Consider the following 55034-nt stretch of genomic DNA (forward strand, 5'->3'; position numbering starts at 1 on the left):
GACGAGGTTGCGGATGAGGCGCAGTTGGGTCATCACCTCGGTGGCGTGCCGGTCGGTCAGCGACTTCTGGTCGATGCTCGGTTCGGTGAGGTTGTCGATGATGACGTCGAGAATCTCGGCGAGGTCGTGGTCGCTCATTCGTCCCCCTGTGTGAGTGCCGCTGCCATCTAGTGTAGCCGATAATCAGTTCGTCATGGGGTGAATCATGAGGTGAATGTGTAACGGTTGCAAGGCATTTCGTACCTTCAGTGAACAGTTTCCCCTGGGGTGAACTGTGGTGAACGTACGCCCCTGTGGTGAACAGAATTCACACGGGCGCGCATGTACGCCCCTCCGACGAAGCCCCGACCCGATCAACAACTCAGCGCGCGGTGCGCAGGCCCGCCGAGAGTCGCTCGAGAACCATTCGCGCGGTGAGTAATTCAGCTTCAGAGAGGGATGAATCCGCGGAAGCCTGGTCGAGAGCACCGGTCAGTCGCCGCCGCCAGAAGTCGTGGAGTCGCGCGATCGAGGTCTCGGCTCGTCGTGTCGCATACAACCGCACCGACCGCGCGTCGTCGGGATCGGGACTGCGTCGCACCATGTCCTTGGCCTCCAGTGAACGCAGCACGGCCGAGAAGTTGCTGCGCTTGAGGCCCGTCGCCGTGGCCCCCTCGGCGGGACACGTCCCGGGATTGTGATGAATCCAGCGCATCACCAGGACTTCGCTGCCATTGAGCGGAACGACCCCACTGACTCCGGCCGGCCCATGGGGTTCGATCTCTCGTGCCACCCGCAGAACCACCTCGGCGATATCGACGAGAAGGTTCACGCTCAACCCGGCGTCGCCCATCGACCCCGCAGCAGGGCCGTACGATTCGACATCACTCATTTGGATATGATCTCATAACTATATGACCTCGTCGACCACCGCGTCCGTGACCAGCGAACCGCGCACCGAGCGAGCGATCACCGGTCCGCTGCTGCTGGTACTCGCGCTGCTGTCGGCGGTCGCACCCTTCGCCACCGACCTGTACCTGCCCGCATTCCCCGAGATGACCGGCGAATTGTCGGCCTCGGCGACCGCCATCCAGCTGACGCTGACCGCCTTTCTGGTCGGCGTGACGACCGGGCAGTTGGCGTTCGGCCCGCTGTCGGATCGGTTCGGTCGTCGCGGTCCCCTGCTGTTCGGCGCAGCACTGTGCGTGGCCGCCGGCATCGTCGCGGTGATCGCGCCGTCGGTGGGCGTCCTGGTGGCCGCACGCTTCGCGCAGGGATTCGGCGGTGCGGCCGGAATGGTGATCGGCCGGGCGATCATCTCCGACCTGGCAGCCGGCCGGGCCGCGGCACGGGCGTTCAGCCTGATGATGATCGTCGGTGGCGTGGCCCCTGTCCTCGCACCACTGCTGGGCGGATTCCTGGTGAACCCGATCGGCTGGCGCGGGATTCTCGGTGTGGTACTGGGCATTTCGGTCCTCATGCTGGTGTCGATCATCGGCGTCGTCCGCGAGACACTGCCCCCGGACCGACGTCGGCGCGATGCCGCGGCCACCACCGCCACGGCCGCCGCCGCGGCCTCACCGCGTGAGCTGCTCCGGCCGGGATTCCTCGGCTACGCCGGCACATTCGCGTTCTCGTTCGCGGTCATGATGGCCTACATCTCCGCGTCGCCGTTCGTCTATCAGGACATGATCGGACTCAGCAGCGGCGGCTACGGGCTGGCATTCGGCGCCAACGCGCTCGCCCTGATGGCCATCAGTGCACTGGCCGCACGACTGGTCGCCACCCGCCAGGTCCGCCACCTGGTCGGCATCGGACTATCGGTGATGTCGTTGGCGGTCATCACCTTCGGGATTCTCGTCGTCACCGCCGCACCGGCGATGTGGCTGGCCGTGCCACTGTTCGTGATGGTCGGGAGCCTCGGCATGATCTTCGGCAACGCGACCGCCCTGGCGATGTCGGCGGTCGGCTCGCACGCCGGCAGCGCCTCGGCGGTGCTCGGCGCGCTGCAATTCGGTCTCGGCGCACTGGTGTCCCCACTGGTCAGCATCCAGGGCCCGGACACCGCCGCCCCACTGGCCGTGGTCATGCTGATCGCCGCCGTGATCGCGATCGCTTCCTTCCTCGCCGCCGGACGCGGGAGGCCGACACCGGTCCCCGAACCCGTCTGACACGGACAGATCCGGGCCGACCCCGCTACTCCCACCCGGCATCGTGGACGAGGATCGCCACCTGAACCCGGTTCGCGACACCGAGTTTCGCGAAGATGTGGGTGATGTGTGCCTTGACCGTCGCCACGCTCATGTAGAGCGCCGCCGCGATCTCCGCATTCGATGCCCCCTTGGCCAACCAGATCGCCACGGTCCGTTCCCGTTCGGTCAGCGAGTCGAGGTTCGCCCGGGCCCGGACCGTGCCCGCGCGGTCGGGGGAATCCACCACCTGCTTGATCAACGCCGCCGTGACCGACGGACTGAGTGCGGGCTGACCGGCGAGCACATCGGCGATCGCCGCGACGATCTTCTCCGGCGGGGTGTCCTTCAGCAGGAATCCGTCGGCGCCGACGGTCAACGCACGCATCACATAGTCGTCGGCGTCGAAGGTGGTCAGCACGATGACCGCGGGCGGTGCCTCGAGTTCCTTGAGCGCCGCGGTGGCCGCGATCCCGTCCATCACCGGCATCCGCAGATCCATCAGCACCAGATCCACCGGATCGGCGGCGAAGACCTCCAGTGCCGCACGACCATCGGGTGCCTCGGCCACGATCGACAACGCCGGATCGCCACCGAGCAACAACTTCAGCCCCGATCGGACCAGTGGATCGTCGTCGACGATCATCAGACGTGCCATGGCGGTCACCACTCCCTCACTCGGGCGCACCCGTGCCGGGCAGCCACACATGCAGAATGAACATCCCGTCGTCGGTGCGCGTCGTCGAGTGCCGACCGCCGCTGAGTTCCACTCGTTCGGCGACACCGATCAGCCCGAGACCCGAACGCGGCAGGGCCGCGGGGACACCGCCGATCGGCAACGGATTGACCACGAGCAGATCCACACCCGACTCGCGGCCCGCCTCGATCCGCACGGTCACCGCCGACGACGGAGCGTGCTTACGCGCGTTGGTCAACCCCTCCTGCACACAGCGATACAGGGTTCGCACGGTGCTCGCCGGCATCTCGTCGAGATCCGCTGTGCGCGTGTAGGTCACCCGAATACCGGTGTCGTCGGCCGCTGCGACGAGATCATCGATCTCGGCCGGACCCACCTGCGGCTGCTCCGGATCGGCGTCACCCGGACCCTCACGCAGCACGCCGAGCACCTCACGCAGTTCGGTCAGCGCGAGCCGGGAATTCTCCTCGATGGTCCTCGCGGTGTCGGCCACCTCGTCCGAGCTCAGATCGGTACGGTAGGCCAACGCCCCGGCGAACATGCTGACGGTCGAAATCCGATGCGCCAGAACATCATGCATCTCCCGTGCGATACGCGCCCGCTCCACCGAGCGCGCCTGGGCGACCTTGGCCTGCTGCTCCTGTTCGGCGAGCATCGCCCGAGATCGCCAGGTGGCCAGCAGTTCTCGACGCGATCCGATGTACATACCCCAGGCCACCATGACCGCGGTGATGGCGGTGAGGAACACCAGCAGCACCAGAAGGGGTTCTCTCGCACCGCCATCGCTCGACGTCCGGAAGATCTCCTCGGACATCAGCCCGCAGACCAGACCCAGCACGGCCTGCGGGATGATCTCCCGCCAGCGCCGCCGCGTCGACAGCGACACCAGGGCGAGCGCACCGGCACCGGTCGAACTCAGTGACACCGCACCACACAGGGTGGTGAACGTGCACACCAGAACCGGGTGCGAGCGCCGCCACCAGGTGGCCACGTAACTCGCCACGCCGAGTCCGAGGTCCACCGCCAACCACCACGTGGTACCGCCCAATCCGGTGTCGGCCCGTGAGCTCACCACCAGGCCCGAGATCGCCAGCATGAGCAGCAGACGCCAGATGTGACTCCACCACGTCAGTGGTGGTTGATAGTCCTCGGGGCGCACCCCCTCACCGTAGTGGGGGGCAACCCTGATCCGCGTCCCACCGGCGGCCACCGTGCATCCGACTTTGGTCGTAGACCGATCCCGGCCTCATGCCCGATGCACACGACCATTCGTCACGCCGACGATGGGACACATGATCACCGTCACCGAACTCACCAAGCGATACGGCGAGTACACCGCCGTCGACAACGTCACCTTCACCTGCCGATCGGGGCAGGTCACCGGCTTCCTGGGCCCCAACGGCGCAGGGAAATCGACCACCATGCGCGTGATGACCGGGCTCACTCCCGCGACGTCGGGCACCGCACTCATCGACGGGGTCGCCTACCGCGACATCCCGAATCCGGCTGCCGAGGTCGGCGTCCTGCTCGACGCGTCCGCCCAGCATGCCGGGCGTACCGGCGACGAGATCCTCCGCCTCGCGGCCATGACCATCGGCGCACCCCGCAGCCGGGTCGACGACATGCTCGAACTCGTCGGCCTCACCCCGGACGAGGCGGGACGACGCGTCCGGAACTACTCCCTGGGCATGCGTCAGCGTCTCGGTCTGGCCAACGCGTTGATGGGTGACCCGCGCATCCTGATCCTCGACGAACCCGCCAACGGTCTCGACCCCGCCGGCATCCACTGGATGCGGTCACTGCTGCGCAACTATGCCGATCGTGGTGGCACCGTCCTGTTGTCGTCTCACCTGCTCCACGAGATCGAGATCATCGCCGACGACCTCGTCGTCATCGGCAACGGCCATATCGTCGCCCAGGGCACCAAGTCGGAGTTGCTCGCCGGCACCGGCACCGTCGTCGCCTCCACCGACGACCGAACGCTGGCCGACGCGCTCGATCGCGCCGGCCTCACCGTCACGCGGACCGCGACCGGTGGCCTGTCCGTGGACGCCGAACCCGTCGACGTCGGACGCATCGCCGCCGAATGCTCCATCGCGCTCACCGAGTTGCGGCGCGGCGACGGAGCACAACTCGAGGAGATGTTCTTGTCCCTGACCGCCGATACCCAACGCGAACAACGACTCACCGCAGGAGCCTTCTGATGACCACACTCACCGCATCCCCCACCACCACCGCGGCCGTCGCCGAACGGGCCACCGCCATCCCGATGAGCCGTCTGATTCGGGTCGAATTACGCAAGCTCGTCGACACCCGGGCGGGATTCTGGCTGGCCGCCTCCATCGGACTCGGCTCGGTGATCGTCATGGTCGCCATGCTGATCGCCAATCGCGACAACCCCGCGAACCTCACCTTCGGCCAGTTCTTCGGCATGATGAACATCCCGATCGGCATCATCCTGCCGGTTATGGCGATCCTGTTGGTCACCGGCGAGTGGAGCCAGCGGACCGCACTGACCACATTCACCATGGAGCCACGGCGGGAACGCATCGTCGTGGCGAAGTTGACCACGGCGCTCATCGCGGCCGTCGGGGCCGTCGCGGTGGCGCTGGCCATGGGCGCCCTCGGCAACGTGATCGCCACCGTCGCCCTGCCCGATCCGGCCGGCGCGTGGTCGTTCACCGCCGCCGGGCTCGTCAATTCCTTTGTCCTGCAACTGTTCGGTCTCCTCCTCGGTTTCGGTTTCGCCGCCCTGCTGCTCAGTACTCCCGGTGCGATCGTCGCGTACTTCGCACTGCCGACACTGTTCGCCCTGATCAGCCAGGTGGTCCCGTGGTTCGCCGACCATCTCGGCCAATGGATCGACGTGGCAGCCACCCAGGAGCCGTTCCAGACCGAGTTCTGGCCGACCGGCGGCGAGTGGGCCAAGATCGCGGTCTCCGCACTCCTCTGGATCGCCCTCCCCCTCGCGATCGGTGTCGCACGCATCCTGCGCAGTGAGATCAAGTAGATCTGCACCTGCAGATGACGGCGAAATGTCAGAGAATTCTTGATGTTTCGCTTGGCCTCCTCTCAGTGAGCGTCGGCAACGTGGTCTGGTGACCAGCGATCCTCATTCCGAGACCACCGGACCGATCACCACCGGACCGGGCACCACCGGACCGATCGGACCCGAGCCGACCATCCCGATTTCACAGGGCGCCCACCCCGGTCCGGCCGCCGACGTCCCGCCGGAGTGGCGCCGTCCGGGTACGCAGTGGACCGAGCCGTATCCTCCCGGCACCCATCAGGTGCCGGGAGGATACTCGCCGCCGCCGATGCCTCCGGTCACCGGAGTGCTGCCGCACCACACCGCTCCTGCACCCGTCGCGCAACGGAGATCGACGCTGAAACCGATCATCGCGACCGCCCTCATCGCCGGCCTCTTCGGCGGTGCGGTGGCGCTCGGGGGCGCGACGTTGATCGATCACACCACCACCGCGACACCACAACTGGGGACGGCGGCCACCGCTCCCGCGCAACCGTCACAACCGGGCTCGGTCACCTACGCGGCGGCTGCGGCCTCGAAGTTCACCGCGGACATCGCGGTGGCGACGGCGCAGGGCACCGCCATCGGCAGTGGCATCGTGTTGTCCTCCGACGGCTACGTCCTGACCAACAATCACGTCGTGAACGGTGTGGGCAGCGGCGCCCGGATACAGGTCACCACCGCCGATCAGAACACCAACGCGGCAACGATTGTCGGCACGTCACCGTCCTACGATCTCGCGGTCATCAAGCTGCAGAACGTATCCGGTCTCACCGCGGCACCGCTGGGCAGTTCGGCGAATCTCCAGGTCGGCGAGCAGGTCGTCGCCGTGGGCAGCCCCGAGAGCCTGTCGAACACGGTGACCTCCGGCATCATCAGCGCGCTGTCGCGGACGGTGACCGCCGGCGACGAGCAGGGTTCGCAGGTGACGGTGTACAACGGCCTGCAGACCGACACACCCATCAATCCGGGCAATTCCGGTGGGCCGCTGGTCAATCTGTCCGGACAGGTGATCGGCGTCAACTCGGCCGTCGACACCGGCCAGTCCTCACAGGGTGGCGTACAGGCATTCGGCCTCGGTTTCGCCATCCCCATCGACACCGCACGACGCGTCGCCAACGAACTACTCCAGGACGGGAAGGCCACCAAACCTGTTCTGGGCGTAACCGGTTCGATCAGCGACACACAGAACGCCGCCGCCGGCGGTGTGACCGGCGCGCAGGTGACCGGCGTGACCCGCGACGGCGCCGCGGCCGCGGCGGGTATCGGTGCCGGCGACGTCATCACCAAGGTCGGCGACGAAAAGGTCGACTCGTATGCCGATCTGATGGCCCAGGTCCTCACCCACACGCCCGGTGAGGCCGTCCCGGTGACCGTGTCCGGCAGCGGGGGCGAGCGCACCGTGTCGGTGACGCTCGGCAGCGCCGTCGACACCGAGCAGACCACGGTGCCCGGCAACGGCACACCCTGAGCGCCTCGAGACCCGAGGAACGAGCAGCCGTCACCGCAGAATGAATGTCAGTGCGGCGGTGACCACCTCGTCGAGGTCGTCACCGAGGTGCCCGCCGATCCACTGCTCGGCGAGTGCGGTCATCGCACCGGTGTACATCGCCGCCGCCACCCTGCCGCCCACGACATCCCGGCCCCGACCGCCCGAGATCTGCTGTCTGCTCAGCGTTTCCGCGAGCACCGAGGTCATCAGTAGTTCCTCGGTGGCCGCTCGGCGCTCCGCCAGCACCGGATTGGCCCGATCGTGGGTGAACAGAATGCGGCCACGGCGCACGTCCTGCGAGCAGAATCCGAGAACCGCACGGATTCCCGCGGCCGTGCGCGCCCGAGCCGAACGGCCGGCCGCCGTCACCGCGGCTGCCACCTCCTCGGCCAGATCCCGTGCGACATCGTCGTAGACCGCCCCGAGTAATTCGTCGACGCCGGTGAAACTCTCGTAGAAGTATCGCGTGTTGAAACCGCAGGCGCGGCAGACCGATCGCACCGACAGCACACCGGGGGTCTCGCCGCCGACCTCGGCAAACGCGGCATCGATGAGCCGGGCGCGCCGATCGGCACGCCGATCACTCAGGGGCACCCCCGCCCATCGGGTCGCATTCGCCATCGCATCACCGTACGACGGGATCGGCGGCCGGCGAAACCCTGGTCACGTCCGTGACCAGAATGTAGTCTGGGTACACCTGTGACCAGACTTTCTCACCCGGGAGGCCCTGCCGATGTCGTCGCTCGCCACATTGCCCCGCCGCCTCACGCCCACCGGCCCGCTGCGCCTGCCCGAGTTGCCGGTCGTGCCCGTCGGGTCGTTGGTCCCCCTGCCGCACCAACTCCTCGGACACTGGTTCAACCAGTTCTTCGATACCAATGTGCGCTCGAAGTTCTTCCGCGGCATGGTGTTCGATCAGCCCGCCGGCGATCCCGGGTGGTTCGGTCCGGACAGCGCCACGTGGTATGTCCACTCGCACACGCCGGCGTTGATCTTCGGCTTGCAGTGCGCGTCGTACCTCGAACGCCTCGATCCGAGCATCTACTGGATGGGAATGCACCATTCCCGACTCGTCGAGCAGTCCGATGACCCGGCAGCACTGCCACGTCTCGATCCCGACGGCGCGGCCACCCGACTCGGCCACTCGCTCGCCTTCTTCATCGGCACCGCGTACGGCACCACCGACACCGCCGAACGTCTGGCGCGAACCGTGCGCGCGATGCACCACACGATCAAGGGCACCCGGCCCGACGGCGCGGCCTACGACGCCGACGACCCGGACTGGTTGCGCTGGAACTATGCGACGGTCGTCTGGGGTATCGCCACCGCCCACGAGATCTATCACCCGCGCCCGTTGCGCGGCGACGACCTGGATCGGTACTACGCCGAGTTCGTGCGCGTCGGGCACGCGTTGGGCGCCACCGATCTGCCGACGACCAAGGCCGACACCCTCACGTGTCTGCGGGAATACCTTCCCCGACTGTCCCTCACCTACGGGGCCGCCATGGCGACCGGCAACAACGTCACCGATCCCACTCAGGCCGCCGTGGACTGGGCCATCCGCGACACCATGCCACGGTGGGCGGCCCAGTTGGTGATGCACCGGCCGCCGTCACCGATCGAACGGCGCGCGCGTCGCGCGATCGTGTGGAGTATGCTCAACGGTCTGCGGGCCACGATGGGCGACACCCCGGAGTTCGAGCAGGCCCGGCGGCGGGTGGCGGCCGGAACGACCGCCGACCACACCGAGCCCACGCACGTTCCCGGTAGCGACCTTCCACTGGATCGAACCGAGGTCGAGCGCCGCATCTCCGCCGCCCAGTTCTGAGGCGCCGGGCGATCAGGCCCGCGACAGCCGCTCGAATCGAGCCAGATGTGCGTCGGCGGAACCGAATTCGTACTCGATGACCGTCAGCCGACGGAAGTAATGACCCACCGCCAGTTCCTCGGTCATCCCCATTCCGCCGTGCAGTTGCACCGCGTTCTGGCCGATGAATCGTGCCGCCCGACTGATCGTGGCCTTGGCCGCCGACACCGCCGCCGCACGTTCGGCCGGTTCGGAATTCAGTGACAGGATCGCGAGATACTGTGCGGCAACGGCCTGTTCGAGTTCGATGTACATGTCCACCATGCGATGGGCCAGTGCCTGGAATCCGGCCAGGGGGCGGCCGAACTGCTGACGTTGCTTGGTGTACTCGACGGTGTCGGCCAGCACCTTGCGCATCAGCCCGACGGCCTCCGACACGACTGCCGCGGTGGCGGTGTCCCAGGCCTGCTCGAGCAGGCCCAGCGCCTCCTCGCCGGAGGCGATGAGCGCCGAATCCGGCAGGCGCACACCGTCGAGGGTGATGTCGGCGGCCTGCCGGTCGTCGACGGTGCGGAACGCGTGCAGTGTCAGACCGTCCGGCGTCGCGTCGCCGAGCGGGATCAACAACAGCGCGATGCCGTCGCGGTCGTCGGCCTCGCCGGCGGTGCGCGCGGTCAGGATCAGATGCCCGGCGATCGGGGCGGTGGTGACAACGGTCTTGGCGCCGTTGAGGATCCATTCGTCACCGGAGCGCTCGGCGGTGGTGGTGACGTGATGGAGCCGGCCACCCGATCCCTCCTCGAGGGCCGCGGTGGCGAGCAGTTCGCCGCCCTCGGCGACGGCGTGGGCCACCGCGAGGGCGCCTTCGTGTCCGGTCCGGGCCAGCAGGGCCGCGCCCAGCACCACGGTGTCGACGAACGGCTCGACGACCAGCGCATGGCCGAGCGCCTCGGTGACCACCATCAGTTCCTCGGGGCCGCCGTCGAAGCCACCGACCGACGACGGAAGGCAGGCGCCGACCACGCCGAGTTCGTCGACGAAGGAACGCCAGATCGCCGGCTGCCAGCCGTCGCCGACCTTCGCGGCCTTGCGGCTCTCGGTGAGGTCATATCGGGAGTCGAGAAATTTCGTGAGTCCGTCGGAGAGCAACTGCTGCTCGGCGGTGAGATCGAAGTCCATGGGTTCCTACTCGGTATCGGGCCGCGCGGCCGGTCAGAATTGGGGCAGGCCGAGAGCGGCCTTGGCGAGGATGTTGCGCTGAATCTCGTTGCTGCCGGCGTAGATCGAGCCGGCGCGATCGTTGAGGTACAGCAGCGGCGCGACCGCCTGCCACGTTTCGCCGGAGACGTATCCGTCGGCCGGAGGCACGTAGTCGGCGATCGGGCCGCCCGGCTTTGCCGCAACGGGCTGGTAGGCGCGACCGCGGGTTCCGGCCGCTTCCACGGCGAGGGTGGTGATCTCCTGGCTCAGTTCGGTGCCGAGCACCTTGAGCATCGACGAGATCGCACCCGGGTTGCGGCCGGCATTCATCTCCGCGAGGGCACGGAACTCGAGAATCTCGAGAACCTTGGCACGTGCCCGCGCATCGGAGATCTTCGCGGAGAACGCCGGATCGTCGGACAGCGGAACGCCGGCGGGCCCGATGACCGTCGCCGCGTGCTCGGTGAGGTTTTCCACCATCACCTGCAGGGCGGGTGCGGCCGCGCCGCCGCCACGCTCGAATACCAGCAGGTACTTGGCGACGGTCCAGCCGTCGTCGATCTTGCCGAGGACATTCTTCTTGGGCACGCGAACTCCGTCGAAGAAGACCTGCGCCTGCACCTTCTCACCGGAGGCCATCACCAAGGGCTGCACCTCGATGCCCGGCGAGTTCATGTCGATGAGGACGAAGGTGATGCCCTCCTGCTTCTTGCCGGTGCGGGAGGTGCGCACCAGGCAGAAGATCCAGTTCGCCTCTGCGGCATGGGTTGTCCAGATCTTCGAGCCGGTGCAGACGAGGTCGTCGCCGTCCTCGACGGCCGACATCGACAGCGACGCGAGGTCCGAGCCGGATTCGGGTTCGGAGTAGCCCTGGCAGAAGAACACCTCCCCGGTGAGGATGCCGGGCAGGAAGTAGTCCTTCTGCTCCTGGGTGCCGAAGGCGATGATCGCGTGGCTCACCATCCGGATACCCATCGGCGAGAGCGCGGGCGCACCGGCGAGCACCGATTCCCGGCTGAAGATGTAGTGCTGGGTCAGCGACCAGTCACAGCCGCCGTGCTCGACCGGCCATGCCGGAGCGGCCCACCCCCGCTTGTGCAGGATCGCCTGCCACTCCATCGACGCCTCGTGGTCGGTGTAGACGCTGGTGCGCAGGCGGCCCGCCTCCCGCAGCTCTCGCGTGAGTTCGGCGTCGAGGAATTCGCGCACCTCGTCGCGGAACGCGATGTCCGCGTCCGAGAAGTTCATGTCCATCGGTGTGCCACCTTGTCCGTGTCGGCCAGTATCCGTATCACATATATGATCGCACCCAATCTACGACATAGATCACTCCGCGTACACCGCGGGGCCGCCTCGCAGAGGCGATGCGCGCGAACTCAACTCCGCAGCGCCGTCGACGGTGGACGCCCGTACCGCCGTCGATACGCCGCCGCGAACCGGCTCGCGCTGCTGAACCCCCAGCGGGCCGCGATGTCGCTGACCGTTCCCGCGCCGGCCTCCACGTCGCGGTGCGCCCGCGCGAGCCGGATGTCACGCAGCGCCACCGTCGGACTCGCCCCGAGATGTTCGGCGAACGCCTCTTGCAGGCGCCGCACACTCGTCGGCGCCTGCGCGGCCATCTCCGCGAGGGTCCACGGATGCGCGGGGTCCGCTTCGAGGGCATCGAGGACACGTTTGACCGTGCGAGGGCGCAGCGGCCGCGCGGCGTCGACGGGTTCGGGACCCACCATCAGCAGGAAGGCCGCCGTGACCGCGGTCGCCAGTTGCGGACCGACCAGCGGATTCGCCAGCAGATCGACGGGTTCACGTTGCTGCGCCGACAACGCGGTCACCAGGTTGAGCCACGAGCGGCCCTCGTCGGTCCGCAGGTCGACCTGCTCGGGGAGGACCAGTCGTCCGCGCGAGCGCGCGGCGTGTACGCGGTCGGCCTCCCGTTCCAGATGAGCGGCGTCGAACTTCACACCGATCACGTCACAGTCGGCCGTCCAGCGACTGATCAGCGACGGCCGGCCCGCGGTGAACACCGTGCCCCGGCCGGGTGTCGAGACGATGTCGGTGACATCACCGCGCGACGCCCGCGACCGGGAATGCAGACGTCCCGACAGTGGGATGTTGACCTCGTAGGCACCCGGGTAGGCGCATTCGATCGCGACGTCGGTGCCCCAGGACAGACGGCCGATGGTCACCGCGCCGAGTTCGACGGTCTGCAGCGACAGGTCGACCTTTCCGTCGCCGTCAGGATCGGTGAGCTCGTGAGGGAAGTACGCAGCGGCGACCGCCCGGTGGGCGCTGTCCCAGTCACGGGTGGCGGAGCCGTCACCGTGAGCGCGTTCGGTGGACATCGAGTGCGGTCTTTCGGTCTGTTCTGGAGTCGGCGGGCTGAACCGACCCACACCTTGTCTACCTCACAGTCACCCGCGATAGCGATGCCCGTCACAATCTCGCCGCGCATTTCGTACCACCGCCGCGTGATCGGTGTCGTGGACCGACGCCGCACACCCCTACCGTCGGCGACACGTCATCAGCCCCCGACCTTGTGAGGACCCCGTCATGACCACGACGCTGACCTGGATCGACGAGATCACCATGACCGAACTCGAACGCAACCCGTACCCGGTGTACGAACGGCTGCGGGCCGAGGCACCGCTCGCCTACATCCCGGTGCTGGGCTCCTACGTCGCCAGCACCGCGGAGATCTGCCGGACGATCGCCACCAGCGATCGGTTCGAGGCGATCATCACCAAGGCCGGCGGCCGTACCTTCGGGCATCCCGCCGTCATCGGCGTCAACGGGCCGATCCACGCGGACCTCCGGTCGATGGTCGATCCGGCCTTGCAGCCGCAGGAGGTCGATCGGTGGATCGACGATCTGGTCCGTCCGATCGCGCGACGCTACCTCGAGCAGTTCGAGGATGTGGGCAGCGCCGAGTTGGTGGCCCAGTACTGCGAACCGGTGAGCGTTCGCGCCCTCGGTGACCTGCTCGGACTGCACGACGTCAGCTCCGACACGCTGCGCGAGTGGTTCCACAAATTGTCGCACTCGTTCACCAACGCCGGGGTCGACGAGAACGGCGAGTTCACCAACCCGGACGGATTCCGTGAGGGCGACGCGGCGAAGGCCGAGATCCGGGCGATCGTGGACCCCAAGATCGATCACTGGATCGCTCACCCCGACGACAGCGCGATCTCGCACTGGCTACACGACGGGATGCCCGACGGCCAGACCCGCGATCGCGACTACATCTACCCGACGCTGTATGTGTATCTGCTCGGCGCGATGCAGGAACCCGGCCACGCGATGGCCTCCACATTGGTCGGACTGTTCACCCGGCCCGATCAGATGGAGCAGGTCGTCGACGAGCCCGGTCTCATCCCGCGGGCGATCTCCGAGGGCATGCGCTGGACCTCCCCCATCTGGTCGGCGACCGCGCGGGTCGCGATCACCGACGTCGAGGTGGCCGGCGTCGAGTTGGCGGCGGGCACCGTGGTGCTGATGTCGTATGGGTCGGCCAATCACGACAGCGCCACCTACACCGCGCCGTCGGAGTACGACCTGTCGCGACCGCCGCTGCCGCACTTGGCCTTTGGTGCCGGAAACCACGCCTGCGCCGGCATCTACTTCGCCAATCACGTGTGCCGGATCGGTCTCGAGGAACTCTTCGAGTCCATCCCGAACCTCGAGCGTGACACGTCCTCCGACGTGGAGTTCTGGGGCTGGGGCTTCCGCGGACCGACCTCGTTGAACGTGGTGTGGGAGGCCTGAGATGGACCCTGTGACCCATCAGATCGTCGTCGACGGCGCGGTCGCCGGAGATGCCGAACGCTCGGTGGACTGCACCGAGGATCAGACCCTGCTCGACGCCTTTCTCCGCAACGGTGTCTACCTGCCGAACTCCTGCAATCAGGGCACCTGCGGAACCTGCAAGGTGCGACTGAGCACCGGGAGCGTCGACACGCCCGACATCCCCGACACCGTCCTCGGAGCCGACGACCGGGCCGCCGGATACGTTCTCGCGTGCCAGTCGCGGCCACGGTCGGCCGCCCGGATCGTCGTGGACACCGCAAGCGATTCCGTTCCGGCACACCGGCTTCGCGATGTGGACGGCACCGTCACGGCACTGCGGCACGTCGCCGAGGACACCGTGGCGATGCATCTGGAACTCGATGAGCCGCTGGAGTTCTCGGCCGGACAGTACGTCGAGGTGGAGATTCCGGGGACAGGTCACCTACGCCAGTATTCGATGGCCAACACACCATCGGAGAACTCGACGCTGGAGTTCCACATCCGGCGGGTGCCGGGCGGCGCGGCCACCGACAAGTGGATCTTCGCCGAGCTCGCGGTAAACCATCGCGTCCGGGTACGCGGCCCGTGGGGCGACTTCGTCCACGACGACACCACCGACGCACCGTTGGTCCTGGTGGCCGGCGGCACCGGCCTCGCACCCTTGAAAGCGATTGCGCGGCAGGCACTCATGATCAATCCCGACCACGAGATCCACGTGTATCACGGGGTTCGTCACCAGGGGGATCTCTACGACCTGGACTTCTGGGCGGAACTCACGCGGAACCATCCGCACGTGAGGTTCACCCCGTGCCTGAGTCGCGAGGAGTGGGACGGTCGGCGTGGCTACGTGGGAGATGCGCTGCTCGAGGACTTCGCATCGCTGCGGGGATATGTCGGTTACCTGTGTGGGCCGCCCGCGATGGTCGACGCGACGGTCAAGGTATGCAAGCGCCGCCGGATGGCGGGACGAAACATCAACCGGGAGCGGTATTCCGCTGCCGCCACCACACCCGAGTCGACGGAACTCACCGCCTGATCCGCGACGCTCGCTACCCTGGCACCGTGGATGTACTACGCAGCGTCATAGTCCTGGTGCACATCATCGGCTTCGCCGTGACCTTCGGCGCACTGGTCGCCGAGGCCGCGGCACGCCGGTTCCGCTTCACCCGCGTGATGGATTACGGACTGCTGGTGTCGCTGCTGACCGGCATCGTCCTGGCCGCGCCCTGGCCGGCGGACTTCGAGCCGAATTACACGAAGATCGGCGTCAAGCTGGTCATTCTGCTGATCCTCGGGGGTGTGCTGGGGATGGGCAGCGCACGTCAGCGCCGGACCGGGGAACCCGTTGCGCGTGCGCTGTTCGTCCTCGCGATGGTCCTGTCGGCGGGGGCAGCGGCGGTCGCGGTCATCTGGTGAGTGCGCCCGGTCACCACCGCAGGCGGTATCCGACCCGCACGCCGTCGGTCCCGGCACCGCGATCGAGCGCCAGAATCAGCACCACACAACCGATCCCGGAGATCAGCAGACTACTGCCGAACAACGCCGGATACCCCCACAGCTGACCGACGAGACCCGCGGCCAGGCCGGCCACACCCTGCACCACCACCACCGAACACGCGAGCAGCGTGTAATCGGCACCGGCGTGGGCACGTTCGGCCGCGTCCATCATCACCGTGAACACGGCGACGGTGGCCGCACCCCCGAAGATGTGCTCGGCCAGACTCGCCGCGACGATCAGCCCGAACCCGCCGACCCCGAGCGCCGCGGTCAGATAGAGCCCCAGGGCCACGGTCTGGGTGAGCCCACCGAGCAGCAATGCGGTCCGACGGCCGTACCGATAGGCGATCCAGCCACCGAGCGCCGCCCCCACCAGCGCACCCGCCGACGACAACACGCCCTTGACCAGGGCGATCTGCAGCAACGACATGCCGACGTCGGTCATGAACGGCCCGGTCAGCGCCGACCCCATCGAATCGCCGAACTTGTACGCCGCGATCAGCGCGATCAGGCCGACCACTCCCGGCCGCCGGAGGCGCTCCAGCCACGTTCCGGCCGTCCGCAGAAATGACGTCGGTCCCTCGTGGGATTCGCGGTGGTCGGAGACGCGCTCACGCGGCAACCACCAGACCGGGATGGTGCAGAGCACCAGGGCCAGTGCCATCGCCAGGAACAGCCCACGCCACCCCACCACCGCGTACAGATACAGCAGCCCACCTCCACCGGCGATCATGCCGATCCGGTAGGCACCCACCTGAATGCCGTTGCCCAGGCCCCGTTGCCGGGGACCCAGGCGCGTCACGGCCACGCCGTCGGTGGCGACGTCCTGGGTCGCCGAGAGGGTGTTGAGAACGGCGATCCCGACGAACAGCACCCCGTACCCGCCGACGACATCGAACGATGCCATCAGGCATGCGACTGCGGCACAAGCGAATTGAAGACTGAGCAGCCAGCGGCGCCGCGTGCCGTACCGGTCGACGAAGGGTGCCCAGAGAAACTTCAGCGCCCACGGCGCGAACAGCAGTCCGGTGGCGCTGATCTCGATGAGCGAGAAGCCGGATTCGCGCAGGACCACCGGCAGCGCCTGGGTGAAGAACCCGAACGGCAGCCCCTGCGCGAAGTACAACGCCGACAACACGCCCACGGTGACGGCGACCGCGGAGCGGCGGCGAGCGGTGGTCGTCACCGCCCCATGATGTCAGCGCATGTGAGTTCAGCGCACGTGAGGTCAGTGCCGAACGGTGACCACCCGAGCCGCACCGAACCCGTTGAACGCCGACGCGGTGACCGTCGTGTACGCCCCCATCATCGGGCTGATCACCAATTCACCGGCGGCCATCGGCGGCATCGGATGATCCACGACGATGACGTCGGTGCTGTCACAGGTGGGCCCGGCGAGTACCACCGGCGTGACGGCGTCGACACCGTCGAAGACCTCGGCGCCGGCGAGGATGGCCGGCCAGATCCGTTCGGTGAGAATGTTGGAATACGTGCCGTAGATCCCGTCGTCGAGGAAGTGCCAGCGCCGGCCCGCGCGGGTGGTCGACCCGATGACGCTGCTCAGCAACGTCATCGCCGGCGCGGCGAGCACCCGTCCGGGTTCGGCGATGATCCGGAAGTCGGTGCGCCGTGCGCCGAAGGCCGCGTCGATCGCCACCGCGAAATCGGCCAGCGAGTACGGCAACGCCGCCCGGTGGGCCACCGGGAAGCCACCGCCGATGTCGATCGTCGTCATGGACACGCCGGTGGCCGCGGTGACGGCGTCGACGATCTCGAGGGCGGCGGCGATCGCCACCGAGAACGCGGCCGGGTGCACGCATTGGCTGCCGACGTGGAAGCTCACCCCGGCCGGCCGCGCTCCGATGGTCAGGATGCGCTTGACCAGCGCGATCACCTCGTCGGGGGTGACACCGAACTTGGCGGAGAGATCGAGGTGTGCGGCGGGTACACCGGCGTCGCCGGTGTCCGGCGGCGCGAACCGCACGAGCAGCTCAGGGACGACCGGCAGCGCCGCGAACCGCTCGATCTGTTCCTCGGAATCGACCACGAAGGTCCGGATCCCGGCGGCGACGGCGTACTCGACGTCCGAGCGTGTCAGGTGGGGATTGGTCACGATGCAGCGGTCCGGTGCGATGCCCGACGTCACCGCCAGCGTCACCTCCGAGCGCGATGCGAGGTCGAATGCCGCCGAATGATCCCGCAACACCGACAACATTTCCCGGTGCGATTGGCACTTCACCGCGAAATGCCATTCGATGTCGGGCATCAGGGAGCGCAGCTCGCAGATGACGTCGCCGACCGCAGCCGGGTCGAACACCAGCAGCGGGGTGCCGTGCTCGGCGACGAGGCGCGACCAGTCGTGGCGAGCGGCGTTATCGGCCAGCGTCCTCGCCAGCTGCCGGCGATACCGTGAGTCCATGTGGGTGTCCTTCCGGGGTTGCGTCGTAGCGCACGACACGAGAACGATTCAGTTCGTAGGAGACAATGGCGCAGGCGTAGAAGATGCTGTCCGACAACAGCTTTCCGACGACCCAGCCGAGTACGGTCCAGCCGGCCGAACCCGACGACGCCGAGCCGGCCAGCAACAGCGGCAGCAGATAGTAGGCAAGGGGACGGATGATCACCGAGTCGACGATCTCCCCCGGCCCGAACTCGATGAGGATGCTGCGCAACGACCATCCGTTCGCGGCGAGGATCCCGACACCCTGTGCCCGATAGGCACGGACCGCCCGCACATAGTTGGTGGCGTAGTAGCCCACCGTGGCACTGATCGTGGCCGCGACCGCGGCCGCCACCAGCGACCCGGTCGCCAGGTAGACCAGCGCCGCGCCCCCGAGTTCGGCTGCGGTGCCGATGATCTCACCGGGTAGATACCGTGTGCACCACTCGAGGGCCTTGTGCCGCCATCTCTGTTCGGACATGGGACAACCGTCGCGGCTGCGACGGGAATCGGCACGAGTAGACCGCTACCCGTCCGGGGCGAGCCGAAGCCGTGCGCGTCGCATCCACTACCTCATCGGCGCGTCACCGAAGGTCGGGTACGCCGGTCCCATTACGGTGGTCGTCGTGGCCACGCCCAACCGCACCCGCGCACGCCGATACGCTCGACGCCGCAAACGCCGGATGGATGCCGTCGAGCACGACCTCACCGCGGCGCAGTGGCAGCGGCTGACGTCGCTGTGGGACGGGTGCGCCTACTGCGGACGGACGGGGACACCCTTGCAGAAGGATTGCGTGTTGCCGATCTCCCGAGGCGGGCGGTACACGGTGACCAACGTGGTGCCGAGTTGCCGATCGTGCAATGCCGGCAAGTGCAATCTCGAGGTCACCGCCTGGATGCGCCGCAAGCGTCTGGACGAACGCCGGTTCCTGTCGCGTCATGCCGAGATCTGCGCGCTGATCGGCTCCGACGACGAGTGAGGGTTTCGCTCACGAGACCCCCATCACCGGAGTCGATGGATGATACTTCTGGCGGCAACACGCCGAGCCCGTGACGAAAAGGAATCTTCATGCAGACCGACCGGACCGACGCACCGGCCCCGGTGAGCGCCGAACGACGACTCAGTGCCGTCCTCGCGTTGATCGCCGGCGCGGCGCTCATCGTCGTGACCGTGGTGTTCCTGTTCCACCACGGCGTGTACTTCGTGCTCGGACTGCTCGGTCTGGCGATCGCCGCCGCGGGCGCCTGGTTCGCGATCACCGAACGCGCCCGGCGACGGATCATCGGTTCGTCCGTGGCGATCCTCGGATTGGCGGTCGTCATCATCGCGTTGGTGCTCGCCATCGTCGACACCGGACGCTTCGTCATCATGGCCTTCGTCGCGCTCGGACTCTTCGCGGTGACCACCGCCTGCGCCCGGCACGCGCTGACACCGCACCTGCATGAACTCGACCGGCTGCACCAACCGTTGCGGCCACGCCATCCGGTGCTGATCTGCAATCCCAAGTCCGGCGGCGGCAAGGTCGAGCGTTTCGGTCTCGTCGAGCAGGCGCGCGGCATGGGGGTGGAGACGATCGTCCTGGCGCCGGGCGACGATCTCGAACAACTCGCCCGTGATGCGATCGCCCGGGGTGCCGATTGTCTGGGGATGGCCGGTGGCGACGGTTCGCAGGCGCTGGTGTGCTCGGTGGCCGTCGAACACGACGTCCCGTTCGTGTGCGTGAGCGCGGGAACACGCAATCACTTCGCCCTCGATCTCGGCCTCGACCGACTCGATCCGCGCACGAATCTGACGGCGTTCGTCGACGGGGTGCAACGGCACGTCGACTACGCGACGGTCAACGACCGCGTCTTCGTCAACAACGTCTCGCTCGGCGTGTACGCCACGATCGTGCAGCAGGACTCCTACCGCAACGAGAAGGCCCAGACCACCGCGGCCATGCTGCCCGAACTCCTCGGCAGCACGGCGCAACCCTTCGATCTGCAGTTCCGCACCCCGGACGGCCGTGACATCGACGGGTCCTTCCTGATCCTGGTGTCCAACAATCCGTACTCGGGTGCGCTGTTCGACGCCGGGAGCCGCCGACGGATGGACACCGGCACCCTCGGGGTGGTCGCCGTCTCGGCACAGACCGGCGCCGACGCCGCCCGCCTGGTCGCACTGTCGGCGGTGGGTCTGCGCAAGACCAGCCCGGCATGGCACGAGTTCACCACCGACGAGTTCGAGGTGCGCGCCCGAGGCGGCCAGGCGTATGCGGGAATCGACGGCGAGGCACTCGATCTCGCCACTCCCCTGGTGTTCCGGAGTCATCACCGCGGTCTGCGTCTGTTGGTGCCCGCCGACAATCCGCTGGCCGAGTCGCGCCGCCGGGCCCGTAACGTGGATCTGCGGGCGATCGTCCAGATCGCGGTGCAGCACAGCGCCGTTCGCTGATCCGCCTCAATCGACCGGGCGCGCGGCCCGGACCGCGAAGACGGGGTAGTCCGCGCTGATCGACTCGAAGTCGGCGACAGGTTGTGTGTAGGCCACCGGTATGTGGGGACGCGCTCCGGGCACCTGCTGCAGGTAGGCCTTGAGCAGGGGTGGGCGCGCCGCCACCGGAACCTCCGCCAGGTGCACCTGACGTCGCCCGCGTCTCTCGATGATCGCGTCACCGTTGTTGGCGCGGACGTTGCGCACCCAGTTGCAGTCGTTGCCCAGCATCGCGCCCAGATAGTCCTGCCCGTCGACGGTGGCCATTCCGAGAGGAAACCGGGTGGGATTCCCGGTCTTTCGGCCGGGCACCTCCAGCGTCACCCAGCGTCGGCCCGGCATGAGGCCCTTGCCGAACGCCCACGCCCAGACCCGGGCGAACCGTCGTGCGGTGCCATTGCCCTTGCCGCCGGCATACATCGCGCGCAACGCGTCGCCACGGCGGGTGACGAGCGCGCGGACCGCCCGGTCGAACGTCATGCCGCCGAGTGTAGTGCGCCGGTGTGGACCGGCCAGCGTATCCGATAGCCTCCCCATCATGGCCCCGTCCGCTCCCCTGCCGGTCCGCGACGGTGTCGGTCCCACGCGTCTGCGCGTCCCGACGTCGGGACCGTGGTCGACGATCGCCGACTTCGTCGTCGAGCGGTTCGAGCACCTCGACGCCGACGACCTACGCCGACGATTCGACGCCGGCGAGATCGTCGACGACGACGGAACGCCGATCACACGCGAGACCCCGCTGGGCACAATCGAATTCCTCTGGTACTACCGACAACTGCCGGCCGAGGAGCCGGTGCCGTTTCACGAGCAGATCCTGTATGTCGACGACGATCTCGTCGTCATCGACAAACCACACTTCCTGCCGACCACACCGGGCGGCCGCTTCCTTCGGGAGTCGGCCCTCGTCCGACTGCGCATCCGCCTCGACAACCCCGACCTGACGCCCATCCATCGGCTCGATCGTGCGACGGCCGGGCTGGTGATGTTCTCGGCCCGGCCGGCGACACGCGGCGCCTACCAGTCGCTGTTCGAGAAGCGGGAGGTCGCCAAGGTCTACGAGGCGGTCTCGGGGCGGCCCGCCGCCTGGGACGCCGACCCGCCGATCCCGGCGCGATACGCCACTCCGTTCGTGTACCGCAACCACATCTGTTCGCGCCGTGGGGAACTGCGGGTGATCGTCGACGACGCACGAGAACCCAACGCGGAGACACTGATCGAGGTGCACGGTACCGGTACCAGCGCCTCGGGACGGGCCGTCGTCCACACGAGGCTGCGACCCCACACCGGACGGATGCATCAACTGCGCGTCCACCTCGCCGCTCTCGACCTGGGCATTCTCGGCGACCGCTGGTATCCGGACCTGCAACCCGAGGAGCCCGACGATCATCGGCTGCCCCTCCAATTGCTGGCCCGCGAACTGGGTTTCACCGATCCACTGACCGGACGAGGGCGCCGGTTCGTCACCCGCCGGACGCTGAGCGAGGTGCCCGTGCGACACGGCTGAGCCGACGGGTCGTTCATGCCGGGTGACGCATCGTCGATACTGAGAGTCCGTCAGCAGCGCACCGCGGGCGGTCGTGACCGCCGGTCGTCGTCGGTCGTGATCGTCACCCACCGAGGGAGAAAGGGGGACGTATGAGCGTCGTCGCCATTTATCTGGTCGTCACCTTCGGGCTGGGCGGCCTCGCCCTCGCGATGCGCCTGCCGCCGCTCGTCGGTTTCCTGGCCGCCGGATTCGTGCTCAACGCGGCGCACGTCGAACATCTCTCGGGATTGGACACCCTCGCCGATCTCGGCGTCACCCTGCTCCTGTTCGCCATCGGTCTCAAGCTCAACGTGCGCATCCTGCTGCGCCGGGAGGTGTGGCTGACCACCTCGATCCACATGGTGGTCAGCGTCGTCCTCGGGGGTGCGTTCCTGTGGCTGGCCGCGGTCGTCGGCGTGACGATGCTCTCCGGCGCGAGCCTGACGACCATCGCGCTGCTGGGTTTTGCGTTGTCGTTCTCCAGCACGGTGTTCGTCGTCAAGATCCTCGACGAACGCGGCGAATCGCACTCGCTGTACGGGCGTGTCTGCATCGGCATCCTGGTGATGCAGGACCTCATCGCCGTGATCTTCCTGACGGCCACCAGCGGTCACGCGCCCAGCCCGTGGGCACTGACGCTGGTGGCTCTGTGGCCGGTCACCCTGATCGCCCGCCGGATCTGGGGCCGCCTGGGCCACGGTGAGATGCAGTCACTCTTCGGCTCGTCATGGCACTGGTGCCCGGCTACGTGTGGTTCTCCTCGGTCGGGCTCAAGGGCGATCTCGGAGCGCTCATCGTCGGTGTCCTGCTCGCCTCGCACCCGGCCGCCACCGAACTGTCCCGGTCGCTGTTCCACATCAAGGAACTGCTGCTGGTGGCGTTCTTCGTGTCGATCGGCCTGACCGGCCTCCCCGACGCACCCACCATCGGTGTCGCGTTGCTGATGATGCTGCTGCTGCCGATGAAGGCGATCGGCTACACCGCACTGCTGGCCGTGCTGAAGCTGCGGTATCGCACCGCGATTCTGGCCGGACTGGGATTGATGAACTATTCGGAGTTCGGCCTGATCGTGGTGTCCGTCGGGGTGAGTGCCGGACTGCTGACCCAGGCCTGGCTGGTAGAGTTGTCCATCGCCGTCGCGTTGAGCTTCGTCATCTCCGCGCTGGTCAACGGGCGTGCGAATGTGCTCGCGGAGAAGATCGTGGCGCGCCTGCCCGACCAGGACGAACACACTCTGCAGCCAGAGGAACGGCCCGGCGACGCCGGCGACGCCGAGGTCGTCGTCATCGGCATGGGTCGCGTCGGATTTGCCGCCTACCAGCGCCTGACCGAGCAACACCGTCTGCGGGTGGTCGGCGTCGATTACGACGGCAGCCGGATTCAGCGACTCTCCGATCGCGGAATCCGGGTCATCGAGGCCGACGCCACCGACCTGGACTTCTGGATCCGGCTACGTCATTCGGACTCGGTCCGGCACGCGGTGCTGGCCATGCCCAGTCACAGCGCCAACGTCGTCGCGCTCGAGTGCCTGCGAAAGTCCGGTTTCAGCGGTCGCATCGCGTCGGCCGCTCGATACGAGGACGAAGTGCAATGGGCCAAGGACCACGGCGTCGACATCGCGTTCAACGTGTACTCGGGTGCCGGCCTGGAACTGGCAGATCAGGTGGGTCGCAGCGCGACGGAGCCGCCACCTGACGAGCCGCCGCGCGCCACAGGGGACGACACCGACCGATGATCACGCCGGTTCCCGCATCACCCCGGCATGTCGCACGATGCCCGACACCTCCGGCAGTACCGACGGGGCCGTCCAGGTCCGCATCCCGTCGCCGCTGTCGGAGTAGAGATACTTCCCGGACTTGTAGGAGTCCAGGTAGATGCGCCAGGCCCCGTTCGGCAACTGGACGACCTCGGGGCCTTCCACGAAGGTTCCCCAATTGCCGGGTGTCACAAAGGAATACGGACCGATCAGCGACGACGACACCGCGTGTTCGACGAATTTGTGGGTCTCGTTCTTGGTGAATGCGTGATAGGTCGATCCCACCTTGACGATGGTGGTGTCGATGTGGTCTGCGCCGATGCCGAGGATCGGGACGGGCGCACTCCACGATCGCAACGACGAATCGTTGGCGGTCATCAGGTAGGGCACGAAGCCACCGCCGGTCGACATCGAGAGGATGACGTGGACCCGACCTCCGTCGACGAACCAGTCGGGAGCCCACGCCTTGGTGGTGAACGGCGAGAGCGACGGGATGTCGACCGACCCCGCCGACCCGAGCGAGCCGGTGCCATCTCCCGTGCCGGGAAGCAGAAAGCAGCACAGCGGGACCGGGTGGTTCTGCAGGAATGTCCAGCTGATGCGGTCTTTGCTGCGCGCGAACCCGATGTTCGCCCCGTCGGCCGTCGTGTAGGTGACGTAGTACCACCCGTCGGAATGGCGGAAGATGCTCGGATCGCGCACGCTACCGGCCGGAGGCGTGAACGCGTCCTTCTTGAGCAGGTGATACGTGGTGCCGTCGGACGATTCGTAGACGTCCATGGCGCGGTCGCTGGCGTTGCTGAACGCCACCATCGTGTAGCGCCACCCGGCGGGCGGTGCCGCCGCACCGACTCCGGGCACAGCGATCAGCAGCGCGGCGACGGTCAGCAACGCCACCGACGCGATGAACAGCATGGTTCGAGCGGGATACCTCACCGGAGCAGTATCGGTGAGGACCGGCTCACCGCGCATCACTTCGGCCTCGGGCGCACCACATCGTTATGCGCGATGGCGCCGGCCCGAGGTGTCAGCCCTTGGTCAGATCCTGGGCGAGCATGACGAGAATCCCGCTCGGACCGCGCAGGTAGGTGAGCTTGTAGACGTCGTTGTACGTGGCGACGCCGCGCAGCGGATGGCACCCGTGCCCGGCGGCCACCTCGAGGGCCGCATCGATGTCGTCGACGCAGAAGGCGACGCGATGCATGCCGATCTCGTGGGGCAGGGTGGGTGACGTCGCGATCGCCTCGGGGTGGATGTATTCGAAGAGCTCGATGCGGCCGTGCCCGTCCGGGGTCTGCAGCATCGCGATCTTGGCGTGATTGCCGTCGAGTCCCACGGCGGTGTCGGCCCACTCGCCGCTGACCGTGTCCCGCCCGACAACGGTGAGGCCGAGGTCGGTGAAGAAGGCGATCGCGGCGTCGATGTCCTCGACTGCGATGCCGACGTTCTCGAGTGTGATGGCCATGGGCGACACCTTACTGCGGGGCGAGATTTCTTCCCCTGCCTTCGGAGTCGTCGGCTCAGTTCTTCAGGGTTCGCAAGGATTGCCGCACGGCCAGCTCTGCCGCCGCAATGACCAGCCGATGAGGCGCAATACGGCTGATGGTGGTGCCGATGACGTTCAGCAATCCGTCGACGACGCTCGGTTTCCCCGTCTCGAGCCCGCGCAAGGCGGTGTCGACGACCTGCTGCGTGGTGCGACGCGGGCCCACGGCATCCCGGTCGGCACCGGCCACCTCGAAGAAACCGGTGTCGGTCGCACCCGGACACACGGCGAGCACCTTCACCCCGCGGCGCCGGCTCTCCCACCACAATGACTCACTGAACGACAGCACGTACGCCTTCGACGCCGCATACACCGCCAGGTGCGGAACCGGTTGGAAGGCAGCAACACTCGACACATTGACGATCGCGCCGGAACCCTTGTCGGTCATACGCTTGAGGTAGACGGTCGACATCCTGATCAACAACGCGGGCTTCGCGATTCACGCAGACCTGGTGGATTCGGACCCGATGAGGATTCGGGATCAGGTGCGGCTCAACGTCGGACTCCTCACCGACCTCACCAACGTCGAGTGCGCGGCGATCGACCTCGGCGATCAGGCCATCGGCGGCATTCACACTCGACAGGTCTTGGGCGATGTACTCGGCCCGGATGCCATGCTGATCCTGCAGCTACATGGCCAACTCCTTGAGTGCGACCTCATTACGCGCCACCAAGATGACATTCGTCCCTTTCGCCGCCAGGGTTTTCGCGAACTGGGCACCGATACCGGCGCTCGCGCCGGTGATGAGTGCCGTGCGGCCGTGATATTCCATCGGTGTCATCTCCTCAGTCAGTTGGCGAAACATGCAGTCGTGCCGCCGTTTTCGGGTCATACATCGCACATTCAGGCTCCAGAACGTGATCGCAATGACGTTCGCAGCAGCAATGAATTACCCCGACCGGCGCGCACCGCAATTGCCACGGGAGACTACGGATGAACCGGTGGGTAAGAAAGGAGATGTGACATCATCAACACCATCGCCAATTGACACGGCGAATTGTCAGAAATGGCGGCGCAGTCCATTCATCGTGATACCGAGACAAAGCCTGCAGCGGGGCGGAGCCGGTCGACGTGTGGAGTAGGACCTGAACTGGAGGGCAAACATACATTCAAGCGAAACTCCACCGGGTCGCACCACCGAACGGCATCTAGTGCGGGGAGCCGGACGACCAGTCCACGAACGCATCGCGATCAACGTAGTGCCGGAATGCGACCAGAAGATCCGCCACGTTCGCCTCCGGCCTCTGATCCCACGCATTGGCGACGATTCCCTGGAGGTCGACCACGCCGAGCACGTACTCGTAACCGAGCGCTCTGGCCGCTTCGGGCAGGTCGTCATCGTCGCTGACGTCGTCGACGTCCCAGACCAGGACCGAAAGGCGCTCGTCGCTGAAATCGGCAGCGACCGGCGCGTACAGCGCATGTGTCCAGGGCAGGGAAGCCGCGCCCCGCAGCGCGTCCCCGAGACTCGTGATCACCTCTCGATCCTTGCACGCGGCGAACGCCGGGTGCGTCGAGCATGCGTCACACGTTGAACCGGAACTCGACCGGATAACGGCATCGATAAACGTCACCCGATCACGGCATCCAACCCGGCCTCTTCGCACACCGCGCTCAACCGCTTGTCTCTCGTCCACAGTGTCGCGCCATCGACGAGAAGCACCGACCCGAGTAATCCAGCGTCGGCCGGACTCAATCCGCGACCCCAGAGTTGCCGAGCCTCGACCAGGTGCAGCAACTCCACATGAGTGAGAAAGGGAAATCGGAAAAGATTGCCGAGCAGATCGATCACCGTGTCCCGGTTCGCGATCGATCCCATCGCCAGTTCCTCGATCACCATTGGGTGACAACCGATCTCGTCTTCACCGAGGAGTGCGGTCAAGCGTTCGTTCTTGGTATGCAGATGGTCGATCCAGACCGACGTGTCAACAAGGATCATCCGACGGACGAACGACGACGCGGAGCGGCCGCGGCCGCCGGATCGGTACCGCCGAGCGCAGCAAGGCGACGCGCACTCTCCATGCGGATCAACGCCTGCAACCCCTCGCGAATGAGCGCCGCTCTCTCGTGAACCCCGGTCAGCTCGGCCGCCTTCGCCAAAAGGTCGTCGTCAAGGGTCACCGTCGTGCGCATCTGCATCTCCATTCGCATCAAACTATGTCGTCAATGATGCCTGGAAGTCGGGATTGTCGCCACATGCCCATGCCGTCCGGGGTTCCTGTACTCCGCGGTGGCGGCGTGCGGCTGCGTCCATTCGCCGACGGCGACGTTCCGTTCGTCGTCGCCGCATCGCACGACTCGCTGATTCCGTTGATCACATCGGTCCGCAGGTCCAGCTCCACCGAAGACGCAGTCGACTACATCCATCGTCAGCACGCGAGGCTTGCCGCCGGAGTTGGTTACTCGTTCGCGGCCGCCGCTGCTGACACCGACGTGGCCGTGGGGCAGATCAGCCTCTGGACGCGCGACATCGCAAGAGGGCGCGTTTCGACTGGCTACTGGATCGCCGAAGCACATCGCGGCCGTGGGTTTGCCCGCGCGGCATTGGCCACGCTGTCCGACTGGGCTTTCACATTTCCGGAAGTGGCACGCCTTGAACTGCACGTGGAACCGGAGAATGCGGCCTCCTGGCGCACCGCCGAGAGCTGCGGATTCGACCGGGAGGGATTGCTGCGCTGCTGGCAGCGCGTCGGGTCCGAGGACCGTGACATGTTTGTCTACAGTCGCGTCGCCCCGCGTGAAACGTGAGACGTTGAATCGGAACCAACTACACGTTGAACCGGAACTCGACCACATCACCATCGGCCATGACGTAGTCCTTGCCTTCCATGCGCACCTTGCCCGCGGCCTTGGCTGCAGCCATCGAGCCGGCGTCGTCGAGGTCACCGAAGGAGACGATCTCGGCCTTGATGAAGCCCTTTTCGAAGTCGGTGTGGATGACGCCGGCCGCCTTGGGGGCTGTGTCACCCTGGTGAATTGTCCACGCGCGGGACTCTTTTGGTCCGGCGGTGAGGTAGGTCTGCAGACCGAGGGTGTGGAAACCGGCACGCGCCAGCGACCGCAGCCCGGGCTCGTCCTGCCCGATCGAGTCGAGCAGTTCCTGCGCATCCTCCTCGTCGAGTTCGAGCAGTTCGCTCTCCACTTTGGCGTCGAGGAACACCGCATCCGCCGGCGCCACCGTCTCGCGCAGCTGCGCCTTCTTCGCGTCGTCGGTGAGGACCGACTCGTCGGCGTTGAAGACGTAGAGGAAGGGCTTGGCCGTCATCAGGTGCAGTTCGCGTACCGACCCGAGGTCAAACGAATCCTTCTGCGCGAACAGGGTTTTGCCACTGTCGAGGAGTTCCTGCGCCTGCTTGGCGGCGGCGAGGGTCTCGGCGAGGTCCTTGTTCTTGCGCGACTCCTTCTCCAGCCGCGGGATCGCCTTCTCCAGGGTCTGCATGTCGGCGAGGATCAATTCGGTCTCGATGACCTCGATGTCGGCGAGCGGATCGACGCGACCGTCGACGTGCACCACGTCGTCGTCGGCGAACACGCGCACCACCTGACAGATCGCGTCGGCCTCGCGGATGTTGGCCAGGAACTGGTTGCCCATCCCCTCACCCTCGGAGGCACCCTTCACGATGCCGGCGATGTCGACGAAGGACACCGTCGCGGGCAGGATGCGTTCGCTGCCGAAGATCTCGGCGAGGCGACCCAGCCGGGCGTCGGGCAGCTCGACCACTCCGATGTTGGGTTCGATGGTCGCGAACGGGTAGTTCGCGGCCAGCACGTCGTTGCGGGTCAGAGCGTTGAACAGGGTGGACTTGCCGACGTTGGGCAATCCGACGATACCGAGGGTAAGACTCACGGGCGATCAGTCTATCCGCCGCGGGCGGGCGGTAGGCCGCGCCCTCACCTCAGGTGGCCGGCGCGCCGGACGGTTCCGGGTCATCGACGGGATCGCCGCCATCGTCATCGCCGTCCCCGTCGTCCGGCTCCCCCGACGGCGGCAGGGTCTCCCCGGCGCGCAGGGCGACCTGCTCGTTGAGGTAGCGAAGGATCACCGCGATCGTTGCCGCGGCCGGCACCGCGAGGAACGCGCCGGTGATGCCGAACAGGCTGCCGCCGAGCGTGACCGCGAGCAGCACGATCACCGCATGCAGATCCATCGACTTCGCCTGCAGCCACGGTTGCAGGACATTTCCCTCGAGTTGCTGCACGGCGATGATGATGGCGAGCACGATCAGCGCGGTGGTGAATCCATTGGAGACCAGCGCGATGAGCACCGCGAGGGCCCCGGCGACGAACGCACCGACGATCGGGATGAACCCGCCGAGGAAGGTGATCACGATCAGCACACCGGCCAACGGCACCTGCAGGACGAGCAGGCCGATACCGATCAGGGAGGCGTCGACGAAGCTGACGATCGCCTGGGTCCGGATGAAACCTCCGAGCGCATTCCACATGCGCTGCAACACTTCCCCGATGTGCGCGCCGGCCGGGTGGCCCACCGTCCGACGAAGCCACGGCACGAACTTCGGCCCGTCCTTGAGGAAGAAGAACACCAGCACGATCGTGGTGAACACGGTCACCAGCATCGACGTCGCGGTGCCCACACCGGTGAACACACCGGCCGCGATGGTGCTCGCACTCGACTTCACCTTGCTGGTGATCGCGGCCACCGCGTCGTTGAGTTGCTCGTCGCGCACATTGAACGGCGGCCCCTGCACCCAGTCCTGCAGCTCGTGGACCCCCTTGACGGCGCCGTCGGCAAGCTGCGGCGACTGATCGACGATCGACGGCACGATCACCGCGATGACCCCCGCGAGCACACCGATCCCCACGAGCATCATCACCAATGAGGCCGCGGCCGCCGGGACGTGGCGGTCACGCATCCACCGCACCGGCGGCCACAGCAACGTGCAGACGATGATCGCGAGCAGGACCGGCAACAGGACCACCCAGACGCGGCCGACGACCCACATCAGCACGGCAAAGGCGGCGACGACGATGACGAATTGTGCTCCGACGACGGCGGATGACCGCAGTCCGTCGAGCAGCACCCGCAGCCGCGTGGGCGGGGTCGGGTTCTCGGGGGGTCCGGCCGGGGTCGCGTCGCCAGTTGCGGTCACGCGTCGATCCTCACATACCCGGCACACCCGGGCACGCGGGTGTCTCAGCGACGACGAACGAGCCGCATGAAAAATGCACCGAGCGCGTCGAACGCCAGGAGTTCGGCCTCCAGGGCGGTGATGGCGGGTTCGGGCGGGTCCGCCGGCGGCGGCTCGGGCCGGGTCCGCGCGCGCCCGCGTTCACATTCCGCGGCGACGGTATCCGGGCCGTACAGGCCGCGCATGATGTCCAGTCCCCACTCGGGGAAGTCGTGCAGGTCCATGTGTGCGCCCCGACTCTGTCGGACGCCGCGAAAGTACGTGCCCATGCGCACATCGTGACATGAAATATGATCTACGTCACCCAAATCGGTAAACTGGTTGGGCCCAGAGATCCCCGGCGAGGCCGTGTCCGATTCCCGCCAGATTTCTCCCGTCCGGGAATGCCAGAGTGGAGGGGTGACGACGACCGACCTGGATTTCGACAGCTGCTACCGCGCACTGTGCGCGCGCGACGCGCGCTTCGACGGCCAGTTCTTCGTCACCGTCCGCACCACCGGCATCTACTGCCGGCCATCCTGCCCGGCGCAGACACCCCGGCCACACAATGTGGACTTCGTCGTGACCGCGGCGAGCGCTGTGGCCCGCGGTTTCCGTGCCTGCCGACGCTGCCTGCCCGATGCGGTACCCGGATCACCCCGATGGAATCTCGGCGAGGATCTGTCGGCACGCGCGATGCGACTGATCGGCGACGGCACCATCGAACGCGAAGGTGTCGACGGCCTGGCCGCCCGACTGGGCTATTCACCACGCCACGTCACCCGGGTACTCACGACCGAGTTGGGCGCGGGTCCGCTCGCCCTGGCACGCGCGCACCGCGCGGCCAATGCCCGGGTCCTCATCCAGTGCACCGACCTGCCCATGGCCGACGTCGCCTTCGCCGCCGGGTTCAGCAGCGTGCGTCAGTTCAACGACACCATCCGCGAGGTGTTCGCGTTGACGCCACGGGCACTGCGCAGTCTGCGTCCGGGGCGGTCGGGCACCGGGTCGGCGTCGGGGGTGTCGGCGTCGGGGGTCTCACTGCGTCTGGCCTTCCGGGACCCCTTCGACCCCTCCTGGTTCCGGTGGTATCTGGGGGCACACGCCGTCGACGGACTCGAACAGCTCGACGTCGACGCCGACGGCACGTGGACCCATCGCCGGGTGCTGAGCCTGCCCCACGGACCCGCACTCGCCGAGATACGGCCCGCGACGGGGTTTCTGCGGGTCGTCCTCGATCATCTGGATCTGCGCGATCTCGGCGTCGCCGTCAACCGGGTGCGGCGGATGTTCGATCTCGACGCCGACATCGTGGCCGCCACCGACGTCCTCGCCGACGATCCGGCCCTGGCGCCGCTGGTGGCCGCCGCACCCGGCATCCGGGTGCCCGGAACCGACGACGGCGCACAGACCCTCATCCGCACCATGATCGGCCAGCAGATCAGTGTGAAGGCGGCGCGTGCGCACATCACCCGCCTGGTCGAGGCGCTCGGTGAGCCCACCGGATGGGCGGACGGTTCGTGGCGGCAGTTCCCCACGCCCACCGCCATCGCCGAACACGGCACCGAGGTGCTACGCGGTCCGGGCCGTCGGATCGACGCGGTCGTCCACGCCGCGCGGGCGATTGCCGAAAATTCGGTGGAACCGAATGCGGGGGCAGCTGCGTCAGATCTACGTGCGCACCTCCTCGAGCTTCCCGGTGTCGGTCCGTGGACCGCCGACTACGTCACCATGCAGGTCACCGGCAACCCGGACATCCTGCTCCGCCACGACCTCGTGATCCGGCACGCCGCCGACGATCTCGGTCTCGACCTCGACGATCACCTCCGGTGGGCGCCCTGGCGGTCGTATGCGTCCATGCATCTGTGGCGCCATCGCCTGCTGCCCCGATCACCCGCACCCGCCACACCGGCACCGAGCGTGTCGACGCCACCACCACCGCTGCTCTCCACCACATCCCCGAACTGACAGGACCCCCGATGACGATCACCGCACCCGACAGCTCCGACACCACCGACGCGACGCCCACGGCCGGCTGGACGACGGTGTCCACCCCCGACGGACCGTTCACCGTCGTCGTGAACGATTCCGGCACTGTTCTGGCGTCCGGCTGGACGTCGGAACCCGAGTACCTCCTCCAACTCGTCCATCGTGACCTGCGACCGGCCGACATCGGCCGGTCCGCCTGCCTGTCGGCGATCGGTGACGTCGTCGACGCGTACTACGCGGGTGAGCACGACGCACCACAGTCGGTCCCGGTGTTCCAGCATGGTGGACCGTTCCTCGAGAAGTCCTGGACCGCGCTGCGCACCGTGCGCGCCGGCGCGCCGGTCACCTACTCCGATCTGGCCGAGCTCGCCGGCGAACCGGCCGCGATACGCGCCGCGGCCACGTCGTGCGCCCGCAACGCCGCGGCATTGTTCGTCCCCTGTCATCGAGTCCTGCGCCGTGACGGCAAACTCGGCGGTTTCCGCTACGGGGTGGAGCTCAAGCAGCGGCTGATCGACCGCGAGGCCGCTGCAGCCACGAACTGACCCGACGACGAGGCGCATGGTGGTGGTCGGAGGTTTCTGTCGGACGATTTCTGTCGGTGGCATCCGACAGGATCGTGGCCATGACCTCCACCCTCGTCGCTCTCGTCATCGGACTCGCCGTCGGCGTCGCACTCGGCGTGTTGCTCGGTTGGCTCGCATGCACCGGACGATCCGCCGGTGCCGTCGCCGCGGCGCGCGCCGAGGCCAAGGCGCTGCGGTCGTCGCAGGATCTCGTCGGCCAGTCCCTGGCCGCGGCCTCCGAGGACGCCGCGCGGCGGCAGTCGGCCGCGATCGGCGCGCAACTGACCCACATCGTCGAACCACTGCATTCGCTGGTCGGGCAGATGGGAGACGAGCTCCGTCGCGTCGAACGCGACCGGACCAGCGCCTACGCGGGACTCAGCGAACAGGTGCGGGGAATGCATGTGGCGTCGATGCGTCTCGGTGATCAGACCCAGGCGCTGGCCACCGCGCTGCACACCCCGCACCTGCGCGGCCGGTGGGGCGAGGTGGCGCTCGAGCGGGTGGTGGAACTCGCCGGCATGACCCGTCACTGTGACTTCGACACGCAGGTTTCGGTGCGATCCACGCTGACCGGGGATCTGCGCCCGGACATGGTCGTGCACCTCGCCGGGGGCCGCGACATCGTCGTCGACGCGAAGGTGCCGCTGCAGGCCTACCTGCAGGCTGCCGACTGCGATGATCCCGAGATGCGTCGGGATCTGCTGTCCGATCATGCCCGGGCGGTTCGGTCGCACATCTCGGCGTTGTCGTCGAAGGCGTACTGGTCGGCCTTCGACCAGTCACCGGAACTCGTCGTGCTGTTCGTGCCGGCCGACGGCGTGCTCGAGTGGGCGGCCCGCGCCGACCCGACACTCATCGAATTCGGCATCACCAAGAATGTGGTCCTGACCACCCCGTCGAGCCTGGTGTCGTTGCTGCGGACCGTCGCCCTCGGGTGGCGTCACGACGCGATGGCCCGCGACGCGGCGGTGATCCACGAACTCGGCGTCGAATTGCATCACCGACTCGAGACCGTCCTCGGCCACCTCGATCGCGTGGGCGTGGGCCTTCGTCGGGCCGTCGAGGCGTACAACTCGACCGTGGGGGCATTGGATTCGCGCGTGGGTGTGACGGCCCGCCGACTCGCCTCCCTCGAGGCGCTCGGCGATCTGCCCGAGCCGACGGCACCACGTCATGTCGACGATCCCATCCGCACCGCGAGTCGGACACACGGCGTCGGCATCGATACCTGACGGATCACCACGACACGTCGGTTGCCGGGAAAGCAGCCCACAACCGGTACCGTCTAGGGGTGCCCTTTCCGCAACGAAGCTCCTCCGCGGTACCACTGGATCAGCAGTCGGTGCTGCCGACCGTCCGTGGTGTGCCCTGGTGGGGCGCCGTCCTCATTGCGACGATCCTGACCGCGATCGGTGCCGTCATCGACGCGAAGAACAATGACAGCCTGGGTGCGACCTTCAACTTCTGTCTGCTCGTCGGTTGCTGTCTCGCTGCGCTGGCGGTGCGTCGGCGCGCGTTGTTCACCGCGGCGGCTCAGCCTCCGCTGATCGCCTTCGTCGTCGGCATGCTCGCGCTCTACGGACTCAACGCCGACGATTCGTCTGGCCTGCGGTCGCTGGTGCTCAAGGTGCTGCTGCCGATCGCCGCGAACTTCCCGTGGATGGCCATCACGTTCGTGGTGACGTTGATCCTGGTGCTGCTGCGGTGGTACCTGACGCGTCCCGCGTCCACCCCGACCCCGGCCAAGGCCCCGGCGAAGCGCACACCCACCCGGCGTCGTGCGTCCGCATCGCCGGCGCCCGAGGCCCAGCCCGGTCGCCGAAGCCGGGCCCGGGCCGACGCCGCCGGTCAGCAGTCGCCACGCCCAGATACGGTGCGCGCCCAGAAAAGCAGCGCAACACGGGCGGCGCGCGCAGGTGAGCGTCCCCGACGCCGACGCTCCGACGAACCGACCGCGGTGGCCGCCACGGCGAGTCCGTCGACCCGTCGCCCCGCCGGCGAGACCCCGCCGCGCGGGACCGAACGTCCGGTCGCGGCAACCGAATCCGCCGACCCCGGTCGCCGACGTGCCCGATCCGCCGCCGCCGATCTCGATCGGTACGAACCCCGGGCCGCCGGCGCGGCGCCCTATCGGACGAGCCGCGAGGGCGGCAACCGCGCCTGAACCCCAGGCCACGGTGTCGGTCAGAGCACGGTGTCAGTCAGAGCACGGTGTCGGTCAGCCACGTCCCCAGACGCGCGGCCGCGTCGTCGACCAGCGCCGGCCAGTCCATCGCCCCCTCGTCGGCGGTGTCGGTGACGACCTTGACCAACCGGCATCCGACGCCGAACGCGGCACAGACGTGGGCGATCGCGGCGCCCTCCATGTCGACGAGGTCGGCCTGCTCGGCGAGACGGTCCCGGTGGGCCGGGTCGGCGACGAAGGTGTCGCCGGTCGCCAGTACCGTGCCGTCGCCCTCGGGAAGATCCCAGCGGTCGGTGACCGGATAGCCCATCGCGATCAGTTCGGCGCTGCTGATGTCGTGTTCGACGACCACCGACGGTACGAACAGCCCGCTGTGGTGGGTGCGCAGGGCGCCGGCGGTCCCGATGTTGACGACCTCGCGGACCGCGGGTCCGGTCGCGAGTTCACGGGTGAGCGCCAGTGAGGTGGCCACCTTCCCGATGCCGGTGATGAGCAGACGGGCGCCCGGGGGAACGTGAGCCGCCTCCGACCGCGTGGCGGACACGATCAGGACCGTGGAATCGGTGTGCATCAGATGATTGTCGCCAAGTCCAGCGTCGCCCGCGCCGCCCGCCCCAGTTCGTCGCCGTAGGACGGTCCGTGCCCGGCCGCGTGGACGGCGAGCGGATGGAGTTGATGCACCGGTATCCGCTCCCGCCATCCGGCGCGCAACGGATGGGCCGCGAGGTAGCCGTCGAGAATCGCCGACAGCTGCGGCGCACCGAACAGTGCCAGCATCGCCAGGTCGGTTTCGCGGTGCCCGCCGTGGGCGGCGGGATCGATCATCACCACCCCGTCGGGTGTCCACATCACGTTCCCGCTCCACAGGTCGCCGTGCAGACGGCTGGGCGCCTCGTCGTCGTCGAAGACGCCGTCGGCGATCACCTCGCAGGCGCGTCGCGTGAGCCGTTCGTCCGCGCGCGTGAGGTACCCGGCCCGCACCGCGGTGTCGAGGTAGGGCTCGACCCGCTCGCGGGCGTAGAACTCGCCCCACCGGTCGTGGGTGCGGGAACTCAGTGGGCGTTCCCCGATGAACTGGCGGCCGGTGTATCCCGGCGGCGGCGACCCGAATGCCGGCGCACCCGCATCGTGCATCGCCGCGAGTGCGGCCCCGAAGGTGCGGGCCGCGACCGGGTCGGGTCGTGCTGCGGCCAGTCGACGGAGCTCGATGGCGTCGTCGGACACCGAGATCACCTTGACGACCGGGGCGCCGGCCGCCGCCAGCCAGCGCAGGCCGGCGGCTTCGGCGGCAAAGAAGTCGGGATCGGAGCCGCGACGCGACTTCCGAAAGACGTTGTCGGTCAATGGAGATCAGCCTTGCGGGGAGCCGATCCCGGAGTCGGAGTCGACCGCCTCGCCCCGGGCGGAGGCGCTGATCCGGGCCAGTTTCGCGAAACGGTCGTTGGCGATCCGCATGACGATTTCGTAGGGCAGGGCGAATTTGCGCGCCCACCAGTACCCGAACCGGATGTCGAACGAGGTGTAGACGAGGAACCGATTCTTCTTGATGCCCTTGATGATCGACGACGCCGCCTTGTCCGGACTGACGGCGACCTTGTGGAAGTTGTCGATCTGACGGGCCACCCGCGGATCCGCGCGATCGATGCCGGCGATCTCCACGGTGTTGACCAGCGGGGTGTCCACACCGCCGGGACAGACCAGGCACACCCCGATGTGATGACGCCGCAGGTCGAAGCGCAGCACCTCCGACACCCCACGAATCCCGAACTTCGAGGCGCTGTAGGCGGCATGCCAGGGCAACGCGAGCAGCCCGGCCGCCGACGACACGTTGACCAGCTGACCACCGTGACCCCGCCGGACCATCTGCGGCACAAAGCATTCGATGATGTGGATGGGCCCCATCAGGTTCACGTCGACCATCGTGCGCCAGTGCCGGTGCTCCAGATTCTCCACCGTTCCCCACGCCGAGACGCCCGCGATGTTCATCACCACATCCATCACGCCGACCTCCGCGTCGACCTCCCGCGCGAACCCGCACACCCAGTCGAAGTCGGAGACGTCGCCGGCGGCATGGAACACCACACTCGCGCCGTCGCCCACCAGGTCGGCGACGGCACGATCGAGCGCATCCGCGTGCAGGTCGGTGAGAACCAGTTCGGCGCCCTCACGCGCCGCGGCGCGCGCGGTGGCCAGACCGATCCCGCTCGCCGCTCCGGTGATCAGGACCCGGCGCCCGCGCAGGGTCGGTACGGGCGGAGCCATCCAGACGAGATCTCGAAGTGCCATGCCTCGACCCTAATCGTGGGGGTTCGGATCACTCAGCCGATCGGGAGCTTTCCACCGAACAGCCCGTAGATCACCTCGAGCATCGCGTTGAGCACCTGCGCGGAGGCGTCCTGCCCTTCGGTGAGCATCAGTTGGGCGATCTCGGCCGGATCCTCGGTGCCCAGCAGTTTCTGGATGAACGGCAGCACGGCCGAGAGTTCGGAGTCATCCCCCGACGGCGTGGTCGTGGTCGTCGGCGGTGTGGTCGCCGCCGCGCCGGGAGCGCTTGTCGTCGGGGCGCTCGACCCCGAGGTGGCCGCAGCACCCGAGACGTAGTTGAGGATGCCGTCGGTGATGGCCATCGAGTACTTGAGCTGGCCGTCACGCCCGGACAACGCTGCGGCTTCCTGCGGGTTGGACAGGTTGCCCATCTCGATGAACACCGCGGGCACCTTGGTCAGGTTGACCGCCGCGATGTCGGAGCGGGTCTGGATGCCGTTGACGACCCCGGCGTAGTTGGCTGCCGGGAACCCGGCCTTGAGGAACGCATCGCGCATCAGGTTCGACGCGGTGCGTCCGCCACTGCCCTGGACCTGGTTGACCGTGGCGTCCGGCACCGGCAGCGTCGGCACGATCATGTGGAAGCCCTTCTTGGTGGCATCCGATCCGGTTGTCGTGGAGTCCGCGTGCAGGCTCACCGCGACGGCCGCACCCGAGCGGCTCGCCGCCGCGGCCCGCTCGTCGACGCATCCTCCCCAGCCGGTGTCGTCGTTGCGGCTGAGCACCACGCGGGCGCCCTGACTTTCCAGTCCGGCCTTCACCAGCTGGGCGATGTCCCAGTTCACCGTGTGCTCCGGTGTGCCGTTGACTCCCGTCGCGCCGGTGGTCTGGCAGTCCTTGGTGCCGCCGCGACCGTCGGGGACCTGCTTGGCGAGGTCATGTCCGGCGGCGCTGCCCTGGTGACCGGGATCGAGGAAGATCGTCTTGCCGGTCAGGGCTCCTACCGTCGGGGCCGCCGCGGCGGGTGCGGTTCCTGTTGTCGCGGTCAGCAGCGCCGAACCGGCCAGGGTGGCGGTGGTGACCGCCGCGATCGACAGCCGCAGTCGCGAGAATCGTGTCTGGGTCATTGCGGTACGGGTGCGCATGCCCGGTCGGCAGTCGCACCACACTCCTTCCATCCAGCAACAGTGGCCACAATAGTCACAGCTGTCACACAGTCAAACAGTCCTGGTCCGGAAGGGGAAATCGGTGACCTGACCCGATCGGATTCGTTAGCCAGCTGTGACGTGACGCGGACTGCGCCGAGACCGAGCGGCGACGGTCACCGCGTCGGCAGATGTCGGGTGATGTGCAGAATGCCGTGTTCATCGTCGCCGGTGGCCGCTGTCGCGACGGCCGCCCGCAGCCCCGTGAGCACCTGCTGCTCGTCCATCCCCGCACCGATCGCCACCAGCGACGTCGATCGTGGACGACCCGACCACGATTCGCGCCGGACCTCCACGAATCCCCCGACCCCGTGCACGACGAACCGCTGCCGGTGTCCGGGCAGATCGAACCACACGATTCCCTTGATGCGGTAGCAGCCGGCCGGTGGCCGCTCCAGAAAGGCCGCCAGAGCTCGTGGGTCCATCGCCTCGTCGGTGCCGAAGTGGACCGAGGTGAACGAATCGTGCAGGTGCGGGTGCGGATGGCCATGGCCGACGTGGTCGTCGGCATGATGGTCGTCGGGATCGGGGCCACCGGCACGGTCGTCGGATTCGGCGAGCAGCGCGTCGAGCGTCAACTGTTGCGGTCCACGGCCGGGGCCGGCCGTGCCCGCACCGTCGGCCGCCACCGGATCGAACAACACCTGCGGGTCGATCCGGGCATCGGTGACCGTCACCTGCGCCGCGGTCGAATTCAGCTCGGCCAGCGCGGTGCGCAGGTGCGCCAGGGCGTCCGCGTCGACCAGATCGGCCTTGTTGACCATCACCAGATCGGCAACCCCCACGTGGCCGTCGATCTCGGGATGCTCGGTCCGGATACGCTCGAACATGGCGGCGTCGACGACGTAGATCAGACCGCCGTAGCGCATCCGTGGATCGGCGGCGGAGACGACCATCCGGATCAGGGCCTTCGGCTCGGCGATCCCGCTCGCCTCGATGACGATCGCGTCCAGACGTGCCGACGGTCGCAACAGCGAGTCCAGCGCCGCTTCCAGACCGTCACGGTCGACCGAACAGCACATGCAGCCGTTGGTGAGGCTGACCGCCCCGTCCGCCTGCCCGGCGACGAGCATCGCGTCGATGTTCACCGCCCCGAAGTCGTTGACCAGCACACCGATTCGCGTACCGGACGCCGCACCTCCGGTGCGCAGGAGATGGTTGAGCAGGGTCGTCTTGCCCGATCCGAGGAACCCGGCGACCACGATGACCGGGATGGGGGCTCGACTCATCGCTCCCCGACGAGGCCGGACACCGATTCCGCACTCGCCGAATAACATTCGGCACAGATCACCGCGAGATCGCGTCCCAGCCGGTCGGGATGGTTGGCCACATTACTTGTCGGACTGCCACATTCGACGCAGGTGGAGATCACGGTGGCGCGTTCGGTGAAGTCGACGGTCATCCGCTTGTCGAAGACGTACAGCGATCCCTCCCAGAGCCCGTCGTCGCCGAACTGTTCCCCGTAGGTGACGATGCCGCCGTCGAGTTGGTAGACCTCCTCGAACCCGCGATGGCGCATGAGTGCGGTGAGTACCTCGCAGCGGACACCGCCGGTGCAGTAGGTGACCACCGGCCGGTCCTTGAGATCGTCGAATGCGCCGCTGTCGAGTAGCGGAAGGAAGTCCCGCGTGGTCTCCACATCCGGGGTGATGGCGTTGGCGAACCGCCCGATGGACGATTCGATGCGATTGCGGCCGTCGAAGAACACCACGTCGTCGCCCCGGGCGGCGATGAGCTCGTGGAGTTCGGTGGGACTGAGCCGGGTTCCCCCGTCGATCACGCCGTGCACGTCGACGGCGACCTCCTGCGGAGCACCGAAGGTGACGATCTCCGGGCGCACGCGCACGGACAATCGCGGAAAGTCATCACCGATGCCCTCGGACCATTTGATGTCGGCATCGGCGAATGGCCGGTAACCGCGGGTCGCTCTGACGTAACGTTTGACCTCGGCCAGATTTCCGCCCACGGTGCCATTGATGCCGTGAGGTGACAAGATGATCCTGCCGTGGAGCCCGAGCGACTCACAGAGCGTCTGCTGCCACAGTCGAATCGCCTCGGGATCCGGCAAGGGGGTGAACACATAGAACAGGACGATCTTGGGGGTCGACACAGTTGTCAGATTACGGAGTTCGACGACGTCGGCGTCTGGCACTCCCGGCGAGTGCCGCGCTCATCGTCGGAGCCGGCGCAGTGATCACCGCGTGTGCGATGTCGAACGACACCGAATCCACCTCGTTGGTGCTGCCGCCGACCGACCAATTGACAACCGAATCGGACACATCGAGTTCCTCGTCGTCATCGACCCCCCGCATAGCGGAGACCGCCACCGAGTTACCCGATTGGAGTATCGGCCGAGTGATCTCACTCGCACCCCGCGCCGATAATTCTCGATATCACGATGGGGCCACCGGGCCGCAGCAGCCACTGGAACAGACATCGGGTTTCCATTTCTCCACCCCCGACCGCACGGTCAATTGCTCAACCGGCGTCAACGGCAACACAACACTCGCCTGTCGGCTCAACGATCAGCCGGCCGAGGGAAACCCGCCGGCGTCGACCCCCTCCGGGTGCCAGTGGGAGGCAAATCTCGCCGTGTTGGACTCCTCCGGACCCCAGCGCGGCGCCTGCGCCGACGACACCACGGTGCTCTACCGTTCGGCGATAGTCGACTTCGGAACGACTATCGCAATCGGACGATTCTCATGCTTGGTCGAGACCGATGGAACTTACTGCCTGGAATCGAGTTCGGATACCGGATTCGCGCTCACCACAACGGGTTACCGCAAGATATACGCAAACGAACGAGCCCCGGCGGCGTTGATCGGAACCAGTGATACAGATTCCATTCCATCGACAACCGCCACCCCCAGTTGATTCGCCGAATCATAACCGAATCGACGGAGCGAAAATCAGTAAGGCTCACGTCCACGAATTCAGCCAAGTCTTAAAGTCGGGGGCTATGATCGACGCTGGCAGCGGTAACTCAGAGGAGCCGTCTCCGGAAGAGGGTTTGACATTCACCGAGACGCGTCCCCACGATTTGTCCACAGCGATTTGCCCACGCAGACTCAGGAGATTTGACATGGCAAAGGTTCAGTCCGTCCAGATCGTCGACGACATCGACGGCAAGGTTCTCGACAAGTACGAAACGGTGCGCTGGGCGATTGACGGCAAGGAGTACGAATTCGATACTTCGACCAAGCACGCTCAGCAATTCCGTGATGCGGTGGCGAAGTATCTCGAGGTCTCGCGGACCGCGGATGCCGGTCGTGCGGTGGCCGCCAAGCGTCGCATCGTCGGCGGCGCCCGCAGCAAGGAGCAGACCCAGGCCATCCGCAAGTGGGCGGTGGCTAACGGTTTCGAGATCAGTGACCGGGGTCGCATCCCGGCGAATGTCCTCGAGGCATTCGAAGCCGCCCACTGAGCCGACGACGGGGTCCGCGCCGCACCCATTACAGTCGAGTGCGTGACCGACTCGCGGAAGAAGGCCAACGCCGACGCCTCGCGCCGTCGGAAAACCGATACATCGACGCGGCATCAGCCGAAAGCGACGTCGAGTAAGGCCACCTACGTCCTCCTCGGCGTCGCCGTGGTCGTGGTGGCCGCGCTCGTGGTGATGGGCATCATCTTCAACGCGAACAAGAAGGATCTGGGGCCGGTCAGCGACACCGTTCTCAACGAGAACGCCGCACTGATCGTCGGCGAACCGGCAGCAACCACCACCATCGATGTCTTCGAGGATTTCCTGTGCCCGGTCTGCCAGGAGTTCGAGAAGGAGTCCGGGCAGGCGATCGTCGACGCCGTGAACGCCGGCACACTGCGCGTTCGGTACCACATGTTGACCTTCCTCAACTCGAAGTCGGCGTCGGGCGACTACTCCGAACGAGCCGCCGGAGCACTGCAATGTATCGGCGATGCCAAAGACCCCGCCCTGTTCTTCCGATTCCACACGGCGCTGTTCGTCGACCAGCCCAAAGAGGGCGGCGACACCGATCATTCCAACGCCGATCTCGCCCGGATCGCCGCCACCCAGGGGGCGTCGCCGGCCACCCAGCAATGCATCTCCGCCAACGCGAAGCTCGTCGAGGCCAAGGCGGCCGCAAAACAGTCGACGACGCAGTTGCAGAAGGCACTCGACGGTGCCGTCGCCACTCCGACGGTGTTGCTCAACGGAGAATCGGTGCCCGACATCACAGAGGGCCCGCAGTGGTTGGCAACGATCCTGACCAAGGAGACCCAGTGACGTTCCGGTGAATACGCGGCGTCGCCAACCAACTCACTGACCAGGCGATTTGTTGCCCGCCGACACAATGGTGTAACTTCCTCAGTGCCCATTTCGAGGGGCGAGATCAACACAATACGGGGCTATGGCGCAGCTGGTAGCGCACCACACTGGCAGTGTGGGGGTCAGGGGTTCGAGTCCCCTTAGCTCCACAATCGAGAAACCCGCTCTGACTTCGGTCGGAGCGGGTTTTTCTCTGTCCTGAGCGGACTCGGCCGCGGCCGGTCTGTCCTGGCCCTGTCTTTTCGCATTCGAGATCGTGACCGCGGCGGGGGCCAGACGCTCCCGCGGTAGCTCTATCGCTCAGCGGGCTAGGTGCTCCAGACGCAGAATCCATTCCGTCACTTCAATTCTGGAACTCTGAACCATCACTGAGACGATTGCGACCAACAGCCGGAAGCCCGATTCGAAGGGATGACCACGCGATGAAATGGACCCTGGCTGCGCCATATCACCAGCCGCACCGACCACTTCTTCTATCCCAGGGCCCGCGAGTACGCGTGGAGTAAGCGACAGACCATCCAGGTCAGACGCACCCTGAAGGCCGTGCAGCTCGTGTTAACCGGCGCAAATCTCCGCTTCCGCGCCTCCGACATTCGCGCAATGCACAACTACGACGAACGCTTGGCCTCGATCAGGTGACGAGTGGAGTGGGCGATGAACGGTCCGTCCTGCCGGATGAGTTCGTCGAGGTCACGGAGCCGATCCCGGTACTTCTCCACCGTGAACCCTGGCACCCACCAGACCACCTTCCGCAGCAGGTACACCACGGCCGCAACATCGTGGATCACGATCCGCAGCTTCGCTGTTTGCAGATTGACGATCTCCAACCCGGCGGCCTCTGCCGCGGCTGCCTCGTCGTCAGGGTGGCGTCCTCGCCTGGCTTGGGGTTGCGGGCCGAGGAAGAACTCGATCAGCTCGAACACGCTCGCCGGTCCGACGTGCTGGGCGAAGTAGGTGCCGCCGGGCCGGAGCACGCGGGCAATTTCCTCCCACCAGATCGTCGCGGGATGTGTCAGCGGACATGAAAAACTGCCCATGGGCGGTCACGAAAGTGCCCGCTGACGGCCAATAAGGACTGCCCATCGGCGGTCAGGAAAGTGCCCGTTGGCGGACACGATTTTGCCCACACCTGTCTCATCCGGCGGCGCGTCTGCGCTGTGCGGGTCTCTCCCGTGGCTTCGATAGCGATGCCTAGTCGTATCGAACTCACTCACGGGAGAGACCCTTCTTGAAGTCTGACGGAGAACTCATGGACATACTCAATGCCTACGACCTGACGGGGTCGTATCGGGCTGCGGCCGAGTTGTGCGGTTGCAGCCATCACACGGTGAAACGGGCGGTTGACGACCGTGCGGCCGGGCTGGCGCCGGCGGTGCGTCGCGCCCGATTGATCGACGACTACCTGCCTCATATCGAGGGGTGGGTGGTGGATACGAAAGGAAAGATCCGCGCCGACAAGGCACACGAAAAGCTTGTGGCCCTTGGCTATACAGGGAATGAACGTACCACACGGCGTGCGGTCGCGGAAATGAAAGCGCAATGGCGCGTGGGTAATACGCGAGTGCACCGGCCGTGGGTGACCGAACCCGGCCTGTGGGTGCAGTACGACTTCGGCGACGGGCCGGTTGTTGATGGCCGCAAGGTGGTGTTACTGGTGGCGTGGCTGGCGTGGTGCCGCTACCGGGTGGTGATCGCGCTGCACGACCGGACCGCGCCGAGCGTGTTCGCCGGTCTGGATCGGGTGTTCCGCATTCTCGGTGGCGCCCCGTCGTATGTGTTGACCGACAACGAGAAAACGGTCACCACTGGCCATATCGCCGGGGTACCGATCCGCAACCGGCAGGCGGTCAGTTTTGTCCGCTACTACGGCGTCACAGTGCTCACCTGCGAGCCGGCCGACCCGGCCACCAAGGGCGGGGTGGAGAACGCGGTGAAACTGGCCAAGTCCGATATCGTGCCGACCGACACCAATCTGCTCGACGCCTACGAGACCTTCGGCGATGTCGTGGCCGCGTGTGAGCAGTTCATGGGTGAGATCAACGACCGGGAGCACCGCACCACCGGACGACGTCCGATCGAGATGCTCGCCGCCGAACGCACCCGACTGCATCCGATCCCCGATCTGCCGCACACCACCGGGTTGGGGGTGACTCGCCAGGTCCCCCGCAACACGCCGATGATTTCGTTCGACCACTGTCAATACTCTGTTCCGGCAATGCTGTTGGGTCAATCGGTGTGGGTGCGTCATCACCCAGCCACCGATGAGGTGATCGTGTGCGCGCTCGATGACGGCGGACCGGCCGAGGTGGCCCGGCACCGCCGTACCAGCCGCGGTACCCCGGCGATCGATGACGCCCATTTCCCCGACCATGAACCGAAAATCCCGGGTGACTATCGGATTCGGGCACGCAACGCCGACGACCACGCGTTCCTGGCGATCGGCGAGGGCGCCGGATTGTGGTTGAAAGAAGCCGCCGCCGTCGGCACCGAACGCATGCGGGAGAAGATGCGCCATGCCGTGTCGCTGGCCGCCTTGCATACCACTTCGGATGTGGACTGGGCGTTGGGTCATGCCGCGGTGCACGGCCGATTCGCCACCGGTGATCTCGACTCGATCCTGGCCGCCAAAGACCTCGACCCGACGCGGCACCAGGCCTCGGAGAACACCTCCCTGGCCCAAGGAACAAAGGGCTGGAACATGTTGGGCAACAACACTATCGACGGCACTGATCTCGACGAGGAGGAAACACGATGACCACAACAACGATGTTGCCTGCAGAAGTCGAAACGTTGATGCGGCAACTGCGGCTGCCGCATGCCCGCGCGATCGCCGGTGACGTGCTGGCCACCGCACGGGCACAACGCTGGGACCCCGCCGAAGTCGTCACAGCATTGCTCGCCGAAGAATCCGCAGGCCGCGCCCGATCGATGTTGGCCTCACGCCGCAAATCGGCGAACTTCCCGACCGGCAAGACCTTTGACGTGTGGGACGAGACCGCGTCCTCGATCCCGGTGCCCACCCAGCACGCCCTGCAAACCCTCGAATGGGTGCAGCGACGCGAGAATCTCGTGGTGTGCGGGCCCGCAGGCACCGGCAAGACGTTCTTCCTCGAAGCGCTCGGGCAGAAAGTGATCGAGGCCGGCATGCCCGTAGCATGGTTCAGTCTCGAACAACTCGGCACCCTGGTCCGCGCCCACCGCGCCGATGACACCCTTGGCAAGGCCATCGCCAAGATCGTGCGCGCCGAACTCGTCGTCATCGATGATGTTGGCCTGCTGCCGGTGGGAGCTGACGCCGCAGAAGGGCTCTACCGGGTCGTAGAAGCCGCCTACGAACGCAAATCCGTCGCTGTGTCCTCCAACCTGCACCCATCCGGTTTCGACGAGCTGATGCCCAAAACGCTCGCGACCGCGACCGTGGACCGGCTGCTGCACCACGCCCACCTCTGCCAGACCAGCGGCGACTCCGTGCGCCTGGCCCAAGCCCTGGCCGGAAAGGGGGTCACCGCGCTGAACTGACATCCCCCGGTGGCGGACCAGCGGGCAGATTCATGTCCGCCACCGGGCACCCCCTCGTGACCGCCTACGGGCAGTTTCCACGACCGCCTGTGGGCACTTCCCGCTGTCCCTTGACACTTCGCCGCCGCCGGTCTGGACATCCAACGACGCTGATGCCCTGCCAACCCGCTCGGCGAGCTGGCGGGCATAACCCCAGGCGGGGCGTTCCTCGGTTGCTCGTCCATCCACCCAGGAGAAGTCCCAGCCGGACACGTCAGCAGAAGCTCCGGCCTCGATTAGTGAGTCGAACGTGTCAGGCATGAGGAACATACTCCCTGACAGCGTGCCAGAGTGGTGGGGTCGCATCTTCGATGTGGCGCGAGCGACATGGGCCGGCCGTCGAGGATCACCGTGGCGTCGGGCACACACCGGACGGTCGGGCGCGTCGCCGGGCGAATGACTCAGACACCCTCACCCGGTGCGTCCTCGACCAGCCGCGTGAGCAGCTCGCCGAACACTGAACGCTCCTGCACCGAGAGGCGTCCGAAGGACTCCTGCATGACGCGGTCGATCGCCACGTTTGCGGCCTTGAGCACCTTCTCGCCTTCGGGAGTCAACTCAGGCCGGATGGCACGTCCTGGTCCGCTCACGCGACGTATCAGTCCGCGCCTCTCCATCCGGGTGGCGAGGGTGCCGAATGCCTGGTCGGTCTGAAAGGTCAACACCGCGAGGTCATGCAACGAGGCTCCGGGGTGAGCATGTAAGTGGCGCAAGGCATCCCACTGCACGATCGAGATGTCCAGCGCCCTCAACGCATCGTTGCCGGCCCGGTGGTGTTTGACCTGTAGACGTTTCACGGCCTGGCCGAGCTGCTGGATGGTCATCGCCATGTCCTGATGGTAGGACATCGGAACAACTTGCTTATATAAATATCCTTATCTAAGGTTGTTTATATGATGGCCCCGGCCGTGCTGCTGCTGCACGGTGGCGCCGGCCCGGACTCTGTCGCCGGCTTCGCAAACCTGCTCGCAGACCGGACTGGCAGTCGCGTGATCACGCCGGTTCACCCCGGCTTCGGAGGTACCTCCCGCCCCGAGGCCCTGGCCACCATCGGGGGGCTGGCCGAGGCCTACATCGCATTGCTGGACGCGCTCGACATCGACGACGTCACCGTGATCGGCAATTCGATCGGCGGCTGGACAGCCGCCGAGATCGCCGTAGGCCGGCCGTCACGGCTCGGTCGCCTCGCACTCGTCGACGCGGTCGGCATCGATGTCCCCGGTCATCGCGTCGTCGACTTCTTCGTACTGACCCCGCGTCAGATCGCCGAGCGCAGCTTCCACGATCCCGCGAGATCTGTCGTCCCCGACGTCGCGACACTGCCACCGTCCGTACGGGCGATCACCGAGGGCAATCGCGAGGCACTGCGCGTTTACGGCGATCCGATGACCGAGCCCGGTCTGCTGGAGCGGCTGGCCTCGATCGATGTGCCCACGACTGTGATCTGGGGTGAGAGCGACGGTATCGCTGACGTCGATTACGGCCGCGCGTACGCCGACGCGATCCCTCGTGCACAGTTCATCGTGCTCGAGGGCGCCGGACACGTCCCACAGATCGAGACCCCCGAGACCTTGTTGGGTGCGCTGACCCCGGTGCTTGGCTAACCTGTCCGGCGCCCGCACCGCGCAACTGTTGACCTTCATGTTGGTTGAGACCCGACAATGAGCTGGCGACCGGCTATCGGTACTACGCGCCTCCCAGATTCCGCGGGCGATACAAATTCGGCAGCTCCGCGATATCGGCATGTCGCTGCCGACGATCGCCCAATACCTCGCGTCGAACGATGCGATGCAACGCAGCTGATCGACGACCGTGCGCGTCGAACTGCGCAAGCTCGTCGACACGCGCGCCGGCTTCTGGCTGATCGTGTCGACGGGGAGTGATCACCGTGGCCGTCGTGGTCACGATGCTCATCGCGAACAGCACAAAACCGGAGGTGTTGAACTTCGGCGAGTTCTTCGGCAAAACCAATATCCCGACCGCCATCATCTTGCCTGTACTCGCGATCCTGCTTGTCACGAGCGAGTGAAGTCAACGACACGCGTTGACCACCTTCACGATGGAGCTTCGACGCGAACGAGTCATCCTCGCCAAACTCGGCGCCGCACTCATCGCAGGAGTCAGCGCCGTGGTGTTCTCGCTGATCGTCGGGGCGATCGCCACAGTGCTCGCGCGGGTCATCTACGGTTCGCCCGCCTGCGAATGGAGCTTGACCGCTGCCGGAGTGGTCAACTCTTTCACCATCCAGATGTTCGGGCTGCTCGTCGGATTCGCCTTTGCCGCACTCATCCTCAATACCCCCGGCGCCGTCGCCTACTTCGCCTTGCCAACCGTCTTGTCCATGCTCACCGAGTTGGTGCCGTGATTCAAGGACAACCTGAGCGGATGGATCGACATGGCGTCGACGCAGACGCCCTTCCAGTCCGGAGACTGGGCCACCGGCGGGGAGTGGGGGCGGCTGATGGTCTCGACACTCGTCTGGATCGCAATCCCATTGACGCCGGGTGTGATCCGACTATGCGGACAGAGGTCAAGTAGCCGTGAGGTGACGGCACTCTGAACGCACGAACTACGCGGACCCGCATCCCTCCGGGTCCGCGTAGTTCCCCCTGATCCCATATATTGGTACCAGGTTTCCATTGTATGAAATAGGGATGATAGTCTTCACACACGGTACGCAGAATCTGATGTCGTGCCGACACGGTGACCACCCGCATCACCCCTCGCCCTTCTCGTATGTCTCCCGGTGGTGGTGTTCCATGCTCGCGTCCCAACCTCTTCCGCCAAGCTCCATGGCTTTCAACGCCATTGGCGGATCAGCAATTCGTGACCTGCTGAAGGTCACCGAACAACCGGGAGTCCTCAGCCTCGCCGGCGGACTGCCCGCAACGGAGTTCATTCCGACATCCGCGATCGCCGCAGCAACCCAACTCGTGATGACCGACGACGCGGCGCTGCAATACACGGCCAGTCGCGGCGCGGCAACGTGTCTCCGCGCCGTCGCTGCCTTCATCGGCGGCTCACCCGACGAAGTGTTGATCACCCACGGCTCTCAGCAAGCGCTGTCGATGCTGGCGCATGCGTTTGTTGATCCCGGTGACGTCGTGATCGTCGACGACCCGGTCTATGTCGGCGCGCGTCAGGCATTCCAAGCCGCACGAGCACGCATTGTCGCGCTCCCCATCACCGCGACCGGTACCAACACCGCACACCTTGCTGAGCTACTCGAGTCGGGTCTCCGACCGCGGATCGTGCACACTGTCAGCAACTTTCACAATCCCAGCGGCGTCACCGCCGATCCCGACACTCGACAAGCACTCGCCGACCTTGCACAACAGTACGGCTTCTGGATCATCGACGACGACCCGTACGGATGCCTGCGCTTCAGCGCCGACGACGGCCGTCGCCGGATCGCACCCGACCCGATACCCGGCGACCGGGCCATTCGACTCGGCTCTGCGTCGAAGATTCTTGCTCCGGCGTTGCGCGTCGGCTGGTTACAGGGACCCACCGGTGTCATCGATGTCGTCGAGCGCCTGAAACAGAGCGCGGACCTCTGCGGTTCCACCTTCAGCCAGCTCGTGGTGGCTCAACTGCTCTCCGACACCCAGTGGCTCGACGAGCATATCCGCACGCTGTGCGTTGAGTACGGCGCCCGCGCAGCAGAATTGGTGAAGTCGCTACACCGACACCTCGGCGACGGCGTCGAGCTGACGGTGCCCTCGGGCGGAATGTTCTGCTGGGCAAGACTTCCCGGCATCGACAGCTCGGCACTGCTCGACGCCGCACTCATCGAAGGTGTCGCATTTGTGCCGGGCGCCGCATTCGCGGTCGACGCCGACTTCAGCGACCACCTGCGACTGAGCTTCGCGACGTTGCCACCCGACCTGCTCGGTGACGCGATCCGTCGACTCGCGATCGCGCTCGACCGGACACACTGACGTGCCGCCCGTCGACACCACCGGGCATGTCACGGATCGGTGGGAACGCCGAACATCCAGGTGCGCAACGCATCTCGGCGGTCGGAGCCATTTCCCCGATGAGTAGCTCGACATCGAGGCACAGCTCAATCGTCGGCCGCACCTCGCTCCCCCACACCCAACGATGAGGCTCCTTCACTTCGAGTGAAGGAGCCTCATCAGAGTGGGAATCGCTCAGCTCGCGAACTTGGCCGTGACCTTGGCAATGCGCTCGTCGCGCTTCTCCTTCTTCTCGGCCTTCTTCTCCTCGTGGATCTTCTTGCGAACAGCGTCGGAAGCAGCTTCAGCGGCGTCCTGCTGCGCCTCGATCTCAGCGAGCACCTCGTCAAGTGGGCGACGGACGATCGCGCCACCGTACTTGGCGACGAGGGCGTCGAACGCTGCGGTGTCCGCCTCATCCGTCTCTGCCAGAATGGCATTGCCGCCTGGTCGAATGGTCTTGCCGAACTCGGTGATCGCGACGTCGCAGTCGTCGGCGCGGCTCGCGTCGACCAGCGCGCCTCCGGCTGCACCGAGACCGAATCCCAAGAGCACACCGAGCGGTCCGCCGAGCACGCCGATCAGCATGCCGAGCAGTGAGCCGCCGACGGTGGCGTCGCCCGACTTGACGTCGCCGCCCTCGGTGACATTCAGCCGTCCGTTCTCATCACGCCGGAGGATTGCTGCGGCAGTCACCCCAGCCGACGCGGAGTTGCACCTCGGTGGGCAATCCATCGCCGACCGACGCCGCGTCGCTGCTCGATAGGTGCTGGCCCGCCGTCGTCGAGCTGGCACAGGTGCTCAACGCACGCGGCGAGATCGGCGAGGGCGACGTGATCCGCGCGCTCCGCAGCCCGCCCGGACCGGCGGGAGATCGGTATGTCGCCGAGCTGCAATCCGGCTACCGGGCGGTATCGTGACCAGCACGGGCACACAGCCCGTGAGCGGGTGATGTTTCGAACTCGGGTTGTCCACCTACCGTCCGTTACCTGTACCAACACCGCCGTCCTGCGAGGCCATCGAGGGGCGGCGGTGTTGTCTGAGCCGGGCCATGTCCGTACCAATCCATAGAATTTGAAGAGTTGGTCATCGTCACCAGGAGGACGAGGCCCCTATGCCCGACGTACGCTACAAGTTTCCTGCCGATATCAAGCGTGAGCTAAGGCGCACAAGAGGATTCGGCTGGCGACCTCGCTCCCGGGTCCGGCTGGCGAATAGCGAACCAGTGGTTCGCAGCCGTCCACGGCTTTGCGATGTTCGAGCTGGTGCGGGTACATCCGATCCGATGACGGCGTCGAGAAGGTACTACTCCCGCTTCTCGACGATCCGCTCGCAGGCCTGGCCGCCGGTCGAGTCCGGCTCGAGGACGGCAAGCCTGCCGGATCTCCATTCCGCCGGAATCGTTGCACGGGAGGACACTTCACCAGACCAGTGCGCCGGCTGGGAACGCATCGACCGATCTGCTCCCAGTTTTCCCACGGCTCGTTGGTCGTTCAGATGGCCTGAGCGCCCAGCATTCTCCAACGGCCCTGGCTTCACGTGCCGGTGCGGTGTGTTGGCGCGCCTGTGACGCCGGACGATCCCGCGGGCTCAGGTCGGCCCGGTCGCTTACACCAGTCCGTTCATGTACGCGAGAGCAACGAGGTGCGCACGGTCACGAGCCTCGAGCTTTCGCATCGCATGGTGTGCGTGGGTCTTCACGGTCAGTGGGGCAATGAACAGCTTCTCGGCGATGTCGGTATTGCTCAGGCCGATTGCGATGAGGGCGACGATCTCCCTTTCACGGGGCGTCAGTTGTTCAACCGGTGGCGACGGCGTCGACGCCGCGGTGGCAGGCGTCGCGACATAGGAGTCGATGAGCGCCCGAGTTGCCGTTGGCGACAGGGTGGGCTGCCCGGCGGCGGTATCTCGTACGGCGGCAAGCAGATCGTCAGGGCTGATGCCCTTGCCGACAAACCCGAGGGCACCTGCGCGCAACGCCTCGGTCACGTAATCGTCGTTCTCGAACGTCGTCAGGATCAGGATCGCAGTGTCGGCGAGGGCTGGATCGGCCCGGATGCGCCTCGTAGCCTCCACCCCATCGAGATCTGGCATCCGCACATCCATCAGCACCACATCTGCTCGGGTGCGTCGCGCGATGTCGAGGGCCTGACATCCCGTCGACGCCTCGCCTACCACCTCCATATCGCTCTGAGCGTCAAAGAGGGCGCGAAACGCGTTGCGCAACAAAGCATGATCGTCAGCCAAGAGGATTTTAATGCTCACGACACCACCCTTGAATTCCTCATTTCCCGATCGCTCGCAATGATCGGAAGCCGGGCGTGGATCACGAACTGATCGTCGCGATAGCCCGCATCGATCGACCCCCCCGAGGCCACGACGGTGTCGCGGAGCCCGGTGAGTCCAAGCCGCGTGCCCTCACCCTGAACCGCCGGACGCGCGGGATTGATGACCTCGATGTCGATGATCCCGCGCACCATCCTGATCCGGACTGTCGCCGATGCGGCGGTGCCGTGCTTCCGAGCGTTCTGCAGAGCTTCCGCGAGAACACGGTAGGCGGCCACCGATCCCGGGGTCCGTGCGACGCTGCCCGTCATCGGTCCTCCGTCGACGGGTTCACCCATGCCGTATTCGGTGTGCTCGATGGTCATTCCCGCCGATCGAAACGATTCGATCAGCTCGGCGCGGGCGTCGAAGTGGGCGACCGGCAAGCGATTCACGTCGGGTGCGGACGTCAAGAGGCCGACCGTCGATCGCAATTCATCGAGTGCGAGCCTGCTCGCCTCCTCGATCGCCGTCAACGTCTCGGCGACCTTCGTCTCCGACTCCGAGTGCGGTGTCGCCATGAGGTAGCGGGCAACCCCGGCCTGCGCGTTCACCAGAGTGATGTGATGCGCGACGTCGTCGTGCAGGTCGCGCGCGATGCGCATGCGTTCGGCCTGTACCCGCTGATCGGCTTCGCGCTCCCGCGACGCAGCCGTTGCCACCGCCTGTGCGCGCACCGCGTCGATCCGTTCGGCACGCGTGCGCACCATCGTGCCGACGGCCACCGCGATCACCACATAGTCGAACACCACCAGGTGGGTCAGCTCGATACTGTCGGGTGTCACCCAGATGAATGATGCCGCGGTCAGCCACATGCCGACCACCACCCCGACCAGCCAGCCGACACCCACCCGAAAACGTGTCGACGATGTGGCGAGGTAGATCGCCGCAATCGAGGCCAGCGGTATCCAGGGTGTGTGTGGGGGCACCGCAACCAAGAGGGTCTCGGTCACGACTGCGGCGGGCAGAGCGAACCACGGTTGTCCGCACGCCCACAGGACACAGACCCCCGCAATGAAGGCCAGCACAACCCGGAGCGGCAGAGTCGAGCGATCGCCCGCGAACAGGACGACCACCATCGGGAGGCACGCCACACACGCTGCAGCGATCCACTGCGACGTGCTCCCTGAGAAGCTCCCGTGTGTCCTCGTCACAGACGACGCCTCCTATCCGGTTATCCAGTATGCCCGGACACGCGCTGCTGGTCGTGGTCTGCGGACGGCGCTGCGGCATCATCGTCATCCGCTGATGCCTCTATCGAGAGGTTCGGCAGCAGTCGTCCCAGCCATCGGGGCAGCCACCAGTTGGCGCCACCCGAGACGAACATGAGCGCTGGGATCATTGCGAGTCGGACGACGAATACGTCGAGTAGGACGGCAAGTGCCAGGCCGAGGCCGAACTCAGCGATGAGCCGGACCCCGCCCGCGGCGAACGAGGCAAAGACACTGAACATGATCAGCGCGGCGGCGATCAGCACCGGCGCGGTGTGCGTGACACCGTCACGAATCGAACGCCTGGTGTCGCCGGACTGATGCCAGCGTTCGTAAATGCTACTGAGCAAGAAGACCTCTTTACCGGACTAGGATGGCAGGAGCTCGCCAGCAATGCGTTTGCCGCAATCATCTGCTGACGACCGTCTCCCGAACCGACGCGCCAACGAAGGCGTGACTGCTCTTGTCAGAGCTTGATCTTGACATTGTCACCGCGGCTGATTGCTTCGGCGATGCTGGTCAAAGTCGGCTCGACGAGGGCGGTGCCAAGCTTGCGTTGCAGCGCTCGCTTGACCGTGGCTACGGGCTGGCCTTTGCACTGGCGGTAGACGGCGTCGACCTCCCGCTGCATGTTTCCCGCAACCTGCTTCGCGAGCTTCTTCTCGAAGTTCGGATCCATCGTGAATCCAGCCATGTCGTCCCCCTTGTGGTCACCACTTGAGTGATCACGATCGTATCTGCGGGCACCGACACCAACCCCGCCATCAGCGTCTACCTGACCATCCGCCTGACGAGGTAGCGAGCGTCACGGCCGACTCCCCGTAAAGATGCGGAGGAGAGGCTGCGCTGCCATTCGAGGCCGATGTAGCCGAGTCCGGTGTGGGTGGTGGACAGGCCTTTCCGTTGCCGGGGGCGCCCGTCCTGGTCGAGAGCACCGATAC

Annotated in this window: 59 protein-coding genes, 1 tRNA gene and 3 pseudogenes (1 of these 63 running past the window's edge); 28 read left to right on the top strand and 35 right to left on the bottom strand. The window is 66.5% G+C overall.

Annotated elements, in window-relative coordinates; translation table 11 throughout:
* Nucleotides 1-361: 361 nt before the first annotated feature.
* Nucleotides 362-871 carry a MarR family winged helix-turn-helix transcriptional regulator gene (locus tag ABLE92_RS08110; protein ID WP_348804268.1) on the bottom strand — a complete coding sequence of 170 codons (510 nt, stop codon included), beginning with the start codon at nucleotides 869-871 and terminating at the stop codon, nucleotides 362-364.
* Between the two features lie 22 nt (nucleotides 872-893).
* On the opposite strand from ABLE92_RS08110, the gene ABLE92_RS08115 reads away from it, so the two are divergent.
* Complete coding sequence (locus ABLE92_RS08115; RefSeq protein ID WP_348804269.1) at nucleotides 894-2150, top strand: multidrug effflux MFS transporter; 1257 nt, start codon at nucleotides 894-896, stop codon at nucleotides 2148-2150.
* A gap of 25 nt (nucleotides 2151-2175) precedes the next feature.
* On the opposite strand, the gene ABLE92_RS08120 is transcribed toward ABLE92_RS08115, so the two are convergent.
* Nucleotides 2176-2826 (bottom strand): response regulator, encoded by a 651-nt coding sequence (locus ABLE92_RS08120; RefSeq protein WP_348804270.1) that lies wholly within the window; start codon nucleotides 2824-2826, stop codon nucleotides 2176-2178.
* A gap of 16 nt (nucleotides 2827-2842) precedes the next feature.
* Entirely contained in the window at nucleotides 2843-4024 is a 1182-nt protein-coding gene (locus ABLE92_RS08125; protein ID WP_348804271.1) for a sensor histidine kinase, read from the bottom strand.
* 124 nt (nucleotides 4025-4148) lie between these two features.
* On the opposite strand from ABLE92_RS08125, the gene ABLE92_RS08130 reads away from it, so the two are divergent.
* The 3 genes from ABLE92_RS08130 to ABLE92_RS08140 all read left to right on the top strand — a co-directional run bounded on the left by ABLE92_RS08130 (nucleotide 4149) and on the right by ABLE92_RS08140 (nucleotide 7364).
* Nucleotides 4149-5069 carry an ABC transporter ATP-binding protein gene (locus ABLE92_RS08130; RefSeq protein WP_348804272.1) on the top strand — a complete coding sequence of 307 codons (921 nt, stop codon included), beginning with the start codon at nucleotides 4149-4151 and terminating at the stop codon, nucleotides 5067-5069.
* Nucleotides 5069-5875: an ABC transporter permease gene (locus ABLE92_RS08135; protein WP_348804273.1), complete on the top strand. Its 807-nt coding sequence runs from the start codon at nucleotides 5069-5071 to the stop codon at nucleotides 5873-5875. Before ABLE92_RS08130 ends, ABLE92_RS08135 begins: the two co-directional genes overlap by 1 nt.
* Nucleotides 5876-5963: 88 nt before the next feature.
* The gene (locus ABLE92_RS08140; RefSeq protein WP_348804274.1) at nucleotides 5964-7364 is read left to right on the top strand and encodes a S1C family serine protease; all 1401 of its coding nucleotides are present in this window, start codon (nucleotides 5964-5966) and stop codon (nucleotides 7362-7364) included.
* Between the two features lie 30 nt (nucleotides 7365-7394).
* On the opposite strand, the gene ABLE92_RS08145 is transcribed toward ABLE92_RS08140, so the two are convergent.
* Entirely contained in the window at nucleotides 7395-8006 is a 612-nt protein-coding gene (locus tag ABLE92_RS08145) for a TetR/AcrR family transcriptional regulator (protein WP_348804275.1), read from the bottom strand.
* Nucleotides 8007-8118: 112 nt separating this feature from the next.
* On the opposite strand from ABLE92_RS08145, the gene ABLE92_RS08150 reads away from it, so the two are divergent.
* The gene (locus ABLE92_RS08150) at nucleotides 8119-9213 is read left to right on the top strand and encodes an oxygenase MpaB family protein (RefSeq protein WP_348804276.1); all 1095 of its coding nucleotides are present in this window, start codon (nucleotides 8119-8121) and stop codon (nucleotides 9211-9213) included.
* A 12-nt stretch (nucleotides 9214-9225) separates the two neighbouring features.
* Here the strand turns inward: ABLE92_RS08150 and ABLE92_RS08155 are convergent, their stop codons facing one another.
* The 3 genes from ABLE92_RS08155 to ABLE92_RS08165 all read right to left on the bottom strand — a co-directional run bounded on the left by ABLE92_RS08155 (nucleotide 9226) and on the right by ABLE92_RS08165 (nucleotide 12734).
* The gene (locus tag ABLE92_RS08155; RefSeq protein WP_348804277.1) at nucleotides 9226-10371 is read right to left on the bottom strand and encodes an acyl-CoA dehydrogenase family protein; all 1146 of its coding nucleotides are present in this window, start codon (nucleotides 10369-10371) and stop codon (nucleotides 9226-9228) included.
* Nucleotides 10372-10404: 33 nt separating this feature from the next.
* Complete coding sequence (locus ABLE92_RS08160; protein ID WP_348804278.1) at nucleotides 10405-11646, bottom strand: acyl-CoA dehydrogenase family protein; 1242 nt, start codon at nucleotides 11644-11646, stop codon at nucleotides 10405-10407.
* 122 nt (nucleotides 11647-11768) lie between these two features.
* Nucleotides 11769-12734, bottom strand: coding sequence for an AraC family transcriptional regulator (locus ABLE92_RS08165; RefSeq protein ID WP_348804279.1), 966 nt, complete (start codon nucleotides 12732-12734; stop codon nucleotides 11769-11771).
* A 208-nt stretch (nucleotides 12735-12942) separates the two neighbouring features.
* On the opposite strand from ABLE92_RS08165, the gene ABLE92_RS08170 reads away from it, so the two are divergent.
* Genes ABLE92_RS08170 through ABLE92_RS08180 form a run of 3 tightly spaced genes read left to right on the top strand, consistent with a single transcriptional unit; the run spans nucleotide 12943 to nucleotide 15591 of the window.
* Nucleotides 12943-14154 (top strand): cytochrome P450, encoded by a 1212-nt coding sequence (locus tag ABLE92_RS08170; RefSeq protein ID WP_348804280.1) that lies wholly within the window; start codon nucleotides 12943-12945, stop codon nucleotides 14152-14154.
* A 1-nt stretch (nucleotide 14155) separates the two neighbouring features.
* A complete protein-coding gene (locus ABLE92_RS08175; RefSeq protein ID WP_348804281.1) occupies nucleotides 14156-15211 on the top strand; it encodes a 2Fe-2S iron-sulfur cluster-binding protein in 1056 nt (351 codons plus the stop codon).
* Nucleotides 15212-15237: 26 nt separating this feature from the next.
* Entirely contained in the window at nucleotides 15238-15591 is a 354-nt protein-coding gene (locus ABLE92_RS08180) for a Fe-S protein (protein ID WP_348804282.1), read from the top strand.
* A gap of 10 nt (nucleotides 15592-15601) precedes the next feature.
* Here the strand turns inward: ABLE92_RS08180 and ABLE92_RS08185 are convergent, their stop codons facing one another.
* From ABLE92_RS08185 to ABLE92_RS08195, 3 genes are read right to left on the bottom strand one after another with little or no spacing between them, the layout of a single operon-like run.
* The gene (locus ABLE92_RS08185; RefSeq protein ID WP_348804283.1) at nucleotides 15602-16858 is read right to left on the bottom strand and encodes an MFS transporter; all 1257 of its coding nucleotides are present in this window, start codon (nucleotides 16856-16858) and stop codon (nucleotides 15602-15604) included.
* 42 nt (nucleotides 16859-16900) lie between these two features.
* Nucleotides 16901-18091, bottom strand: coding sequence for a type III PLP-dependent enzyme domain-containing protein (locus ABLE92_RS08190; RefSeq protein WP_348804284.1), 1191 nt, complete (start codon nucleotides 18089-18091; stop codon nucleotides 16901-16903).
* Nucleotides 18045-18593, bottom strand: a complete 549-nt coding sequence (locus ABLE92_RS08195; protein WP_348804285.1) for a hypothetical protein — start codon at nucleotides 18591-18593, stop codon at nucleotides 18045-18047. The genes ABLE92_RS08190 and ABLE92_RS08195 overlap by 47 nt, the downstream gene beginning before the upstream one ends.
* A 202-nt stretch (nucleotides 18594-18795) precedes the next feature.
* Between ABLE92_RS08195 and ABLE92_RS08200 the strand changes: the two genes are divergently transcribed.
* Nucleotides 18796-19092, top strand: coding sequence for an HNH endonuclease (locus ABLE92_RS08200; protein ID WP_348804559.1), 297 nt, complete (start codon nucleotides 18796-18798; stop codon nucleotides 19090-19092).
* 89 nt (nucleotides 19093-19181) lie between these two features.
* Nucleotides 19182-20546 (top strand): diacylglycerol/lipid kinase family protein, encoded by a 1365-nt coding sequence (locus ABLE92_RS08205; RefSeq protein WP_348804286.1) that lies wholly within the window; start codon nucleotides 19182-19184, stop codon nucleotides 20544-20546.
* Nucleotides 20547-20552: 6 nt separating this feature from the next.
* Here ABLE92_RS08205 and ABLE92_RS08210 read toward each other — a convergent pair whose 3' ends face one another.
* Nucleotides 20553-21065, bottom strand: a complete 513-nt coding sequence (locus ABLE92_RS08210) for a nitroreductase/quinone reductase family protein (protein WP_348804287.1) — start codon at nucleotides 21063-21065, stop codon at nucleotides 20553-20555.
* Between the two features lie 58 nt (nucleotides 21066-21123).
* Here ABLE92_RS08210 and ABLE92_RS08215 point away from each other — a divergent pair, with 58 nt between their 5' ends.
* Nucleotides 21124-22089 carry a pseudouridine synthase gene (locus tag ABLE92_RS08215; RefSeq protein WP_348804288.1) on the top strand — a complete coding sequence of 322 codons (966 nt, stop codon included), beginning with the start codon at nucleotides 21124-21126 and terminating at the stop codon, nucleotides 22087-22089.
* Nucleotides 22090-22220: 131 nt separating this feature from the next.
* A pseudogene (locus tag ABLE92_RS08220) lies at nucleotides 22221-23845 on the top strand (cation:proton antiporter domain-containing protein).
* Here ABLE92_RS08220 and ABLE92_RS08225 read toward each other — a convergent pair.
* The 3 genes from ABLE92_RS08225 to ABLE92_RS08235 form a co-directional block, all read right to left on the bottom strand.
* Nucleotides 23846-24781: a glycoside hydrolase family 43 protein gene (locus ABLE92_RS08225; protein ID WP_348804560.1), complete on the bottom strand. Its 936-nt coding sequence runs from the start codon at nucleotides 24779-24781 to the stop codon at nucleotides 23846-23848.
* Between the two features lie 112 nt (nucleotides 24782-24893).
* Nucleotides 24894-25331, bottom strand: coding sequence for a VOC family protein (locus ABLE92_RS08230; protein ID WP_348804289.1), 438 nt, complete (start codon nucleotides 25329-25331; stop codon nucleotides 24894-24896).
* A 55-nt stretch (nucleotides 25332-25386) separates the two neighbouring features.
* Nucleotides 25387-25800: an SDR family NAD(P)-dependent oxidoreductase gene (locus tag ABLE92_RS08235; protein ID WP_348804290.1), complete on the bottom strand. Its 414-nt coding sequence runs from the start codon at nucleotides 25798-25800 to the stop codon at nucleotides 25387-25389.
* Between the two features lie 97 nt (nucleotides 25801-25897).
* Between ABLE92_RS08235 and ABLE92_RS26130 the strand changes: the two genes are divergently transcribed.
* The gene (locus tag ABLE92_RS26130) at nucleotides 25898-26350 is read left to right on the top strand and encodes a hypothetical protein (RefSeq protein WP_496560781.1); all 453 of its coding nucleotides are present in this window, start codon (nucleotides 25898-25900) and stop codon (nucleotides 26348-26350) included.
* A 211-nt stretch (nucleotides 26351-26561) separates the two neighbouring features.
* Here the strand turns inward: ABLE92_RS26130 and ABLE92_RS08245 are convergent, their stop codons facing one another.
* From ABLE92_RS08245 to ABLE92_RS08255, 3 genes are all read right to left on the bottom strand, one after another.
* Entirely contained in the window at nucleotides 26562-26891 is a 330-nt protein-coding gene (locus ABLE92_RS08245; RefSeq protein WP_348804292.1) for a DUF7716 domain-containing protein, read from the bottom strand.
* Between the two features lie 92 nt (nucleotides 26892-26983).
* Nucleotides 26984-27352 (bottom strand): type II toxin-antitoxin system VapC family toxin, encoded by a 369-nt coding sequence (locus ABLE92_RS08250; RefSeq protein ID WP_348804293.1) that lies wholly within the window; start codon nucleotides 27350-27352, stop codon nucleotides 26984-26986.
* A complete protein-coding gene (locus ABLE92_RS08255; RefSeq protein WP_348804561.1) occupies nucleotides 27349-27546 on the bottom strand; it encodes a type II toxin-antitoxin system VapB family antitoxin in 198 nt (65 codons plus the stop codon). Before ABLE92_RS08255 ends, ABLE92_RS08250 begins: the two co-directional genes overlap by 4 nt.
* A 63-nt stretch (nucleotides 27547-27609) precedes the next feature.
* Between ABLE92_RS08255 and ABLE92_RS08260 the strand changes: the two genes are divergently transcribed.
* Nucleotides 27610-28161 (top strand): GNAT family N-acetyltransferase, encoded by a 552-nt coding sequence (locus tag ABLE92_RS08260; protein WP_348804294.1) that lies wholly within the window; start codon nucleotides 27610-27612, stop codon nucleotides 28159-28161.
* A gap of 19 nt (nucleotides 28162-28180) precedes the next feature.
* On the opposite strand, the gene ychF is transcribed toward ABLE92_RS08260, so the two are convergent.
* The 3 genes from ychF to ABLE92_RS08275 are packed head-to-tail and all read right to left on the bottom strand — an operon-like array spanning nucleotide 28181 to nucleotide 30832.
* Nucleotides 28181-29260 carry a redox-regulated ATPase YchF gene (gene ychF, locus ABLE92_RS08265; protein ID WP_348804295.1) on the bottom strand — a complete coding sequence of 360 codons (1080 nt, stop codon included), beginning with the start codon at nucleotides 29258-29260 and terminating at the stop codon, nucleotides 28181-28183.
* A 49-nt stretch (nucleotides 29261-29309) separates the two neighbouring features.
* Nucleotides 29310-30524 (bottom strand): AI-2E family transporter, encoded by a 1215-nt coding sequence (locus ABLE92_RS08270; RefSeq protein ID WP_348804296.1) that lies wholly within the window; start codon nucleotides 30522-30524, stop codon nucleotides 29310-29312.
* Nucleotides 30525-30568: 44 nt separating this feature from the next.
* Entirely contained in the window at nucleotides 30569-30832 is a 264-nt protein-coding gene (locus tag ABLE92_RS08275; protein ID WP_348804297.1) for a hypothetical protein, read from the bottom strand.
* Between the two features lie 130 nt (nucleotides 30833-30962).
* Between ABLE92_RS08275 and ABLE92_RS08280 the strand changes: the two genes are divergently transcribed.
* The 4 genes from ABLE92_RS08280 to ABLE92_RS08295 all read left to right on the top strand — a co-directional run bounded on the left by ABLE92_RS08280 (nucleotide 30963) and on the right by ABLE92_RS08295 (nucleotide 35264).
* On the top strand, nucleotides 30963-32510 hold the full coding sequence (locus tag ABLE92_RS08280; RefSeq protein ID WP_348804298.1) for an AlkA N-terminal domain-containing protein: 1548 nt from the start codon (nucleotides 30963-30965) through the stop codon (nucleotides 32508-32510).
* An 11-nt stretch (nucleotides 32511-32521) separates the two neighbouring features.
* Nucleotides 32522-33076, top strand: a complete 555-nt coding sequence (locus tag ABLE92_RS08285; protein WP_348804299.1) for a methylated-DNA--[protein]-cysteine S-methyltransferase — start codon at nucleotides 32522-32524, stop codon at nucleotides 33074-33076.
* Nucleotides 33077-33156: 80 nt separating this feature from the next.
* Nucleotides 33157-34332 carry a DNA recombination protein RmuC gene (locus ABLE92_RS08290; protein ID WP_348804300.1) on the top strand — a complete coding sequence of 392 codons (1176 nt, stop codon included), beginning with the start codon at nucleotides 33157-33159 and terminating at the stop codon, nucleotides 34330-34332.
* A gap of 59 nt (nucleotides 34333-34391) precedes the next feature.
* On the top strand, nucleotides 34392-35264 hold the full coding sequence (locus tag ABLE92_RS08295; protein WP_348804301.1) for a DUF6542 domain-containing protein: 873 nt from the start codon (nucleotides 34392-34394) through the stop codon (nucleotides 35262-35264).
* Between the two features lie 37 nt (nucleotides 35265-35301).
* On the opposite strand, the gene ABLE92_RS08300 is transcribed toward ABLE92_RS08295, so the two are convergent.
* The 7 genes from ABLE92_RS08300 to ABLE92_RS08330 all read right to left on the bottom strand — a co-directional run bounded on the left by ABLE92_RS08300 (nucleotide 35302) and on the right by ABLE92_RS08330 (nucleotide 41067).
* Nucleotides 35302-35856: a nucleosidase gene (locus ABLE92_RS08300; RefSeq protein ID WP_348804302.1), complete on the bottom strand. Its 555-nt coding sequence runs from the start codon at nucleotides 35854-35856 to the stop codon at nucleotides 35302-35304.
* Entirely contained in the window at nucleotides 35856-36629 is a 774-nt protein-coding gene (locus ABLE92_RS08305) for a fructosamine kinase family protein (protein WP_348804303.1), read from the bottom strand. Before ABLE92_RS08305 ends, ABLE92_RS08300 begins: the two co-directional genes overlap by 1 nt.
* A 6-nt stretch (nucleotides 36630-36635) precedes the next feature.
* Nucleotides 36636-37571: an SDR family oxidoreductase gene (locus ABLE92_RS08310; protein WP_348804304.1), complete on the bottom strand. Its 936-nt coding sequence runs from the start codon at nucleotides 37569-37571 to the stop codon at nucleotides 36636-36638.
* A 32-nt stretch (nucleotides 37572-37603) separates the two neighbouring features.
* Nucleotides 37604-38677, bottom strand: coding sequence for an N-acetylmuramoyl-L-alanine amidase (locus tag ABLE92_RS08315; RefSeq protein ID WP_348804305.1), 1074 nt, complete (start codon nucleotides 38675-38677; stop codon nucleotides 37604-37606).
* Nucleotides 38678-38871: 194 nt separating this feature from the next.
* Nucleotides 38872-39984 carry a CobW family GTP-binding protein gene (locus ABLE92_RS08320; protein ID WP_348804306.1) on the bottom strand — a complete coding sequence of 371 codons (1113 nt, stop codon included), beginning with the start codon at nucleotides 39982-39984 and terminating at the stop codon, nucleotides 38872-38874.
* On the bottom strand, nucleotides 39981-40865 hold the full coding sequence (gene trhO / locus ABLE92_RS08325) for an oxygen-dependent tRNA uridine(34) hydroxylase TrhO (protein ID WP_348804307.1): 885 nt from the start codon (nucleotides 40863-40865) through the stop codon (nucleotides 39981-39983). Before trhO ends, ABLE92_RS08320 begins: the two co-directional genes overlap by 4 nt.
* Before the next feature lie 10 nt (nucleotides 40866-40875).
* Entirely contained in the window at nucleotides 40876-41067 is a 192-nt protein-coding gene (locus ABLE92_RS08330; protein ID WP_348804308.1) for a hypothetical protein, read from the bottom strand.
* A gap of 43 nt (nucleotides 41068-41110) precedes the next feature.
* On the opposite strand from ABLE92_RS08330, the gene ABLE92_RS08335 reads away from it, so the two are divergent.
* From ABLE92_RS08335 to ABLE92_RS08350, 4 genes are all read left to right on the top strand, one after another.
* On the top strand, nucleotides 41111-41629 hold the full coding sequence (locus ABLE92_RS08335) for a hypothetical protein (RefSeq protein WP_348804309.1): 519 nt from the start codon (nucleotides 41111-41113) through the stop codon (nucleotides 41627-41629).
* A 208-nt stretch (nucleotides 41630-41837) separates the two neighbouring features.
* A complete protein-coding gene (locus ABLE92_RS08340; protein WP_348804310.1) occupies nucleotides 41838-42179 on the top strand; it encodes a histone-like nucleoid-structuring protein Lsr2 in 342 nt (113 codons plus the stop codon).
* Between the two features lie 174 nt (nucleotides 42180-42353).
* Nucleotides 42354-42998 carry a DsbA family protein gene (locus tag ABLE92_RS08345; RefSeq protein ID WP_348804562.1) on the top strand — a complete coding sequence of 215 codons (645 nt, stop codon included), beginning with the start codon at nucleotides 42354-42356 and terminating at the stop codon, nucleotides 42996-42998.
* A gap of 118 nt (nucleotides 42999-43116) precedes the next feature.
* Nucleotides 43117-43189: transfer RNA gene (locus ABLE92_RS08350), tRNA-Ala, on the top strand.
* A 459-nt stretch (nucleotides 43190-43648) separates the two neighbouring features.
* Here the strand turns inward: ABLE92_RS08350 and ABLE92_RS08355 are convergent.
* A pseudogene (locus tag ABLE92_RS08355) lies at nucleotides 43649-44050 on the bottom strand (SAM-dependent methyltransferase); the annotation flags it as partial.
* 218 nt (nucleotides 44051-44268) lie between these two features.
* Between ABLE92_RS08355 and istA the strand changes: the two are divergent.
* Together istA and istB are read left to right on the top strand one after the other, a co-directional pair.
* On the top strand, nucleotides 44269-45795 hold the full coding sequence (istA, locus tag ABLE92_RS08360) for an IS21 family transposase (protein ID WP_348804311.1): 1527 nt from the start codon (nucleotides 44269-44271) through the stop codon (nucleotides 45793-45795).
* The gene (istB, locus tag ABLE92_RS08365; RefSeq protein WP_348804312.1) at nucleotides 45792-46559 is read left to right on the top strand and encodes an IS21-like element helper ATPase IstB; all 768 of its coding nucleotides are present in this window, start codon (nucleotides 45792-45794) and stop codon (nucleotides 46557-46559) included. The genes istA and istB overlap by 4 nt, the downstream gene beginning before the upstream one ends.
* A gap of 440 nt (nucleotides 46560-46999) precedes the next feature.
* Here istB and ABLE92_RS08375 read toward each other — a convergent pair whose 3' ends face one another.
* On the bottom strand, nucleotides 47000-47428 hold the full coding sequence (locus ABLE92_RS08375; RefSeq protein WP_348804313.1) for a MarR family winged helix-turn-helix transcriptional regulator: 429 nt from the start codon (nucleotides 47426-47428) through the stop codon (nucleotides 47000-47002).
* Between the two features lie 63 nt (nucleotides 47429-47491).
* On the opposite strand from ABLE92_RS08375, the gene ABLE92_RS08380 reads away from it, so the two are divergent.
* The 3 genes and pseudogenes from ABLE92_RS08380 to ABLE92_RS08390 all read left to right on the top strand — a co-directional run bounded on the left by ABLE92_RS08380 (nucleotide 47492) and on the right by ABLE92_RS08390 (nucleotide 50539).
* Nucleotides 47492-48202 carry an alpha/beta fold hydrolase gene (locus ABLE92_RS08380; protein ID WP_348804314.1) on the top strand — a complete coding sequence of 237 codons (711 nt, stop codon included), beginning with the start codon at nucleotides 47492-47494 and terminating at the stop codon, nucleotides 48200-48202.
* 208 nt (nucleotides 48203-48410) lie between these two features.
* A pseudogene (locus ABLE92_RS08385) lies at nucleotides 48411-49136 on the top strand (ABC transporter permease).
* A 254-nt stretch (nucleotides 49137-49390) separates the two neighbouring features.
* A complete protein-coding gene (locus ABLE92_RS08390; RefSeq protein WP_348804315.1) occupies nucleotides 49391-50539 on the top strand; it encodes an aminotransferase-like domain-containing protein in 1149 nt (382 codons plus the stop codon).
* A gap of 213 nt (nucleotides 50540-50752) precedes the next feature.
* Here ABLE92_RS08390 and ABLE92_RS08395 read toward each other — a convergent pair whose 3' ends face one another.
* Nucleotides 50753-51292 carry a DUF1269 domain-containing protein gene (locus ABLE92_RS08395; protein WP_348804316.1) on the bottom strand — a complete coding sequence of 180 codons (540 nt, stop codon included), beginning with the start codon at nucleotides 51290-51292 and terminating at the stop codon, nucleotides 50753-50755.
* On the opposite strand from ABLE92_RS08395, the gene ABLE92_RS08400 reads away from it, so the two are divergent.
* On the top strand, nucleotides 51280-51477 hold the full coding sequence (locus ABLE92_RS08400) for a hypothetical protein (RefSeq protein WP_348804317.1): 198 nt from the start codon (nucleotides 51280-51282) through the stop codon (nucleotides 51475-51477). The two genes, ABLE92_RS08395 and ABLE92_RS08400, sit on opposite strands and share 13 nt — an antisense overlap.
* A 688-nt stretch (nucleotides 51478-52165) precedes the next feature.
* Here ABLE92_RS08400 and ABLE92_RS08405 read toward each other — a convergent pair.
* The 5 genes from ABLE92_RS08405 to ABLE92_RS08425 form a co-directional block, all read right to left on the bottom strand.
* Complete coding sequence (locus ABLE92_RS08405; RefSeq protein WP_348804318.1) at nucleotides 52166-52822, bottom strand: response regulator; 657 nt, start codon at nucleotides 52820-52822, stop codon at nucleotides 52166-52168.
* Nucleotides 52819-53835 carry a sensor histidine kinase gene (locus ABLE92_RS08410; RefSeq protein ID WP_348804319.1) on the bottom strand — a complete coding sequence of 339 codons (1017 nt, stop codon included), beginning with the start codon at nucleotides 53833-53835 and terminating at the stop codon, nucleotides 52819-52821. Before ABLE92_RS08410 ends, ABLE92_RS08405 begins: the two co-directional genes overlap by 4 nt.
* A gap of 221 nt (nucleotides 53836-54056) precedes the next feature.
* Entirely contained in the window at nucleotides 54057-54443 is a 387-nt protein-coding gene (locus ABLE92_RS08415; RefSeq protein WP_348804320.1) for an MMPL family transporter, read from the bottom strand.
* A gap of 116 nt (nucleotides 54444-54559) precedes the next feature.
* Nucleotides 54560-54787 (bottom strand): hypothetical protein, encoded by a 228-nt coding sequence (locus ABLE92_RS08420; RefSeq protein ID WP_005195354.1) that lies wholly within the window; start codon nucleotides 54785-54787, stop codon nucleotides 54560-54562.
* Between the two features lie 77 nt (nucleotides 54788-54864).
* Nucleotides 54865-55034, bottom strand: the end of a protein-coding gene (locus ABLE92_RS08425) for a flavin-containing monooxygenase (RefSeq protein ID WP_005195353.1). 871 nt of this gene lie beyond the right edge of the window; only the last 170 of its 1041 coding nucleotides appear in the window; its start codon lies off the right edge, out of view; its stop codon occupies nucleotides 54865-54867.

Origin of the sequence: Gordonia oleivorans (assembly GCF_040044975.1) — a bacterium.
Classification (GTDB): Bacteria; Actinomycetota; Actinomycetes; order Mycobacteriales; family Mycobacteriaceae; genus Gordonia; species Gordonia oleivorans.

What these genes read in the sequence shown, in the direction of transcription:
- ABLE92_RS08110 (WP_348804268.1), bottom strand. Translation starts at nt 871, where the DNA reads ATGAGTGATGTCGAATCGTACGGCCCTGCTGCGGGGTCGATGGGCGAC.
- ABLE92_RS08115 (WP_348804269.1), top strand. Translation starts at nt 894, where the DNA reads ATGACCTCGTCGACCACCGCGTCCGTGACCAGCGAACCGCGCACCGAG.
- ABLE92_RS08120 (WP_348804270.1), bottom strand. Translation starts at nt 2,826, where the DNA reads ATGGCACGTCTGATGATCGTCGACGACGATCCACTGGTCCGATCGGGG.
- ABLE92_RS08130 (WP_348804272.1), top strand. Translation starts at nt 4,149, where the DNA reads ATGGGACACATGATCACCGTCACCGAACTCACCAAGCGATACGGCGAG.
- ABLE92_RS08135 (WP_348804273.1), top strand. Translation starts at nt 5,069, where the DNA reads ATGACCACACTCACCGCATCCCCCACCACCACCGCGGCCGTCGCCGAA.
- ABLE92_RS08145 (WP_348804275.1), bottom strand. Translation starts at nt 8,006, where the DNA reads ATGGCGAATGCGACCCGATGGGCGGGGGTGCCCCTGAGTGATCGGCGT.
- ABLE92_RS08150 (WP_348804276.1), top strand. Translation starts at nt 8,119, where the DNA reads ATGTCGTCGCTCGCCACATTGCCCCGCCGCCTCACGCCCACCGGCCCG.
- ABLE92_RS08155 (WP_348804277.1), bottom strand. Translation starts at nt 10,371, where the DNA reads ATGGACTTCGATCTCACCGCCGAGCAGCAGTTGCTCTCCGACGGACTC.
- ABLE92_RS08160 (WP_348804278.1), bottom strand. Translation starts at nt 11,646, where the DNA reads ATGGACATGAACTTCTCGGACGCGGACATCGCGTTCCGCGACGAGGTG.
- ABLE92_RS08165 (WP_348804279.1), bottom strand. Translation starts at nt 12,734, where the DNA reads ATGTCCACCGAACGCGCTCACGGTGACGGCTCCGCCACCCGTGACTGG.
- ABLE92_RS08170 (WP_348804280.1), top strand. Translation starts at nt 12,943, where the DNA reads ATGACCACGACGCTGACCTGGATCGACGAGATCACCATGACCGAACTC.
- ABLE92_RS08175 (WP_348804281.1), top strand. Translation starts at nt 14,156, where the DNA reads ATGGACCCTGTGACCCATCAGATCGTCGTCGACGGCGCGGTCGCCGGA.
- ABLE92_RS08190 (WP_348804284.1), bottom strand. Translation starts at nt 18,091, where the DNA reads ATGGACTCACGGTATCGCCGGCAGCTGGCGAGGACGCTGGCCGATAAC.
- ABLE92_RS08195 (WP_348804285.1), bottom strand. Translation starts at nt 18,593, where the DNA reads ATGTCCGAACAGAGATGGCGGCACAAGGCCCTCGAGTGGTGCACACGG.
- ABLE92_RS08200 (WP_348804559.1), top strand. Translation starts at nt 18,796, where the DNA reads ATGGATGCCGTCGAGCACGACCTCACCGCGGCGCAGTGGCAGCGGCTG.
- ABLE92_RS08205 (WP_348804286.1), top strand. Translation starts at nt 19,182, where the DNA reads ATGCAGACCGACCGGACCGACGCACCGGCCCCGGTGAGCGCCGAACGA.
- ABLE92_RS08210 (WP_348804287.1), bottom strand. Translation starts at nt 21,065, where the DNA reads ATGACGTTCGACCGGGCGGTCCGCGCGCTCGTCACCCGCCGTGGCGAC.
- ABLE92_RS08215 (WP_348804288.1), top strand. Translation starts at nt 21,124, where the DNA reads ATGGCCCCGTCCGCTCCCCTGCCGGTCCGCGACGGTGTCGGTCCCACG.
- ABLE92_RS08225 (WP_348804560.1), bottom strand. Translation starts at nt 24,781, where the DNA reads ATGCTGTTCATCGCGTCGGTGGCGTTGCTGACCGTCGCCGCGCTGCTG.
- ABLE92_RS08230 (WP_348804289.1), bottom strand. Translation starts at nt 25,331, where the DNA reads ATGGCCATCACACTCGAGAACGTCGGCATCGCAGTCGAGGACATCGAC.
- ABLE92_RS08235 (WP_348804290.1), bottom strand. Translation starts at nt 25,800, where the DNA reads ATGACCGACAAGGGTTCCGGCGCGATCGTCAATGTGTCGAGTGTTGCT.
- ABLE92_RS08250 (WP_348804293.1), bottom strand. Translation starts at nt 27,352, where the DNA reads ATGATCCTTGTTGACACGTCGGTCTGGATCGACCATCTGCATACCAAG.
- ABLE92_RS08255 (WP_348804561.1), bottom strand. Translation starts at nt 27,546, where the DNA reads ATGCGCACGACGGTGACCCTTGACGACGACCTTTTGGCGAAGGCGGCC.
- ABLE92_RS08260 (WP_348804294.1), top strand. Translation starts at nt 27,610, where the DNA reads ATGCCCATGCCGTCCGGGGTTCCTGTACTCCGCGGTGGCGGCGTGCGG.
- ABLE92_RS08275 (WP_348804297.1), bottom strand. Translation starts at nt 30,832, where the DNA reads ATGGGCACGTACTTTCGCGGCGTCCGACAGAGTCGGGGCGCACACATG.
- ABLE92_RS08285 (WP_348804299.1), top strand. Translation starts at nt 32,522, where the DNA reads ATGACGATCACCGCACCCGACAGCTCCGACACCACCGACGCGACGCCC.
- ABLE92_RS08290 (WP_348804300.1), top strand. Translation starts at nt 33,157, where the DNA reads ATGACCTCCACCCTCGTCGCTCTCGTCATCGGACTCGCCGTCGGCGTC.
- ABLE92_RS08300 (WP_348804302.1), bottom strand. Translation starts at nt 35,856, where the DNA reads ATGCACACCGATTCCACGGTCCTGATCGTGTCCGCCACGCGGTCGGAG.
- ABLE92_RS08310 (WP_348804304.1), bottom strand. Translation starts at nt 37,571, where the DNA reads ATGGCACTTCGAGATCTCGTCTGGATGGCTCCGCCCGTACCGACCCTG.
- ABLE92_RS08315 (WP_348804305.1), bottom strand. Translation starts at nt 38,677, where the DNA reads ATGACCCAGACACGATTCTCGCGACTGCGGCTGTCGATCGCGGCGGTC.
- ABLE92_RS08320 (WP_348804306.1), bottom strand. Translation starts at nt 39,984, where the DNA reads ATGAGTCGAGCCCCCATCCCGGTCATCGTGGTCGCCGGGTTCCTCGGA.
- ABLE92_RS08330 (WP_348804308.1), bottom strand. Translation starts at nt 41,067, where the DNA reads ATGCGGGGGGTCGATGACGACGAGGAACTCGATGTGTCCGATTCGGTT.
- ABLE92_RS08340 (WP_348804310.1), top strand. Translation starts at nt 41,838, where the DNA reads ATGGCAAAGGTTCAGTCCGTCCAGATCGTCGACGACATCGACGGCAAG.
- istB (WP_348804312.1), top strand. Translation starts at nt 45,792, where the DNA reads ATGACCACAACAACGATGTTGCCTGCAGAAGTCGAAACGTTGATGCGG.
- ABLE92_RS08375 (WP_348804313.1), bottom strand. Translation starts at nt 47,428, where the DNA reads ATGGCGATGACCATCCAGCAGCTCGGCCAGGCCGTGAAACGTCTACAG.
- ABLE92_RS08380 (WP_348804314.1), top strand. Translation starts at nt 47,492, where the DNA reads ATGATGGCCCCGGCCGTGCTGCTGCTGCACGGTGGCGCCGGCCCGGAC.
- ABLE92_RS08390 (WP_348804315.1), top strand. Translation starts at nt 49,391, where the DNA reads ATGGCTTTCAACGCCATTGGCGGATCAGCAATTCGTGACCTGCTGAAG.
- ABLE92_RS08395 (WP_348804316.1), bottom strand. Translation starts at nt 51,292, where the DNA reads ATGGATTGCCCACCGAGGTGCAACTCCGCGTCGGCTGGGGTGACTGCC.
- ABLE92_RS08420 (WP_005195354.1), bottom strand. Translation starts at nt 54,787, where the DNA reads ATGGCTGGATTCACGATGGATCCGAACTTCGAGAAGAAGCTCGCGAAG.